Raw genomic sequence first — 57,671 nt, 5'->3', positions numbered from 1 at the left:
GTGCGCTGGTAGATCCACAGCACGTAGAGCGCGGCGAAGATGATCCCGACGGTGGCGAGGATGGTGTACACCGGCTCCCGCGGGAAGGACCCGACGAGCACGAGGAACTCGCTCACGAACGAGTTCATGCCCGGCAGCGCGAGCGAAGAGAGCCCGGCCACCAGGAACGACCCGGCCAACAGCGGGGCGAGGCGGTGCACCCCGCCGTAGTCCGTGACCAACCGCGAGCCGCCGCGGGCGATCACCAGGCCGATGACGATGAAGAGCATGCCCGTCGAGATGCCGTGGTTGACCATGTACAGCGACGACCCGGCGAAGCCCTGCGAGGAGAACGCGAAGATCCCCAGCGCGATGAAGCCGAAGTGGGCGATCGAGGTGTAGGCAACGAAACGCTTCATGTCCGTCTGGCCGACGGCGAGCAGCGCGCCGTACAGCACGCCGGCGACGGCGAGCACCAGCACCAGCGGCGCGAGCCGCTGCGACGCCAGCGGGAACAGCGGCAGGCAGTAGCGCAGGAATCCGAACGTGCCGACCTTGTCCAGCACGCCGACGAGCAGGACGCCCGCGCCGACCGGGGCCTCGGCACCGGCATCGGGCAGCCAGGTGTGGAACGGCACGAGCGGCGCCTTGATCGCGAACGCGACGAAGAAGCCGAGGAACAGCCAGATCTGCGTGGACTCCGGCAGCGTCGCGGCCATGGCCTGCAGCTCGCTCCAGGTGAACGTGCCCTGCCCGAGCTCGCGGCCCGAGACGACGAACAGCCCGATCACCGACGCCAGCATGATGAGGCCGCCGAAGAGCGAGTACAGGAAGAACTTCACCGCCGCGTACTGGCGGCGCGGCCCACCGAAGCGGCCGATCAGGAAGTACATCGGGACGAGCATCGCCTCGAAGAAGACGTAGAAGAGGAACACGTCCGTGGCGGCGAAGACCCCGACGAGCAGGCCCTGCGTGGCGAGCAGCAGCGCGAAGAACCCGGCCTCGCTGCGGTCCTCCGGCAGGCGCTCCGTCCAGGAGTACGCCATGACGATCGGCACGAGGACGGCGATCAGCGCGAGCATCACCAGCGCGATGCCGTCGATGCCCAGGGCGAACGACGTGCCGAACGCCGGGATCCACGGCACCGAGAGCTCCAGCTGGAACCGGGTGCCGGCCCGCGCGGCGTCGACGGAGTAGGCGAACCAGGTGGCGGCGGTGAGCGCGAGCGACACGAACGCGACACCCAGGGCGACGGTCTTCGCGGTGCCCGGGCTGCGGTGCAGGGGTGCGACGATCGCGGCGCCGACGAGCGGCACCACCAGCAGGGCGAGGAGCAACACGCCTCCAGTCATGCGAGGGTCACCGCCAGGAGCGCCGCGACGACGATCACGCCGCCGCCGAGCATCGACAGCGCGTAGGAGCGGACGAAGCCGGTCTGCAGCCGGCGCAGGCGCCCGGAGCTGCCGCCGAGCAGGGCCGCGGTGCCGTTGACCACGCCGTCCACGCCGCGGTTGTCGACGAAGACGAGCGCCCGGGTGAGCCAGGTGCCCGGCCGGGCGATGAGGGCCTCGTTGATCGCGTTCGCGTAGAGGTCGCGGCGGGCGGCCTCCACCGGGAGCGACACGGGCTCGGGACGCTCCACCGGGGTGGGGTGGCGTCCGACGGTGAGCCAGGCGATCAGGACACCGAGCGCGGAGAGGCCCACGACCAGCAGCGGCACCGCGGACGCCGGGACCGCCCCATCCGGGTTCACGACCAGCTCGCCGAGGCTCGGGGTGAGCCACCTGATCAGCGCCTCGTGGTAGTGCAGGGCGAAGCCCGCGCCGACCGAGCCGATCGCGAGCACGATCATCGGTGCCGTCATCACCGACGGGGACTCGTGGGGGTGGTACTCCTCGCCGTCCTCGGTGCGCAGGTGCTGCCAGCGCTTCTCCCCGAAGAACGTCATGAGCACCAGGCGGGTCATGTAGAACGCGGTGAGCCCCGCCGCGAGGGTGGCCGTGCCCCCGAACACCCAGCCCTGCCACCCGGGTGCGGTGAAGGCTGCGGCGATGATCTCGTCCTTCGAGTAGTAACCGGACATGAACGGGAAGCCGATCAGCGCGAGGTAGCCCAGGCCGAAGGTCACGAACGTGATCGGCATGTACCGGGCAAGGCCGCCGTAGCGGCGCATGTCCACCTCGTCGTGCATGGCGTGCATCACCGAACCGGCCCCGAGGAACAGGCCCGCCTTGAAGAAGCCGTGGGTGAGCAGGTGGAAGATGCCGAGCGCGTAGCCCGCCGGGCCGAGCCCCACGGCGAGGATCATGTAGCCGATCTGGCTCACCGTGGAGTAGGCGAGCACCTTCTTGATGTCGTCGTAGGCGCAGCCGATGATCGCCCCGATGAGCAGGGTGATCACGCCGACCATGGCGACGACCAGGCGCCCGGTCTCGGTGAGGTTGTAGATCGGGTTGCAGCGGGCGATGAGGTACACGCCCGCGGTGACCATCGTGGCCGCGTGGATGAGCGCCGAGACGGGCGTCGGGCCCTCCATCGCGTCCGGGAGCCAGGCCTGCAGCGGGAACTGGCCGGACTTGCCGCACGCGCCGAGCAGCAGCAGCACGGTGATCGCCACCAGCGTCGCGCCGGAGACCTCGCCGATGCGGGCGAACACGTCGGTGTACTGCAGCGTCCCCAGCTCGGTCCACAGCAGGAAGATCGCGATGGCCAGGCCGACGTCACCGACCCGGTTCATGAGGAACGCCTTCTTGGCCGCCGTGGCCGCGGACGGGCGATCCTGGTAGAAGCCGATCAGCAGGTACGACGCGAGGCCCACACCCTCCCAGCCGAGGTAGAGCATCACGAAGTTGTCGCCGAGAACGAGCACCAGCATCGCCGCGACGAACAGGTTCAGCTGGGCGAAGAAGCGCCGCCGCGCCGAGGCGTTGTGGTTCGGATCGTCTGCATGATCACCGGAGTGGGGAGCCATGTAGCCGACCGAGTAGATGTGGATCAGCGACCCGACACCGGTGATGAGCAGCACGAACGTCAGCGACAGCGGGTCGATCCGCAGCCCGAAGTCGATGTTCAGACCGGCGACGGAGAACCAGTCGTAGACCGTGAGCTCCCGGGTACGCGCGTCCGGTGCCAGCCCGAGGGTCTCGAAGAAGATCGTCAGGCCGACCACGAAGGACGCGACGACGGTCGTGACGCCGAGCAGGTGTCCCCACCGGTCGGCCCGGTGGCCCGCGAGGAACAGCACGAGCGCGCCGAGCGCGGGCAGCGCCACCAGCAGCCACGCGAGCCCGGCGGCGCCGGTCGCCGGCTCCACGGCCGGCAGTACCTCGTTCACGGGGAGCTCCTAGTACTTGAGGAGGTTGGCGTCGTCGACCGACGCGGACCGGCGGGTGCGGAAGATCGACATGATGATCGCGAGGCCGACCACGACCTCGGCCGCGGCGACGACCATCACGAAGAAGGCCATGACCTGGCCGTCCAGGGTGCCGTTGATGCGCGAGAACGTGACGAGGGAGAGGTTCACGGCGTTGAGCATCAGCTCGATGCACATGAACACGACGATCGCGTTGCGGCGCACCAGCACCCCGACGGAGCCGATCGCGAACAGCAGCGCCGAGAGCAGCAGGTAGTACGTGGGCGTCATCGGTCCTGCTCCCCCGGGGTGGGGTCGGCACCGTCGACGCTGCCGTCGGTCTCCGGCCGGGACCGTCCGGTGAGGGCGTGCGGATCGTCCTTCGCCGGGTGGTAGCGCTCGATCTCCCCGACCGGCGTGGAGTCGATGATCTCCGAGAGCGACTTCTCGGCGACCGAGCCGTCCGGCAGCAACGCGGGCACGGCGACGGAGTTCGCCGTGGCGAACACGCCGGGGCCGGGCAGCGGGGAGACCTGGTCGTGCTCGCCGCGCAGCCGGGCGGTGACGGTGGCCCGCTGGCCGCGCTTGGCGTGCCCGGAGGTCTGCGAGTACGCCAGCACCATCGCGCCGAGGGCGGCGGTGATGAGCAGCGCCGAGGTGAGCTCGAACGGGAAGAGGTAGTCCGTGAAGATCAGCCTGCCCAATCCGGTGACGTTGCCGTTGCTGCCGGCCGCGCCCGCGGCGAGCCCGGCGGGCGTGACGGCGGTGAGCGAGCGGGCGATCGCCGCCACCAGCAGCACCGCGAGGCCGATGCCCAGCAGCAGGGCGGCGAGCCGCTGGCCACGCAGGACCTCGACGACCGAGTCCGAGCTGTCGCGCCCGACGAGCATGAGCACGAACAGGAACAGCATCATCACCGCGCCGGTGTAGACGATGATCTGCACGAAGCCGAGGAACGGCGCCTGCTGCACCATGTAGAGGACCGCCAGCGAGAACATCGTGGCGATCAGGCAGAGGGCGGAGTGCACGGCGTTGCGGGCGAGCACCATGCCGAGCGCCCCGGCGAGGGCGAGCGGGCCGAGGATCCAGAAGACGACGGCCTCACCGGTGGAGACGACGTCCCCCTGCGCGGCCTGAGCGAGCACGAGCATTACTTCACCTGCTCCCCGACCGGATCGCCCTTGGCGCCGGAGCGCGCGAGCTCGGGGCCGTTGACGTAGTAGTCCTGCTCGTTGTCGCCCAGCAGCATCGGGTGCGGCGGCTGCTCCATGCCCGGCAGCAGCGGTGCCATCAGCTGCTCCTTGGTATAGATCAGGTTCTGGCGGCTGTCGTCGGCGAGCTCGTAGAAGTTCGTCATCGTGAGCGAGCGTGTGGGACACGCCTCGATGCACAGCCCGCAGCCGATGCAGCGCAGGTAGTTGATCTGGTAGATGGCGCCGTAGCGCTCGCCCGGGGAGTAGCGCGCCTCCTCGGTGTTGTCCCCGCCCTCGACGTAGATCGCGTCGGCCGGGCAGGCCCAGGCGCACAGCTCGCACCCCACGCACTTCTCCAGCCCGTCCGGATGCCGGTTGAGCTGGTGGCGCCCGTGGTAGCGGGGCGCGGCGGGCGGGAAGTTCTCCGGGTACTCCTCGGTGACGACCTTCTTGAACATCGTCCCGAAGGTGACCCCGAAGCCCTTGAAGAACTCAAACATTCTCGATCTCCGATTTCGACGGGGCCGCTGTCGAGACTGTCGACGCTGTCGACGAAGCAGACGCGCGGAGCCGGTGCCGCGCGGGCGTGGGGACCTCGAGGTCCAGCGGGGGCACCGGGTAGTCCGAGACGAACTCGACCTCGGCGGACCGCGTGGGCTTGTCCGGCACCAGGAAGGCGACGACCAGCACGACCGCGAGCACGATCCCCAGCACCACCAGCAGGGTGGACAGGTCCCCGCCCTCGCTGTTGCGGTAGGTGCGGATCGCGAAGATCGTCAGGATCCACAGCAGGCTGATCGGCACCAGGGCCTTCCAGCCCAGCCGCATGAACTGGTCGTAGCGCATGCGCGGCAGCGTCCCCCGCAGCCAGATGAACACGAACAGGAAGATCGCGACCTTCGCGATGAACACCGCGAACTGCACCCAGCCGTTGTGGAAGAAGTCGAGGTTCGACAGCGGCCACGGGGCCATCCCGCCGCCGAGGAACAGCGCCGTCGCCATGGCCGAGACCGTGACCATGTTGACGTACTCGGCGAGGAAGAACAGCGCGAACTTCAGCGAGGAGTACTCGGTGTGGAAGCCGCCCACCAGCTCCGACTCGGCTTCCGGCAGGTCGAACGGAGCCCGGTTCGTCTCCCCCACCATCGCGATGACGAACACGACGAAGCTCGGCAGCAGCAGCCAGACGTACCAGCCGGTCTGCTGCGCCTCGACGATGTCCGCCGTGGACAGCGACCCGGCGTAGAGGATCACCGCGACGATCGACAGGCCGAGCGCGATCTCGTAGGAGATCACCTGCGCGGCGCTGCGCAGCGCCGCGAGCAGCGGGTACGGCGAGCCCGACGCCCAGCCGCCGAGCACGATGCCGTAGACGCCGATCGAGCTGCACGCGAGCACGACGAGGACACCCACGGGCAGGTCGACCAGCTGCAGCACCGTCGGCTCGCCGAAGATCGACACCTCGCCGCCGAACGGGATGACCGAGAAGGCGACGAACGCCGGGATCGTCGCGATCACCGGGGCGATGAAGTACACCGGCTTGTCGGCGAGCACCGGCATGATGTCTTCCTTGAACGCGAGCTTCAGCCCGTCCGCGAGGCTCTGCAGCCAGCCGTTCGGGCCCACCCGGTTCGGACCGGGACGCTGCTGCATCCGGCCCACCACCTTGCGCTCGGCGTTGATCATCACCAGTGTGAGCACCACGCCGACGGCGAACAGCGCCACGACCTTGAGGATGATCAGCCAGAGCGGGTCGTCCGCCAGCAGCTGCTGCGTGTGTGTCACCGGGTCACCCCCACCAGATCACCGTGGCCGACCCCGAGCGTGACCTGCACCTGCGAGCCCGCGGAGTGGGCCGGGAGCCACACCACGCCGTCCGGGAGGTCGGCGAACACCACCGGCAGCGTGATCGAGCCATGCTCGGTCGAGATCGTCGCGGGCTCGCCCTCGACGAGCCCCAGGACCCGCGCGGTGGCCGCGTTCACCCTGGCCAGCGGCGGGCGCGCGGTGCCCGCGAGCGCGGGTTCGTCGATCCCGAGGCTGGAGGAGTCCAGCAGCTGCCGCCAGGTGGCGAGCACCGCCTGGCCGTAGCCGGGCCGGAGCGGCTCGGCGGCCGGGACCGACGGCGATGCCGCGGGCGGGCCGGAGCGGGTGCCGAGGCGCTCCAGCTCCGCGGCGGCAGCGGCGGGCGTCTGCGTGAAGATGTCGACGTCCATCTCGACGGCGAGCGTGTCCAGCACGCGGCAGTCCGGGAGCACGCCGCTCGCGTCCAGCGCCGGGCCGAACGGGCGGTGGCGGCCCTCCCAGTTCACGTAGGTACCGGAGCGCTGCGCGTCCGGGGCCACCGGGAGCACGACGTCGGCCCGCTCGGTGACGGCCGAGGCGTGCATCTCCAGGCTCACCAGGAACCCGACGCGGTCCAGCGCCGCGATCGCGGTGGCCGGATCGGTCAGGTCGGCGGGGTCCACCCCGCCCACGACGAGGCCCGCGAGCTCCCCCGCCGCCGCGGCGGCGAGGATCTCGTCCGTGCTGCGGCCGGGGTTCTCCGGCAGGGTCTCGACACGCCAGGCCTGCGCGACCTCCGCCCGCGCCGCGACGTCCGTGACGGCGCGCCCGCCCGGGAGCAGCGTCGGCAGGGCACCCGCCTCCAGCGCCCCGCGGTCGCCCGCCCGGCGCGGCACCCAGCCGATCACCGCGCCGGTGCGCTGCCCCAGCCCCGCCACCGCCGAGTACAGGCCCGGCACGACCGCCGCCCGCTCCCCGACGAGGATGACCCCTCCCCCGGTGAGGGCCTCCACCACGTGGGGTGCGACGTCCGCCAGATCCCGCAGGACGATCGCCTCGGCACCCGGCACCGCGGGCACCAGGTTGTCCTTCGCGACCACGTCCGCCGCGCCCAGCGTCTGCGCCGTCCTGAGCACCGCGGGGCTCGACCACTGCGAGAGGTGGAACACCTTCTGCCCGTGCTTGCGGGCCGCCTTGCGCAGCCGCAGGTAGACGATCGGCGCCTCCTCCTCCGGCTCGAGCGCGACGAGCAGCACCGCGGGCGCTGCCTCCAGCCGCGTGTAGCTCAGCGTCTCCGGGCCGCGCCCGACGACGTGCGCGGCGAGGAACTCCAGCTCCTCAGCCGACCCGGTCGATCCGGTCGACCCTGCCGAGCCGGGGCGGGCGCGGAAGTCCACGTCGTTCGTGCGCAGCGCCACCCGCGCGAACTTCGCGTACGCGTAGGCGTCCTCGATCGTGAGCCGCCCGCCGGGCAGCACGGCCACGCCGGCCGGGACGTGCTTCCCGATCCCCGGGGCGCTGCCGGCGGCGTCGCGGGCCGCCGTGAGACCGGCCGCCGCGGTGGCGAGCGCATCGGTCCAGGAGGTCTCGACCAGCCGGCCGTCCTCACCGCGCACCATCGGCCGCGTGATCCGCTGCGGCGAGGAGAGGTAGCGGAAGGCGAAGCGCCCCCTGTCGTCGAGCCACTCCTCGTTGACCTCGGGGTCGTTGCCTGCGAGGCGGCGCATGACCGTGCCGCGCCGCGAGTCGATGCGGATCGCGGCGCCGCCTGAGTCGTGCTCGCTCACCCCGGGCGTCGACACCAGGTCGAACGGCCGCGACCGGAACCGGTACGCCGCACTCGTGAGCGCCCCCACGGGGCAGATCTGGATCGTGTTGCCCGAGAAGTAGCTCTGGAACGGCTTGTCCTTCGCCGTGCCGATCTGCTGCTGCGCGCCGCGTTCCAGCAGCTCGATGAACGGGTCGCCCGCGATCTCCTCGGAGAACCTCGTGCAGCGCTGGCACAGCACGCAGCGCTCCCGATCCAGCAGGACCTCGGTCGAGATCGGAATCGGCTTGGGGAAGGTGCGCTTGACGTCGACGAACCGGGAGTCCGCGCGACCCGACGTCATCGCCTGGTTCTGCAGGGGGCACTCGCCGCCCTTGTCGCAGATCGGGCAGTCCAGGGGGTGGTTGATGAGCAGCAGCTCCATCACCCCCTCCTGCGCCTTCTTCGCCACCGGGGAGGTGTGCTGGGTCTTGACGACCATGCCGTCCGCGACCGTCATCGTGCAGCTGGCCTGCGGCTTGGGCATGGGCCGACCGCCCATCTCCACCTCGACCAGGCACTGGCGGCAGGCCCCGGCGGGATCGAGCAGGGGATGGTCGCAGAAGCGCGGGACGATGATGCCCAGCCGCTCGCAGGTGCGGATGAGGATCTCGCCCTTGGGGGCGTCGACCTCGATGCCGTCGATGGTCAGCCGCACATGCCCCTCGGGCACCGGGCGCGCCGTGTCGGGCTTGTCGGGGGCGATCGTCATGCCGTGGCCTCCGTCGAGAACGACGTTGTGCTGATCAACAGGGCCTCCGGGCATGCGTAACGTCGTTCTCGACGGCAGCGGACGGTCATGCGGGCGCTCCGGTCAGCTCGGCCAGCTGGTCGGGGTGGGCCACCGAAGGCTGTGCGGTACAGAGGTCAAGGAACTCCTGGCGGAAGTACTTGATCGCGCTGGTGATCGGGCTCGTCGCCCCGTCACCGAGGGCGCAGAACGACCGGCCGAGGATGTTGTCGCAGATGTCGAGCATGGTCTCCACGTCGGCCTCGGTGCCCTGGTGGTGCAGCATCCGCTCCAGGATCTGGATCAGCCAGTAGGTGCCCTCCCGGCACGGGGTGCACTTGCCGCAGGACTCGTGCTTGTAGAACTCGGTCCACTTCATGACCGCCCACGGCACCGATACCGTCTCGTTGAAGATCTGCACGGCCGTGGTGCCCAGCATCGAGCCCGCGGCGGCCGCACCCTCGAAGTCGAGGGGAACGTCCAGGTGCTCGGCGGTGAACAGCGGGGTGGACGAGCCGCCCGGCGTCCAGAACTTCAGCGGGATGCCGTCCTTCATGCCGCCCGCCAGCTCCAGCAGCTGGCGCAGCGTCGTACCGAGCGGTGCCTCGTACTGGCCCGGCTTCTCCACGTGCCCGGACAGCGAGTAGATCTTCGGGCCCGGGGAGCGCTCCGTGCCCATCGACCGGAACCACTCGCTGCCGCCCAGGACGATGTCGGGCACCGACGCGATCGTCTCGACGTTGTTCACCACGGTCGGCGAGGCGTACAGGCCCGACGTGGCCGGGAACGGGGGCTTCAGCCGGGGCTGGCCGCGGCGCCCCTCCAGGGAGTCCAGCAGCGCCGTCTCCTCGCCACAGATGTACGCCCCCGCGCCCGCGTGCACGACGATGTCGAGGTCGAACCCGGTGCCGAGGATGTCGCGGCCCAGGTAGCCGGCGCGGTAGGCCTCCTCGACGGCGTGGCGCATGCGGCGGATCGGGTGCAGCGCCTCGCCGCGCACGTAGATCGCGCAGAAGTTCGCACGGATCGCGTAGCTCGTGATGATGCAGCCCTCCACCAGGGAGTGCGGGTCGGCCATCATCGTGGGGATGTCCTTGCAGGTCCCGGGCTCGCCCTCGTCCGCGTTGATGACGAGGTACTTGGGCTTCGCGCCCGCGCCCGTCGGGCCCTGTGGGATGAAGCTCCACTTGAGCCCGGTCGGGAAGCCTGCACCGCCGCGTCCGCGCAGCCCCGAGTCCTTCACCAGCTGGATCAGCTGGTCGGGGTCGCGGCCCAGAGCCTCGCGGATCGCGCGGTAGCCGCCCGTCTCGGTGTAGGTCTCGAGCGTCCACGACGTGGGCGACGCCCAGCGCCGCGTCAGGACCGGCGTGATCGGGTCGGGCACGTCAGCTCCTCGATTCGCTCGTCGCGGCCGGGCGCGGGCCGGGTCGGCGGCACCGCGGTGCGCCGGACGACGACGTTGCCGGCGGGATCATGTGCTCTTCTCCGGGAGGGCGGGCGGGTTCTCGGGCATCGCCGGGGCGGACCAGCCCCGCTCGGCCGCGAGCTCGGTGCCCCGCAACGTCTCCGGCGCCAGCGACGACCCGGCGACGCTCGCGTCGAGGTCCGGGAAGATCCCCGCCAGCTCCAGCTCGACGGTGCGGAAGTCGGTCAGCGGCGCACCGCGTGTGGGGTGCGGCTTCTCGCCCCGCTGCAGCGCGTTCACGAGCTCCTCGGCCGAGTCGACGTCCTGGTTGTCGAAATACTCGTAGTTGACCTGGATCACGGGTGCGAAGTCGCAGGCCGCCAGGCACTCGGCGTGCTCCAGCGTGATCGAGCCGGTGCTGCCGGGCTCCCCCGCCGTCTCCTCGTGGCCGACCCCGAGCTTGTCCTTCAGCCGCGCGTAGACGGCGTCGCCGCCCAGCGCCGCGCACAGCGTGTTCGTGCAGACGCTCACGAGGTGCTCGCCGCACGGGGTGCGCTTGTACATCGTGTAGAACGTCGCGACCGCCGAGACCTCGGCGGTGGTCAGCTCCAGCGCCTCGGCGCAGTACCGGATGCCGTCCTGGCTGACGTGGCCCTCGACCGACTGCACCAGGTGCAGCAGCGGCAGCAGCGCCGAGCGGGACTGCGGGTAGCGGGCGATGATCTCCTTGACCCGCTGCCGGGTGAGCTCGTCGAACACCGGCGGCGCGGGGCTCTGCTGCGCGGGGCCGCCCCAGACCACCTCCTCCGGCGCCACCGGGGCCGGGGCGTTCATCTCGGGGTTGCCCTCCGGGAGGGTCATCGGTCCACACCACCCATCACGGGGTCGATCGACGCGACGGCCGCGATGACGTCCGCGACCATGCCGCCCTCGCTCATCGCCGGCATCGTCTGCAGGTTCACGAAGCTGGGCTCGCGCACGTGCACCCGCAGCGGCCGGGTCCCGCCGTCGGAGACGAGGTGGTAGCCGAGCTCGCCGCGCGGCGACTCCACCGCCACGTACACCTGACCGGCCGGCACCGAGAAGCCCTCGGTGACCAGCTTGAAGTGGTGGATCAGCGACTCCATCGACTGGCCCATGATCTTGCGGACGTGTTCGAGGGTGTTGCCCATCCCGTCCGCGCCGATCGAGAGCTGCGCCGGCCAGGCGATCTTCTTGTCCTCGACCATCACCGGGCCCGGAGCGTCCTTCATCTTCTCCGCGGCCTGCTCGATGATCTTCAGCGACTCGTGGATCTCCTGCAGGCGCACGCGGAACCGGGCGTAGCAGTCGGCCTCGGTGGCCACCGGGACCTCGAAGTCGTACTCCTCGTAGCCGCAGTACGGCTCGACCTTGCGCAGGTCCCACGGCAGGCCAGCGCTGCGCAGGATCGGGCCGGTGGCGCCGAGCGCAAGGCAGCCGTCGACCGGCAGGAACCCGACATCCTCCATCCGCTCGCGCCAGATCGGCTGCACGGTGAGGAGCCGGTCGTAGTCGGGCAGGCGCTCGCGCATCAGCGCGACGAAGTCGACGACCCGCTGGTGCCAGCCGTCCGGGAAGTCCTGCGCGAGCCCGCCCGGCCGGACGAAGGCGTTGTTCATCCGCAGGCCGGTGAGGAACTCCATGAGGTGGAGCACCTCCTCACGCTCGCGGAACCCGGCCGTCATGCCGGTGAGCGCGCCCAGCTCCATGCCTCCGGTGGCCAGGCACACCAGGTGCGAGCCGATCCGGGTCAGCTCCATGAGCAGGACCCGCCCGATCGTCGCCCGCCGCGGCGCCTCGACGCCGAGCAGCTTCTCCACGGCGAGGCAGTAGGCGGTCTCGTTGAACAGCGGCGCGAGGTAGTCCATCCGCGTCACGAACGTGACGCCCTGGGTCCAGGTGCGGAACTCGCAGTTCTTCTCGATGCCCGTGTGCAGGTACCCGATCACCGACCGGGCCTGCGTCACCGTCTCGCCCTCGAGCTCCAGCACCAGCCGCAGCACCCCGTGCGTGGACGGGTGCTGCGGGCCCATGTTGATGACGATGCGGTCGTCGTGCTCCTCGTCGATGAGGGTGTCCCAGTCCCCGCCGGTGACGGTGTAGACGGGCCCCTCGGTGGTGAGGCGCTCCGAAGCGGGCGCTGCCGGACGCGTCACGTGTACGACCTCCGCTGATCGGGCGGCGGGATCTCCGCCCCCTTGTACTCCACCGGAATCCCGCCGAGCGGGTAGTCCTTGCGCTGGGGATGGCCGTCCCAGTCGTCCGGCATGAGGATGCGGGTCAGCCCCGGGTGGCCGTCGAAGACCACGCCGAACATGTCCCACGTCTCGCGCTCGTGCCAGTCCGCCGTCGGGTAGACCTCGACGATGCTGGGGACGTGCGCGTCGTCGACGTCGACGGCGACCTCCAGCCGGATGCGGCGCCGGTAGGTCATCGACAGCAGGTGGTAGACGACGTGCAGCCGCTGCGGCACGTCCGCCCCGTAGTCGACGCCCGAGACGCTGGAGCAGAGCTCGAAACGCAGCGCCTCGTCGTCGCGCAGTGTGCGGCACAGCTCCAGGAGCCGCTCCCGTGCCACGTAGAACGTGATCTCGCCGCGGTCGACCGTGACCTGCTGCACCTCGCCGGCGAGCCCCTGCTCGGCCAGGGCGTCCGTGAGATCGTCCGCGAGATCGTCGAACCAGCCGCCGTAGGGCCGCTCGGCGGGCGCCGGCGCGTAGCCGGGCAGCCGCAGCCCGCCGAACCCGGACGTGTCGCCCGAGCCGGAGACACCGAACATGCCCGTGCGCGAGCGCGCCGGGGGCGCCACCATCCGGGTGCCGCCCTCGGCCGCGACCAGGTCGCCGCCCGCCTGCTCCGGCGTGCCCGCCTGCGCGTTCCCGCCGTCCGGGGTGTCCTGCCCGCCGCGGTCGGCCGACGACTGCTCGCCTCCGGTGGTGGGCTTGCCGGTCCCGTTGCCGCCCGCGCTCACGCTCCGTCACCCCCCTGCATGAGAGCCGCCTGCTCCCGCTCCTCGCGCAGCTTCTTCGGCGCGTACTTCACCGACGACGGCACGAGCGGCGTGTGGTAGCCGCTCTCCGCGAGGGCCGCGGCCCGCTTCGGGCCGAGCGGCTCGTCCATGATCTTGGCGTGGATCTTCAGGATCGCGTCGATGAGCATCTCCGGCCGCGGCGGGCAGCCGGGCAGGTACATGTCCACCGGGACGACGTGGTCGACGCCCTGCACGACCGCGTAGTTGTTGAACATCCCGCCCGAGCTGGCGCAGACGCCCATGGCGAGCACCCAGCGGGGCTCGGGCATCTGGTCGTAGATCTGGCGCAGCACGGGCGCCATCTTGTTGCTCACCCGGCCGGCGACGATCATCAGGTCGGCCTGCCGGGGGGAGGCGCGGAAGACCTCCATACCGAAGCGCGCCAGGTCGTAGCGCGGCGCGCCGGTGGTCATCATCTCGATGGCGCAGCACGCCAGCCCGAAGGTGGCGGGCCACAGCGAGGACTTGCGCGTCCAGTTGACCAGCTTCTCGACGTTCGAGAGCAGGACGCCGTTGGGGAGGTGCTCCTCGAGTCCCATCAGTTCCAGTCCAATCCGCCGCGGCGCCACACGTAGATGTAGGCGAAGCCGACGGTCACGATGAACAGCACGATCTCCACCAGCCCGAACAGGCCCAGGGCGTCCGCGGTCACCGCGAACGGGTAGAGGAAGACCATCTCGATGTCGAACAGGATGAACAGCATCGCGGTGAGGTAGTACGCCACCGGCATGCGACCGCCGCCCACGACGGGCTGCGGCGAGGGCTCGATGCCGCACTCGTAGGCGTCGAGCTTCGCGCGGTTGTACCGACGCGGGCCGATCAGCGGCGCGCTCGCCACCGAGAACAGCGCGAACGCCGCGGCCAGCGCGAACATCAGCACCAGCGGGAGGTAGGGATCGAGCAACCTCATCACCCTTGTCGTGGTCGTCGCGGTCGTCGCCGTGCCGGCGTGCGGAAATCTAGTGCGCCGCCGGCCCCGGCCGGAGTCAGGCATGCCTAACTTCGGCACGTCCGGTACCCGTGACCAGCGCCGTCGGTTCGCGCCACGGAGCGTGAGGGCCGAGGTGGTGGTCTCGGGCGGGCACCATCATGCCGCCTTGTGAAGTCTTTCACGAGCCCGGGGCGCCTACTGGGCGCTGCCGGAGGTCGGTTCGGCGCCACGTACGGGTAAAACCCGCACGCCACGGGCAACTCGACGCGTCAGACGCTCGGCGCAAGGCGCGTCATCGCGGTGATGACGCGGTCCGACAGGTGACCGTCCTTGGGGTCGTACAGGTTGGCCAGCAGCTTGAGGATGAAGCGCATTAGGGTCTTCCGCGGCAGCCCGTGCTTCGTCGCGAGGCCCATGATCGCCGGGTTGCCGATCAGCTTCGAGAACGCGTTGCCGATCCGGTAGTAGCCGCCCAGCGCCTGGCTCATCGCCTGCGGGTAGTAGGCGAGCGCCGCCTCCCGCGCTGCGCCGGAGCGGGCCAGCGCCTGGACGGCGCACCGCGCCGCGATCGACGCCGACTCCATCGCGTAGGCGATCCCCTCGCCGTTGAACGGGTTCACCATGCCGCCCGCGTCACCGACCAGCAGCATGCCGGGCCGGTAGTGCGGCACGCGGTTGAAGCCCATCGGCAGCGCCGCGCCGCCCACCGGGCCGACCGCGTTCTCGTCGCGGTAGCCCCACTCCTCCGGCGTGCCGTCCAGCCAGGAGCGCAGCAGCTTGCGGTAGTCCGTGTTGCCGTAGGCCTTGGTGGTGGAGAGGATCCCGAGCCCGACGTTGGACGTGCCGTCGCCCATGCCGAAGATCCAGCCGTAGCCGGGCAGGAGCTTCGGGTTCGCGGGATCCGAGCGGTCCCACAGCTCCAGGTGGCTCTCGAGGTAGTCGTCGTGGGTGCGCGGGGAGTTGTAGTAGCGGCGGACGGCGACCCCCATCGGCCGGTCCTCGCGCTTGGCCATGCCCAGGCTCAGCGCCAGCCGCGCCGACACGCCGTCGCAGGCCAGCGTGAGCGGTGCCCGGAACGTCACCGGCCGCTTGTCGCGGCCCTTGCCTGCGTGGCCGCTCGCCCCGACGACGCGGCCGCGCTCGACCACCGCCTCGGTGATCGTCGTGCCTTCGTGCAGGCGCGCGCCCGCCTTCTCGGCGTGGCGGGCCATCATCTCGTCGAAGTCCTGGCGCGGGCGGACGGCACCGAAGTTCGGGAACGTGGCGAGCGTCGGCCAGTCCAGCTCCAGCGTCACCCCGCCGCCGACGACGCGCAGACCCTTGTTGTGCAGCCAGCCGTTGCGTTCCGAGCAGTCGATGCCCACGTCGATGAGCTGCTTCATGCCACGCGGGGTGAACCCGTCCCCGCACACCTTGGGGCGCGGGAAGGTCGACTTCTCCAGCAGGAGGACGTCGAGCCCCGCACGGGCCAGGTACGTGGCAGCGGTGGAGCCGGCGGGGCCTGCGCCGACGACGAGGACGTCCGCGGTGCCGTCGGGGCTGCCGTCGGGGCTGCCGTCGGGGCTGCCGTCGGAGGTGGTGGGGCTGGGCAATGCGGGCTCCTTGTGAACGCGTTCACGAAGTCGGCCCGAGTGTACGGGGCCGATCGGCGGACCCGACGTGCGCGCGGGGGCGCCGCGGGCGGGGCGCGTCGGGGCCGCCGCGGCCGCCGGCGGGCGGGCGCGGCCGCCGGCGGGCGGGCGCGGCCGCCGGCGGGGCCGCGAACGGCCCAGATGGGAAATGGGATCTCCCGATCGGGCCGTTCGCGCGGAGGGCGGGGGTGGGCGGGGCGGAGGGCGGGGGCCGTTCAGGGGCGGCGCGCGCGGTGCAGCGCCACGGCGCCGCCGGTGAGGTTGCGCCACGCCACCTTCGTCCAGCCCGCGGCACCGATGCGCGCCGCGAGCGCGGCCTGGTCCGGCCAGGCCCGGATCGACTCGCCCAGGTAGCGGTAGGCCTCCGGATTGCTCGACACCCGCTGCGCCACCGCGGGCAGTATCCGTTCCAGGCCCGCGTGGTACGCCACCCGGAACGGCGTCCAGGTCGGCGTGGAGAACTCACACACGACCAGCCGCCCGCCCGGCCGCGTCACCCGGGCCAGCTCGCGCAGGGCCTGGTCGGGGTCGGCGACGTTGCGCAGGCCGAACGAGATCGTCACCGCGTCGAAGGCGCCGTCCACGAACGGCAGGTGCAGCGCGTCCGCCGCCACCTTCGGCACGCTCCGGTGCGCGCCCGCGCGGAGCATCCCCAGCGAGAAGTCCGCGGCCGCGCACCACGCCCCCGACCGGGCCAGCTCGACGGTGGACACGGCGGTACCGGCAGCGAGGTCGAGTACCCGGTCCCCCGGGCGCACCTGCAGCGCCGCCCGGGTGAGCGTGCGCCAACGGCGGTCCATCCCACCGGTGAGCACGGTGTTGGTGAGGTCGTAGCGGCGGGCGACGCCGTCGAACATCGCGGCGACGTCGCGGGGGTTCTTGTCGAGGTCGGCGCGGCTCACGACGAGCACGCTACGCCGGACCGGCCGGAGCAATCGGTACGGGAGGTGACCGTGTGCCGACCGACCGTGTCCGTCCCGCCGGCGCACCTCCCGGGCCCGCTGCCTGCCGGGCGGGCGCGCGGCCGGCCTCAGCAGCTGCGCAACGCCACGAGCATCCGGTCCACCGACGCCGGCCAGCCGAACTGCTCGGCCCGCGCCCGCGCGGCCGCCCGGCGAAGCCCCTCGTCCGCGGCGAGCAGGGTCGTCACGCCTGCGGCGAACGCGGCGGGTGAGTCCGCGGCGGCCGCGCCGCACTCGGGGCGGACGATCTCCGGCAACGCCGACGAACGCGACACCACCACCGGCGTCCCGCTGGCCAGAGCCTCCAGCGCCGAGAGCCCGAACGTCTCGTGCGGGCCGGGAGCGAGCGAAACGTCCGCCGAGGCGAGCAGCGCCGCGAGCCGGGCGCGGTCCGGGACGAAGCCGAGGAACGTCACCGGTAGCCCGACGGCGCGGCGCTGCAGCGAGGGACGCCGCGGCCCGTCGCCCGCGACGACGAGCCGGACACTCGCGCCCGCGCGGTGCAGGGCCGCGACCGTGTCGATGCTGCGCTCGGGATGCTTCTCCGGCGAGAGGCGTCCCGCGTGCACGAGCAGGCTCTCGGCGCCCGCGGAGAGGTGTTCGCGCAGGTCCTCGTCGCGGTGTCGCGGGGAGAACGTGCTGAGGTCGACGCCGAGGGGTACCTGGGCGACGTTGGCCGCACCGATGCGGTCGAACTCCGCGCGGGCGAACGCCGTCGTGCACACGACGGTGTCGTACGCGGCGGCCATCCGCGCGTTGGCGACGTCCGCGACCCGGCGGGCGGCACCCGAGGGCAGGAGGAACTGGCTGAGCAGCCGGTCGAGCCGCTCGTGGGAGATCACGACCCCGGGCAGCCCGCGCCGGGCCGCCCAGGCGCCCAGCCCGCGCAGGGTGAGCCGGTCGGAGACCTCGATCGCGTCCGGCCGCAGCGCCGAGAGCAGCCGCTGCACCCGCCACGGATCGACGGCCCGGTAGCCGCCGGTGGCGGGCAGCCGAGGCGCGGCGATCGTCACGCGGCGGATCCCGCCGGGCAGCTCCTCGTCGGTGCCGCGGGGGCCGGGAACGACGAGCACGACCTCGTGGCCCCGCTGCGCGTACCCCGCACCGAGGTGGTGCAGCGCGGTGCGCAGCCCACCCGAGCGGGGGCCGTAGAAGTTCGCGAGCTGGACGATGCGCACGGCTCAGGCGGCCCGGTCCGTCGGTGCCGGGGCGCCGGCCCAGGTGTCGGTCCACCACGACTCGCGTCGCGCGGGGACGAGCGGATCGGCGATCACGGCTCCGTAGTGGACGAGCAGTTCGTCGCACACGGTGGACCAGGTCCGACGCAGCACCGAGCGGCGCGCCGCCTGACCGAACCGGGTCCGGACCTGCGGGTCCAGCAACACCTCGACGGCCCCGCACAGGGCGTCGTCGGCGGCCCGGACGCCCGCGTCGTCACCGTCGTCCGGCCGCGGGGGCACCAGGAAACCGGTGCGTCCGGGCAGGACGAGGTCGCGCGGCCCGCCCGCGTCCGGCGCGACCACCGGCAGGCCCGACGCGAGCGCCTCCTGCACGGCCTGGCAGAACGTCTCCGACGGCCCGGTGTGCACGAACACGTCCAGCGAGGCGTAGACCCGGGCGAGGTCGTCGCCGTCGCGGAAGCCGAGGAACGCCGCCCCCGGCAGCTCGGCCCGCAACCGTGCGGCGCTCGGCCCGTCGCCGACCACGACGACCCGGATCCCGCGTGTCCCGGCGAGCGCGGCCAGCCGCTCGACCTGCTTCTCCGGCGCAAGACGTCCCACGTACCCGACGAGGACCTCGCCGTTCGGGGCCAGCTCGGCGCGAAGCCGCTCGTCACGCTTCGACGGGGTGAACCGGCGGGTGTCGACGCCACGGCCCCACCGGTGCACCCGCGGCACGCCCCGCTCGCGCAGCGCGGCGGTGGCCCAGCTGGACGGGGCGAGGGTGCGGTCGGCCTGGGCGTGCAGGCGGCACGTCCAGCGCCAGGCCGCGCGGGCCGTCAGGCCGAGGCCGTAGGAGGAGGCGAAGCCGGCGACGTCGGTCTGGTAGACCGCGACGGTCGGGATCCGCAGCCGCCGCGCCGCGACCAGACCCCGGTGCCCGACGACGAACGGCGCGGCCAGGTGCACCACGTCCGGCCGGAACGCGCGCAGCGTCCGCAGCACGCGGCGGCTCGGCACCCCGACCGGCATCGAGTTGACCACCGGCAGCTCGACCGCAGGCACCCCCACGACGGGCACGCCCGCATGCTCGCCGTCGGCGCCCGGGGCGATCACCAACGCCTCGTGGCCCCGCGTGGACAGGTGTTCCAGCACCCGCAGGATCGAGTTCGTGACGCCGTTCACGACGGGCAGGAAGCACTCGGACACGATCGCGACACGCACGGGGGGAACCTGCCCCGCGCAGCCGCCCTGGGACGGTCGGTGACCTGACAGGTCGCGGAACAGGCGGCCAACAGCACGTGCTGGCTCGCCGGCGTTCTTTGGCCCGGCCGCCGGTGCTCCCGGGGCTGGCCCCGGGCAGGGGTGCGGGCTCCGCTCGGCCCGGGAGTAACCGCAGATCCCCGGCAGCCTCCCCCGGCGCCGCTGCTGCTCTCCGGGCGTCACCACATCCCCGGCACCCCACCCCCGGCGCCGCGACTCCCGACCGTTCCCTGCGGATCCCCGGCGCCCCCGCCGGAATCTCCTGCCCGGCATCTCGTATCTCCTGCCTGCATCCCGCCGCTTCCGCGGTCCGGCGCCGTCAGGTGGCGGGCGGCCCCCCACCGCATGGGGACACCTCGCAGAGGCAGGCCCCTCCTCGCAGGGCGCCGGTCCCAGCCTCGCAGGGATCGCGCACCCCTCGCAGGGCGCCGGTCCCAGCCTCGCAGAGATCGCGCACCCCTCGCAGGGCGCCGATCCCCGGCCTCGCAGAGATCGCGCACGCCTCGCAGGGCGCCGATGCCGGCCTCGCAGGGATCGCGCACGCCTCGCAGGCGCCCCCGCCCCGCCTCGCAGAGGTTCGGTACGCCTCGCAGGTGCTGCAGCCTCTGCGAAGCGTCCCGGAGCTCTGCGAGGCCGCTGGTTCCTCCGTCCGGAACCGATGGGGACTCGCGGCCGCCGGGGAACCCGTGCAGTCCACGCGCCGCAGACCGCAGCACCCGGGCCGTCACCCCACCGCCCACCCGGCCACTCACACCAACCCGGGCCGTCACCCCACCGCCCACTCACCGCACCCGGGGCCGGGCACGCTCGCGCAGCGCGTGTTGCCGCGGTGATCCGCGACACGTCACCTGCGGGTCGCCGCCGAGTCATCGGCCGCGGTGACCCTGGATCCCGTGCCCGCGCCCTCCGTGCCCGCCACCGTCCCCCCGGCACCACCGGTGGACCCCGCCCTGCTCTCCCGCGCCCTCGAGATCGCGGGCCGGCTCGCCAACGACGCCGCCGAGGTGATCACGGCGACGCTCGGGCGCAGCGCGGGCGAGTACCCGTTCGACTGGATCACCCAGACCGACCGGACCCTGGAGCGGCACACCCGTCGCGTGCTCGCCGCCGAGTTCGGGGCCGTGCCGGTGGTCGGCCGCGTCCCTGACGCTGCCGAACCGTGCCCGTACCGCTGGGTCGTCGGCGGGCCCGGCGACACCCGCTGCGGCACCGCGAACCACGTCTCGGGGTTCGGCTGGTGCGCTTTCGGCATCGCGCTGGTCGACGCCGCAGGACCCGTCGTCGGTGTGATCGCCGACCCGGGCCGCGCGCAGATCTACGCCGCCGCGCGCGGGCGCGGGATGCGCGCCAACGGTGTGGTGGTGCGTCCCGCGGAACGCGAGAGCCCGGGCGGACCCGTCTGCTGCGAGGTCGCGGGACCCGCCGCGCCCGGTCTGCTGCGGGCGGCCGGGCCGCGGGCCCGGGTCGTCGGCTCGGCGGCGTTGGCGATCACGCAGGTCGCGCTCGGCCACGCCGCCGCGGCGGTCGTCGACACCCACCGCGAGAGCGACGTCGCCGCCGCGCTGTGCCTGGCCGGGGAGTCCGGTGCCGAGGTCACCGACGCGGACGGGCGGCCCGACCCGCTGCCGTCCGGTCCGCTCGTCGTGGCCCGGCCGGCGGCGCTCGACACCGTGCTGGGCTGGTGGCGCGCCGCGGTCGCGACGTAACGTCGGGTCATCGCACCGACCGCAACGACGCAGACCCCGGCGCCCACGCTGGCCGTCAGGGCGACGCCGTTCCTGTTCGTGGTGATCTGGGCGTCCGGCTTCGTCGTCGCCAAGTACGCCGCACCGCACGCCGAACCGCTCGGTTTCCTCGTGCTGCGCTACACGTGCGTCGTCGCGCTGATGGGCGTGCTGGCGCTCGCGTTCCGGGCGCCCTGGCCGCGCGGGCGGTCGATCCTGCATCTCGCCGTCGCCGGCGTCGGCATCCAGGCGGGCTACCTCGGTGGCGTGTGGGTGGCGGTGGCGCACGGCATGCCCGCGGCGGTCGCGGCCCTCGTGGTGAACCTGCAGCCGGTCCTCACGGCCGCCTTCGCCGCGATGATCGGCGAGCGGCTCGGGAAGCTGCAGGTCACCGGCCTGGTGCTCGGCTTCCTCGGCGTGGTGCTCGTGGTCGCCGAGCGGCTCACCACCACCGGCGTCACGGCGTTCACGCTCGGCTGCACCGTGCTCGCCCTGCTCACGATCACCATCGGCACCCTCTACCAGAAGCGCTTCTGCCCGCAGTTCGACCTGCGCACCGGGCAGGTCGTCCAGTTCGCGGCGTCGATCGCCGTCACGGTGCCGTTCGTGCTGGCCTTCGAGACGTTCCGGTTCGACTGGACGCCGGAGCTGTTCGGCGCGCTCGCCTGGTCGGTCCTCGTACTCACCGGCGGCGGCGTCTCGCTGCTGTTCCTCATGCTCCGCCGGGGTGCCGCGGCGCAGGTGACCAGCTACTTCTACCTCGTCCCCGGGATCACCGCGCTCATGGCGTACGCGCTGTTCGGCGACACGCTCGGGGGGCTCGCGATCGCCGGGATGGCGGTCGCGGTGCTCGGGGTGGCGATGGCTACGCGCCGATCATCGCCGATCACGAGGAACGCGCCCGCCGGATGAGGTGCGCCGTCCCGCCCAGGACGAGCCACACGACGGCGAGCCCGCCCGCCATCGGCGCGATCCCGTCCACCCAGCTGCGGCCGGCAACGCGCACCAGCTCGGGATCGGTGACGTCGTACTCCACCGCCACCGCCTGACCCGCGACGAGGCCCCGCGGGTACGACACCCCGTTCGGCGGCACCACCGTCTGACCGCTCGCGGCCGTGAACCGCACCAGCGTCCGCGACCAGGACGAGCCGTCCAGCACCTCCGCGGTGGCGACCGCCCGGTTGCGCGCGATCGTCGCGTCGTCCATCGCGGCCCCGACCAGCGCGAGCCCGCCGAGGACCGTCAGCAGGACGGCGACACCCAGCACGATCTCCGGCAGGCTGCGTCGCACGATCGCCCACGCCGGGCGCACCTCGGCGACGAGCTCGTCGAGCGTTCCCGCGGCGGGCGGCAGGGGGCCGGACACCCCGGCGAGTCTACGGGTGTGGCCGGTACCTCCCCGGGCCCCCGGTCCCGGGCGGCGCCGAACCTCCTACCCTCGAAGCGTGTCCGTCGCCCCGTCGCCGCTCACGATGCGCGTGCGCACGCGCCCGGTGGAGGATCCGGGGCGCCTGCTGGACCTGCTCCCGAACGCCCGCAACCCCCTGTCCTGGGTGTGCGGGGCGGACGGCCTCGTCGGGTGGGGGGAGGTCGCCCGCTACACCGGCTCGGGTGCGAGCCGCATCCGAGGGGCGGACGCGTGGTGGCACCGGTTCGTCTCCCGCCTGGACATCCGCGACGAGGTCGGCGGCCCCGGCACCGGGCCCGTGGCGTTCGCGAGCTTCACGTTCAGCGCCGAGTCCGAGGGATCCGTGCTGGTCGTGCCCCGGGTGGTCGTCGGGCGCCGGGACGGGCAGGCTTGGGTCACCGAGTTCGCCGCCGGAGACGGCCCGTCCGCGGTGCGGTCGGTGCGCCCCGTGCGCAGCAGCGGAGCACTGCGCTACATCGACGGCACCGCTCCCATCCAGCGGTACCGGGCCGTCGTGGCGGAGGCCGTCGCCCGGATGCGGGCGGGTGAGCTGAAGAAGGCCGCCCTCGCCCACGACCTCTTCGCCCAGGGCGACACCCCGCTCGACGCCCGCTTCCTGCTCGCCGGCCTCGCCCGCCGCTACCCCACCTGCTGGGCGTACTCGGTGGACGGCCTGGTCGGCGCCACTCCCGAGCTGCTCGTGCGCCGGATCGGCGACATGGTGCAGTCGCGGGTGCTCGCCGGCACCGTCTGGCCCGACGGCCGCACCGAGAACCTCGCCGAGCGCCTGATGGACTCCGGCAAGGACCGCGTCGAGCACGCCTACGCGGTGGACTCGCTCGCCGCCGCGCTGCGGCCGCTGTGCGCGACCCTGGAGGTGCCGCCGGAGCCGCGCGTGCTCGCGCTGCAGAACGTCTCCCATCTCGCGACGGACGTCCGCGGGCGGCTGCACCCCGGCTCGCCTGCGTCACTCCTGCAGCTCGCGGACGCCGTGCATCCCACCGCGGCCGTCGGCGGCACGCCCACGCCGGTCGCGCTGGCGCTGATCGACGAGCTCGAAGGGATGGACCGCGGGCGCTACGCGGGCCCCGTCGGCTGGGTGGACGCCCGCGGCGACGGTGAGCTCGGCGTCGCGCTGCGGTGCGCACAGCTGGAGGGCCACTTCGCGCGCCTGTTCGCCGGGTGCGGGGTGGTCGCGGAGTCCGACCCGGACGTCGAGGTGCGCGAGGCGGCGGCGAAGCTCCTGGCGGTGCGGGAGGCGCTGGAGGGCGTGGGCTGACCCGCGAGTTCCGCATCCCGCGGCCGCGAGTTCCGCATTCCGCGGCGGCGAGTTCCGCATTCCGCGGCCGCGAGTTCCGCATTCCATCAGGACGTCTGCCACCCGCAGTCCCGCGAGTTGCGCATCCCGCCCCCACCAGTGGCGCATCTCGTCAGACGACCGCCGCCGCCACCGCCGCCCGCAGCGCGGCGTGGCCTGCGCGTAACCTCGCCCGCTCCCCCCGGACCTCGACCAACCGCACGCCTGGAGCGGGGGCCAGCGCCTCGGGCAGCTCGGTGAGATCGGTGCACGCCCGGTGCGTGACGCCGAACGCGTCGCACAGCACGCCGAGATCGACATCGTGCGGGGTGCCGAACACCCGCTCGAACGCATCGGCGTGTTCCGGTGCGCCCTGCTCGAGCAGGCCGAAGATGCCGCCGCCGCGGTCGTTGAGGACGACCAGCGTGACGTCGGGGCGCGGCTCCTCCGGACCGCTGAGCAGACCCGTGGTGTCGTGGAGCAGTGTGAGGTCGCCGAGCAGCGCGTAGGCGGGGCCGTCGTGGGCGAGCGCGGCTCCGCAGGCGGTCGAGACGGTACCGTCGATGCCCGCGACCCCCCGGTTGGCCAGCACCGTCAGCCCCGGACGGGGAACGGCGGCCAGCGACACGTCCCGCACCGGGTTCGACGAGCCGAGCGTCAGCAGCGCACCGGTGGGGAGCGCGGCGACGAGCGCGCGAGCCAACCTCAGGCCTCCCGGGGCGACGGGGTCGTCGAGGGCCGCGTCGAGCGCCGCGGCGGCGGCCTTGTCGGCGGCCTCCCAGCCGGCCAGCCACTCGTCGGGCGGCTGCAGCGGCGGCAGCGAGCCGACGGCGCGGACGGTGCCCGCGACGTCAGCCCAGGGTGCGGGGCCGTCCAGGGCGTACACCGCGACCTCCGGATCGGCGAGCAGGCGCTGGACGGCGCGGTGCAGCGTCGGGCGGCCAGCGACGACGACCTGCGCGGGCCACAGCGATCCGATCGGGCTGCTCACCCCGTCTGACGAAACGCGCAACTCGCCGCCGCGGAATGCGGAACTCGCCGCCGCGGATTGCGGAACTCGCGGCGACGAGAGGCGCAACTCGCGGGCCAGGCCCAACAGCCACGGGCCAGTACGGACCACCCCGGGCCCGATGGATTCGACAAGACGGCCTGACGAGATGCGCAACTCGCGGGACCAGGGGGCGGCGGAGGGTTCGGCGATCACCGGCACTCCGGCGGCCGCGACCTCCGCCGGCGCCCCGTGACCGGCGACGATCAGCGTCGGCGCGGCCGGGTCCAGCGGCAACGGCGCCGACGACCGCCGCACGGGCGCCACCGCGGTCCAGGGGGCGCCGCCGGGACGCCCCGACGGGACCTCGCCACCGTCCGGGACGAGCGGCTCGGCGAAGGGGAGGTTCATGTGCACCGGCCCCGGCAGCCCCGTCGCGCCCGTCGAGGCGGCGACGGCGCGGCACACCTGCGACCGCCACACCCCGTGCCAGGCAGCGTCGCCCGCGTTCACGGCGAGCCGCACGGCGTCGCCGAACATCCCGGGCTGGACGACGGTCTGGTTCGCCCCCGTCCCGATCATGGACGGCGGGCGGTCCGCGCTGAGCACGAGCAGCGGAACGCCCGCATGGGATGCCTCCAGCACCGCGGGGTGCAGGTTCGCGACGGCGGTGCCCGAGGTGGTGCACACCGGCACGGGCCTGCCGGAGCGAACGGCGAGCCCGAGGGCGAGGAACGCGGCCGTGCGCTCGTCGACGCGGACGTGCAGCCGCAGGCGCCCCGCAGCGTCGGCGGCGTGCAGGGCGAACGCGAGCGGCGCGTTGCGCGAGCCCGGGCACAGCACGGCATCGGTGACGCCGCAGCGCACGAGCTCGTCGACGACGACGGTGGCGTGCGCCGTCGACGGGTTGGCAGGGTTCACGGCGCCGAGACTAGGCCCGGCCCGGTGCGCCCCGGGGCGCACCGGGTAGGGCCTCGGGACAGCAGGGATCAGGCCGGGATCAGCTCGAAGGAGGTGGCGAGCGCCGCTCCCGGCATCTGCCCGGCGACCTGCTCCGCCTGGCCGCGCAGGAACTGCGCGGGGTCGGCCATGTCCCCGGACAGCGCGGCGAGGTAGGCGCGGTGCGCGGCCAGCGAGGCGACGGCCCGGTCGAAGTGCGCTCCGATGTCGACGCCGTGCATGGCGAGCGGCGAGGCCGCGACGGCGGTCCACCGGGTCCCCTGCCACGGGTCGCCCAGTTCGGGGAAGAGCCACCGGTTGGCGGCGTCGCGGACCGCGTCCAGGACGGCGCGGCCGACGGCGACGTGGTCGGCCATGTTGCGGTGCCCGCCGGGGAACGTGTCGTGATGGTTGCTCGCGATGACCATCTCGGGGCGGTGGCGGCGGATCGCGGCGGCGATGTCGCGGCGCAACGGGATGCCGTACTCGATCAGGCCGTCCGGGTGGTCGAGGAACTCGACGACCTTCACCCCGACCTCGGCGGCGGCGGCGACCTGCTCGGCCTCCCGCAGCGGGCCACACTCGGCGGGCGGGAGGGTGTCGATCCCGGCCTCGCCGCGGGTCGCGAGCAGGTAGACGACCTCCTTGCCCTGGTCGGTCCAGCGGGCGATGGCGCCTGCCGCGCCGTACTCCAGGTCGTCGGGATGGGCGACGACGGCGAGCGCGCGGGTCCAGTCCTCGGGTACCGGCGTGAGTTCCATGCGCTGATCCTCACATCGCGTCCGCACATCGTGCGGTCCGACCGCACGCCTCCCGGGCGCGGGACCACCCCGGCCCGCCAGAAGGAGGCACCGATGTCCACCGTCCACACCGTCCGTTCCGCGGACGGCACCACGATCACGTTCGAGCGGACCGGCTCCGGGCCGGAGCTCCTGCTCGTTGCCGGTTCGGTCTGCGACCGCACCTACTGGGCGCCGGTCGTCCCGGCGCTCGCGGCCCACTTCACGGTCGTCACCGTCGACCGGCGCGGCCGCGGCGACAGCGGGGACGTCGCGCCGTATGCGGTCGAGCGGGAGGCCGAGGACGTGCTCGCCGTCGTCGAGGCGCTCCGCGGCCCCGTTCACCTGCTCGGGCACTCCTACGGCGGCATCGTCGCCCTGGAGGCCGCGCGGCGCACCGGCGACCTGGCCACCCTGACCCTCTACGAGCCCGCGTACGGCCTCACGGGGACGATCCCGGAGGGGTTCGTCGCGGCCGTCGAGGCCCTCGTCGCGGCGGGCGAGCGGGACGAGGCGACGGCGCTGATGATGCGCGAGCTGGTCGGTCTGCCCGACGAACCGCTCGCCGAGCTGCGTTCCGACCCGGCGGCGTGGAAGCCGATGGCGGACTCCGTGCACACGCTGCCGCGCGAGCTGCGCACCGTGGGGACCTTCGCCTTCGAACCCGCCCGCTACTCCACCGTGACCGTCCCGACCGTCCTGTTGGCGGGCGCCATGAGCCCCCCGGACCTGCACATCGGCGTCGGGCTCGTCCGCGACGCCGTCGACGGGCGGGTCGTGACGATGGCAGGCGTGGACCACGAGGCCGTGACGACCGGCCCGGAGGTGCTCGTCGACGCGATCCTCGACGCGGTCCCCGGCGCATCGGGCATCGACGAGCGGCTGGTGGACGCGACCGTCGGCACCCTGGAGCTGTTCGGCGTGCACCTCGGCACGCGGCTCGGGCTCTACCGGGCGCTGCGCGACCGCGGCCCGCTCACCAGCGACGAGCTGGCCGCGGCGGCGGGCATCCACGAGCGGTACGCACGCGAGTGGCTGGAGCAGCAGGCGGTGGCCGGGTTCCTGACCGTCGACGACGCGGGCGCGCCGGCGGGCGAGCGCCGGTACCGGCTGCCCGCCCGGAACGCGGGAGCACTCGCCGACCCCGACGATCCCGCGCACGTGGCGCCGCTGGCCGACATGGTGATCGGGATCGCGGGCGCGCTCGGTGATGTGCTCGACGCCTACCGCAGCGGCGGTGGCGTGCCGTACGCCCGCTACGGCGCGGACTTCCGGCGCGGCCAGGGCGGGGTGAACCGCCCCGCTTTCCGCCGCGAGCTCACCGGCACCTGGCTGCCCGCGATGCCGGACCTGCACGCACGGCTGGCCGCGCCCGGCGCCCGGATCGCGGACGTCGGCTGCGGTCACGGCTGGTCGACCGCCGCGCTGGCGGCGGCGTACCCGCAGGCCGAGGTTTTCGGCCTGGACAGCGACCAGGCGTCCGTCACCGAGGCGAGGGTGTACGCGGCGGACTCCCCGGCCCGGTTCGCCGTCACCGACGCGGCCGAGATCGCCCGCCACGGCCCGTTCGACGCGGTGCTGCTGCTGGAGTGCCTGCACGACCTGACCCGGCCGGTCGAGGTCCTGGCCGCCTGCCGCGCCGCGCTCGCCGACGGCGGCGCGGTGGTCGTCGCCGACGAGAACGTCGCGCCCGACTTCACCGCGCCCGGGGACGTCCTGGAACGGATGATGTACGGCTGGAGCGTCTCCCACTGCCTGCCCGCCGCGATGGCCGAGGTGCCGTCCGCGGCGCTGGGCACGGTGCTGCGACCCGCCACCGTGGACGGGCTGGCCCGGGCAGCCGGTTTCGCCGGTGCGCAGCCGGTGGACGTCGACGCCGGGTTCTTCCGGCTCTACCGGCTGGACGGCTGACCCGCGAGACTGCCGGGGTGCTCGTGGGCCGGGACGCCGAGCTGGCAACGCTGCGCGCGCTGCTCCCGGCGGCCCGGCTCGTCACCGTCACCGGTGTGGGCGGGGTCGGCAAGACGGCCCTCGCCCACGCTGCGGCGCCCGCGGCCGCGGTGTGCGAGCTGGCCCGGGTCGAGCACGCGGACGACGTCGCGCCCGCGCTCGCCCGGGCCGCGGGATTCGGTTCGTTCGAGGCGACGCTCGTCGGGTGGGCGAACGGCGGGCACGAGCTCGTCCTGGACAACTGCGAGCACGTCCTCGACGCGGCCGCGGACGTCGCCATCCGGCTCGTGGCCGCCTGCCCGGGCGTGCGCGTGCTCGCCACCAGCCGCGAGCCCCTCGACGTCCCCGGCGAGCGGGTGCTGCCGCTGGCGCCGCTGCCGGGCGCGTCCGCCGTCGCGCTCCTGCTCGCGCGGGCCCGCGACCGGGGCGTCGAGCTGCCCGCGGACGCTGCCGCAGCGGAGCTGTGCCGTCGTCTGGACGGCCTGCCGCTGGCCATCGAGCTGGCCGCCGCGCGCACCCCGAGCCTCACGCCGGCCGAGATCCTCGGCCACCTGCGTGACCGCCTCGACGTCCTGGCCCGCCCGCGTGACCGGGGACCGGCCCGCCACCGCAGCCTGGAGGCGACGATCAGCTGGTCGTACGGGCGGTTGCCGGGTGGGACCCGCGAGGTGTTCGACCGGCTCGGCGTGTTCGGCGGCCGCTTCACGGCCGAGCAGGCCCAGGCGGTGGCCGGCCATCCCGGGGAGGGGCTGCTGCAGGTCGTGGGGCACCTGGACCTGCTGGTCACCCGGTCGATGCTCACCGCGCGCCGCCAGGACGGACGCAGCTGGTACGGCCTGCTGGACACGCTGCGCGCCTTCGCCCGGGCCCGCCTTGCCGAACGCGACGCCCTCGATGCGGCGCTGGACCGCTGGGTGGAGGCGCTGGTCACGACCGCGGACGACGTGTACCGGAGGTTGCGGGAGAACGCGCCCGATGCCTGGCGCGCCCTGCACACCGTCCAGGTCGACCTGCGCGCCGCGGCCCGGCGCTGCGTGGACCACGACGCCGGGCCGCACAGGGCCGTCGCGCTCCTGCGTCCCCTCGCGCTCACCGTGCACAGCGGGCCCGCCCGGCACGTGGCGGAGCTGGCCGAGGCGGCGCTCGCCCGGTGGTTCGGCACAGACGGCACAGACGGCACCGACAACACAGACGGCACCGACAACACCGAACGACCCGGACCCGCCGAGGCCGACACGGCGGCGGTCGCCGCCTTCGCCCGCCTCGCCCTCCACCAGCTCGACGCCGCCGCGACCCTCGCCGCGCGCGCACTCACCGCACCGCACGACGGGTTCGCCGCCGTGCTGGCCCGCCGCACCCTCGTCGTCTGCGACCTGACCTCCGGTCGCCTCGCGGAGGCCCTGCGGCGGGCCGACGAGGTGCTCGCCCTCACCGCCGCCGAGGGCGAGCCGGGCTGGGCGATCGAGACGGCGGCACTGCGGACGGTGGTGCTCGCCGCACTCGGCCGGCTCGACGACGCGCGCGTGCAGGCCGATGCCGCCCGGGCCGACGCCGCAGCGTTCGGCGCCCCGTCGCTCGTCTGCTGGGCGGAGCTGCACCAGAACTGCCTGCTGGCCTTGAGCGATCCGGCGGCGGCCCGTGCCGGGCTCGCCGCGCTGGCCGACCGCTGCCGGGAGGCCGGCTACCCGCTCGGCGAAGGAGCGGCACACCGCGCGCTCGGCGCCGTCCTGACCGTCGGGGGCGATCTCGCCGCGGCCGCCGACCCGCTCGCCCGCGCGCTCGACCTCTTCATGCGGATCGGGCACCCGACCCAGGTGCGGGTGACGCTGCGCTGGGCCGCGGTGCTCGCGGGCCCGGCGACCCGCGCGACCCTGGTCCGCGCGGCGGGCGGGGTCCGTGCCCCGGTGACCGAGATCCTGGACCGCGCCTGGCTCGACCCGCTGCTCGGGGCAGCACCCGTGGATGCGCCCTCGGTGACCCTGCCCGAGGCGGTCGCGCTCGCCCGCCGCGAGCTCGCGCTCGCGGCGGACCGGGACACCCCGGCCGCCGCCCCCGTCCACACCGGCACGGCGGAGGTCGGGATCGTGCGCGAGGGCGCGGTGTGGGCGCTGACGTACGCCGGCCGGACCGTCCGCCTCGCCGACGCGAAGGGCCTGCGCGATCTCGACACCCTGCTCACCCGGCCCGGGCGCGAGGTGCACAGCACCGAGCTGGCCGGCGCGGCGGTCACGCAGCCCGACACCGGCGAGGTGCTCGACGCGCAGGCCAGGCGCCGCTACGAGGCCCGCATCGTCGAGCTGCAGGCGGAGCTCTCGGAGGCCGAGGAGGCCCACGACCGCGGCCGGGCCGAGTCGGCGGGACTGGAGCTCGACCTGCTCGTGGACCAGCTCGCCGCGGCCCGCGGGCTCGGCGGGCGCACCCGCCGCGGCGGCGGGACGGCGGAGCGGGCCCGCACCGCCGTCACGTGGCGGATCCGGGCCGCGATCCGCCGTGTCGACGCGGTGCACCCCGACCTCGGCAGGCACCTGCGCGCCACCGTCCGCACCGGGCTGTGGTGCCGCTACGACCCCGATCTCAGCCCCGTGCCCGGAACCAGAGCGTGAACCGCGTGATCGGCAGGAACCCGAAGAGCCGTTCCGCCCCCGGCCGGGAGTCGTCGCTGAACAGCGCCACGGCAAGCCGGTCGGTCAGCGGCGCGAGCCGGGACCGCACCATCGCCGCCCAGCAGCCGCGGTGGCGGGCGTGGCGCACCGTGGTGCCGAGGGTGAGCAGCACGAGCCCGTTCGCCTCGGTTCGGGAACCCACCGTCACGGCCTCACCGTCCAGGTAGCCGACCTCCAGGTGCATGCCCGCGCCGAGCACGCGCTCGTCGAACAACGCGCCCGTCCGGTACGGCTGGAGGTCGGCGAACGGGTAGCCGTCGACGATCACCCGCTCCGCGTCCCGCAGCGCCGCGGCGGCGCGCACCCGCTCGATCCGCAGGCCCGGGACGGGCAGCGCGTCGGGCAGCGGTGCGGCCGGGCGCAGGTGCATGGGCGGGTGCCCGGCGAGCTGCCATCCACGAGGGTGCAGGTCGGGTGTGGGCCAGGCGGACAGCAGGTACACCGCGCCGGTGCCGCTCCCGACGGCGGCCTCGATGCCGTCGAGCACGTCCTCCGGGTCCGGCGGGAGGGGCCGCAGCAGCGTCACCGCGTTGCCGAGCCCGGCCGGACGGCCGAGGTCGGCGACCGCGTAGGCGTCGGTACGCCACGCTGCGCCACCCATGGCCGCCACCACGGGCTCGAACGCCGCGGCCTGCGCGAACACGAACCGCCGCAGCAGGGTGTCCTCGACCGGTGTGTCCGGCTCCCAACCGGTGGTCAGCGCCATCGCGTCATCGTGCCGTGCTGCGCGCCGCTCGACGACCGTGCCGGTCTCGGGCCTCAGGACTCGGCGGCCTCGGCGGCCGCCAGCCACTCCAGCTCGACGGCGTCCCGCTCCGCCACGACCTCGTCCAGCTGCCTCGTCAGCTCCACCAGCTGCGTCGGGTCGGTGGCGGCCTCGACGAGCGCGGTGTGCAGCTCCTTCTCCCGGGCCGTGAGCGTATCCAGCCGGCGTTCGAGGCGGGTCGCCTCCTTGCGGGCGGCCCGCTGTTCGGCGGACGCCGACACCGGCCGCGGAGCGGCCCCACCGCGGGCGGCGGGCGCCGCCGGGCGCGTCCCGCCGACCGTCGCTCCCGTCCGCGCGGCCGGCACGCCACCGGCGGCGTCCGCGCGGCGGGCCAGGTACTCCTCGATCCCGCCCGGGAGGTGCGTGATCTTCCCGTCGCCGAGCAACGCGACGACCGTGTCGCACACCCGCTCGACGAGGTAGCGGTCGTGGCTCACGACGACGAGCGTGCCCGGCCAGCCGTCGAGGAGGTCCTCCAGGTTCGCGAGCGTGTCGACGTCCAGGTCGTTCGTGGGCTCGTCGAGCAGCAGGACGTTCGGCTCGGCCATGAGCAGCCGGGTGAGCTGCAGGCGCCGCCGCTCGCCGCCCGACAGCCGACCCACGGGCGTCCACTGCCGGGCCGCCGGGAACCCGAGCCGCTCCAGGACCTGCGAGGCCGTCATCTCCAGCTTCCCCAGCCGGACGTGGCGCGCGACGTCCTCGACCGCCTCCAGCACCCGCTGCCCTGCGCCGTCCGCCCCTGGCCCGCGCCCGAGCTCCACCAGCTCCTGCGACAGCTCGGCGAGCTGCACCGTGGAGCCGCGGACGAGCCGTCCGCCGTCCAGCGGGCGCTCGCCGGTGAGCGCGCGCAGCAGCGTCGTCTTGCCCGAGCCGTTGACCCCGACGATCCCGATCCGGTCGCCCGGGCCGAGCCGCCACGTGACGTCGTCCAGCAGCACCCGCGACCCGATGCGGACGGTCGCGTCCTCCAGCTCCAGCACCGTCCTGCCGAGCCGGTTCGTGGCGAACCCGAGCAGCTCGACGGCGTTGCGCGGCGGCGGGACGTCCGCGATCAGCGCTTCGGCGGCCTCGATGCGGTAGCGCGGCTTGGACGTGCGCGCTGGCGGGCCGCGGCGCAGCCAGGCCAGCTCCTTGCGGGCGAGGTTGCGGCGGCGGGCCTCGGCGGCGTCCGCCTGGCGGGCGCGCTCGGCACGGGCGAAGACCCAGTCCCCGTAGCCGCCGGCGTAGCTCTCAACGCGCCCGTTCGCGACCTCCCACGTGCGCGTGCAGACCGCGTCGAGGAACCAGCGGTCGTGGGTGACGACCACGACCCCGCACCGCCGGGCGAGCAGGTGCTCGGCGAGCCAGGAGACGCCCTCGACATCCAGGTGGTTCGTCGGCTCGTCCAGTACGACGAGATCGGGCTCCCCGACCAGCGTCGCCGCCAGCGCGACGCGCCGCTTCTCCCCGCCGGAGAGGCCCGTGACGGGCCGCTCCAGGTCGCGGATGCCCAGCCCGTCCAGGACGTCGCGGACCCGCGGATCGGCGGCCCACTCGTGGTCGGCCGCGCCCCGCCATGCGGCCAGGACGACGTCGCGGACCCGGGCGCCGCGGGGCAGGTCGTCGCCCTGGGCGAGGTGCGCGAGCTTCAGCCCGCCGACGCGGCTCACGCGACCGCCGTCCGGGTTGCGGGCACCGGTGACGATGTCGAGCAGGGTCGTCTTGCCGCCGCCGTTGAGCCCGACCACGCCGATCCGGTCGCCGCGCTCGACGCCGAGCGAGACGGCATCCAGCAGGACCCGGGAGGCGTCACCGGGGACGTGGGCGGTGACCTTCTCCAGGTTGACGAGGTTGTCGGCCATCAGGCACGCACCGGCGGCCAGTTCGGCGGCGGGTCGGGGGCGTGCTGGTCGGTCACCCGCGCGCCGGGGACGGGCCCGTGCGCCACCCGGACGGTGCGGCACACCCCCACCCCGGCGAGCTCCGCCGCGATCTCGACCGCCGACTCCGCGCCCGGGCACAGGAACGCGCATGTGGGCCCCGAGCCGGACACGATCCCGGCGAGCGCCCCGGCGGCGACCCCGGCCCGCAGGGTGCGCCGCAGGTCCGGCGCCATGCTGACGGCGGCGGCCTGCAGGTCGTTGCCCAGGCACAGCGCGAGCTGGCGGGCGTCACCGCCCGCGACGGCCTCCAGCACCGGCTCGACGGCGCGTTCCTCGACGTCTTCCCACCCACCCGCGCCGCGCAGCCGGTCCAGCTCCCCGTACACGGCGGCCGTCCGGAGCCCGCTCCGGTGCAGCGCGAGCACCCAGTGCTGCGGGTGGCGCGCGAGCACCGGCACGATCCGCTCACCCCGGCCCGTCCCGAGGGCGGTGCCGCCGTAGAGCGCGAACGTGACGTCGCTGCCCAGCTCGGCGGCCATCCCGGCCAGCTCGTCGCGGGTGAGGTCGAGCTTCCAGAGCGCCGACAGGCCCACGAGCGCCGCGGCGGCGTCCGCGCTGCCGCCCGCCATCCCGCCCGCGACGGGGATGCCCTTGCGCAGCACGAGGCGGACGTCCGGGGTGCGCCCCACGCGCTCGGCGAGCAGCTGCACCGCGCGCCAGGCGAGGTTGGTCTCGTCGACGGGGACCTCGGTGACACCCTCGCCGTGCACCTCGATCCCGGGCTCCTCCGCGCTCGCGACGGTGACGTCGTCGAACAGGCTCACTGCGTGGAAGACCGTCACGAGGTCGTGGAAGCCGTCGTCGCGGAGCGGGCCCACCGCCAGGTGCAAGTTGATCTTGGCGGGGACGCGCACCGTGACCGGAGGTGGGACGGCGACGAGCACGGTCCAACCCTACGGGGCGCGGCGGGTGAGCCTGCGGTCAGCGGGCGGGGCCCCACCCGCGAGTTGCGCATCTCGTCGCGGCGAGTTGGGGATCCCGCAGCGGCGAGTTGCGGATCTCATCAGCGCGAGTCGCCGGTCCCGCAGCGGCGAGTCGCCGGTCCCGCAGCGGCGAGTTGCGGATCTCATCAGCGCGAGTCGCCGGTCCCCTCGGCAGACGGCCGCGGATCCCGGCGGCCGCCGGACCTACCGGCCCCGGCTCGACCCTCCGCGAGCCGCGCGAACTCCGCCACGCCGAGCGTCTCGGCCCGCGCGCTCGGGTCGATGCCCGCGGCACGCAGGGCCTCCTCGGCCGCCGACGGCGAGCCGAACCACCCCGCGAGCCCGGCCCGCAAGGACTTGCGCCGGCTCGCGAACGCGGCGTCCACCAGCGCGAACACGGTCTCGCGCTCGCCGGTCGGCGGCTCCCGACGGATGAACGCGAGCAGCTCCGAGTCGACGTTCGGCACCGGCCAGAACACCGCCCGCGGCACCGCACCCGCCCGTTTCGCCGACGCGTACCAGGCAAGCTTCACACTCGGCGCCCCGTACGCGCGGCTGCCGGGACCCGCCGCGAGCCGCTGCGCCACCTCGGCCTGCACCATCACCAGCCCGCGGCGCAGGCCGGGCAGCTCGGCGAGCAGGTGCAACACCACGGGGACGCCGACGTTGTAGGGCAGGTTGGCCACCAGCGCCGTCGGGGGCGGCACCAGCTTGGCTGCGGTGACGTGCAGCGCGTCCGCGGCGACGACGGAGAGCCGGCCGGTGAGCTCCGGCGCCCGCTCGGCGGCGGTGGCGGGCAGCTGGGCGGCGAGGACCGGGTCGATCTCCACGGCGTGCACGTGCGCCACGGCCGGGAGCAGCGCGAGCGTGAGCGAGCCGAGCCCGGGCCCCACCTCGACCACCACGTCGTCGGAGCCCACCCCGGCGGCCCGCACGATGCGGCGCACTGTGTTCGGGTCGTGGACGAAGTTCTGCCCGAGCCGTTTCGTCGGCCGGATCCCGAGGCGCTCCGCCAGCGACCGGACCTCGGCGGGCCCGAGCAGCTGCGACGTCACCCGCGCATCATCCCGCCCCGCCACCGCACGCCGTGCCCCGGCGGGCGCTACAGGCCGAGCTTGCGCGAGCACCCCGGCCAGGCGCTGAACCCGCCACGGTCCTTGCGCACCCGCTCGGCGACCGCGATCTGCTCCTCGCGGCTCGCCAGATCGGGCCGGGCGGCGTACTCCTTGCCACCGTAGGCCGCCCAGGTGCGCAGGTCGAACTGCAGGCCGCCGTAGTAGCCGTTGCCGGTGTTGATCGACCAGTTGCCGGTGGACTCGCACTTCGCGAGCCGGTCCCACACGCTGCCGTTCGCGACCGCGGGCGCGGTGGACACGTCGTCGTTCGTGCCGACCCGCACGATCCGCGGCGTCGGCGGGGTCACGGCACCGGCGAGCACCCGCTCGCGCGCGACCTCCGCGCCGTTACGGATCGTGACGCGGTAGATCACCGTCTGCTCGCCCGGACGGCCCTCCTCCTGGACGACCCGCTCGCCGCGGGGCAACGACGGATCCTCGACCACCTGCTCGGGCTGCGGAATCTTGTAGGTCTCCACGACCTCCTGGACCCCGTTGCGCACGACGTGCACCGTCATCGCATCGGTCAGGGCCGTGCCGACCCCGGGGACGGCGACGTCCTCGGGTCCGAGGGTGATGCCACGCTCGGCGAGCAGCGAACCGACCGTCCCCGCCGTGGTGGTGACCTGGTGCCGCGCGCCGTTCCCGTCGGTCAGCGTGACGACGCGGGGCACGCTGAGCGCCACCTGCAGGCCGTCCACCGGGATCCGGGTGCCGGGGTCGAGCGACATCTGGTTCGGCGCCGCCGCGATCCCGAGATCGACGAGCGCGCGGTCCAGCGACGGCGCGGTGGTCCACACCCGGCGCTCGACGCCGGCCTCCACGAGCCGCAGCTCGCGGGCCCGGTCGACGACGATCTCGGCGCCGTCCGTGATCGCGGTACCCGGCGCGGGCGAGACGCGGTCGCGGCCGGTGGTCGCGAGCCCCGCGGACTCCAGCGCCCCGGCGACGTCCGAGGCGTAGGTGGTGAACGTGCGCTGCTCACCGTCCACGGTCACCGTGACCGACTTGCCCATCGCCAGCGCGGTGCCCCCGCCCGCGACGACGGACACGGCGCCCGCCACCGCGGCGATCCGGATCGCGTGCGTCCGCTGCGCCGCCCGCCGACGGTCCGCGCGCGAGCGGCGGTGCGCGCCCGCGCGGGGCGGGGCGGGGTCGGGCAGCGGCGGGCCGGCGAGGCCCGCCGGGGTGCGGCGACGGGACGGCGCCTCGGGATCGGCTGCGAGCTCCGGGTTCGCCTGCGATCGGCGGGGCCGTGCCGGATCCTCCGTGTCAGGCGGCAGCGTTCCCGGGGTACCGCGCCACGGACCGATCGGGCCGTCCGCGCGGACGGACGGCTCGCCGGGCGGGGTGTCCAGGAGCTCGAACGCGGACGGGTCGAACGGGGTGTCGCGATAGGGGTCGAGCTCGTCGACATCGGCACCCGGGGAGGCGGGCCGCAGGCCGCCACCGGGCGAGGTGCCGACCACGGGCTCGAACCGGTCCGTGTGTGCCTCGCCTGCGCGCAGGCCGGGGTCGGTGGTCCCGAAGGGCTCGACGGCCGCGAACGCCGCCGTCACCGGCTCGTCCGGGTGCGGCAGCACCGCGACACGAGCCGCGCGGCGCGAGTCGGGGAGCGCGCCGGAGTCCCATCGGACGTCGACCACGGAAGTCCAAGCGTCGTAGGTCCGGGCAGAGGAGGCGCGAGACGGTGGCCGAGGGCCTCGGGGAGCACCCCGACCACCGTGCCCGCCCTGCTGGGGAGCGTTCCTCATCCCGGCTTCAATTGATGTCGGAACGGTAACGGAGCGTGCGCAGGGCGGCGTCGCCACGACACGCAGGCAGCGCCGAGCGGTCCGTCTCCTACGCCGAGCGCGCATCCCGGCCGTCGCCGGGAGAGACGTGCAGCCGACCGAAGCCGAGGGTCCGCTCGGCGTTCCGCCGGGTGAGGTCCGCCAGCTCCACCTCACTGACCTGCCGTAATGCGGCGAGCGCTCGTATCGTCCACGGCAGACAGTAGGGCTCGTTGGCTCGCCCGCGGTGCGGATGCGGGGTGAGGAACGGCGCGTCGGTCTCCACGAGCAGCAGCTCGTCGGGCACGACACGGGCAGCTTCCTGCAGGTCAAGGGCGTTGCGGAACGTGACCGGCCCGGCGAACGACATCAGGTGCCCGGCGTCCGCGCAGACCCGCGCCATCGCCGCGTCCCCGGAGAAGCAGTGGAAGATCACCGTCTCCGGCGGGCCCTCCTCCCGCAGCACGCGCAGGACGTCGTCGTGGGCGTCCCGGTCGTGGATCATCAGCGGCTTGCGCAGCCGCTTGGCGAGATCGATGTGCCATCGGAAGGCGCGTTCCTGGGCGTCGTGCGGGCTGTGGTCCCAGTAGTGGTCCAGGCCCGTCTCCCCCACCGCCACGACGTCGGGGGCTGCGGCGAGCGCGGCGATCTCGGCGCGGTCCGCGTCGCTCACCGTGGCCGTCCGGGTCGGGTGCAGGGCGACGGCGGCACGCACGCGTGGATCCCAGGATGCGGCCTGCACGACCCAGCGGGCGGACGGCAGGTCGTCCGCGATCGTCACCGCGCCGACCACGCCGACGGCCTCGGCCCGGTCCATCGCCGCGCGGACGTCGTCGGCGGTCACGCAACCGCACGCGTCGAGGTGGGTGTGGGCGTCGATGGCGGGGGCGGCGAGCGGTGCGGGGGGCTCGGGGCGCTCACGGCGCCCGTACGGCCCGGTCATGCGGCGCCTCCGCCTGCGACCGTGCCACCTGCTGCTCGTCCCGGGCCCAGCGCGCCACCCGCGCCGACGAAACCCGCAACTCGCCCTGACGAGATGCGCAACTCGCGGGGCGGCACCGGGGGCACCGGGGGCACCGGTGTCACCGGATCGGCGCCCACTCCGGGCCCGTCTCCCCGAGCTTCGGGTCCAGCTTCGCGAAGATCGGTGTCGGCTTCACCAGCGGCCGCCCGATCTCGACGGGCGTGGACTCCCACCGCGCCTGCTCGCCCGCGTAGTCGCCCGTGAGGATCGGGTAGTCCGGGCCGACATCGAGATCCGAGACCACCTGGATCTCCGGCTGCGCCGCCCACACCCCGGTGCCGCCCAGCGCCTCGTGCACCTGCTGCGCGGCGTGCGGCAGGAACGGCGTGAGCAGCGTGTTGGCGTCCTGCACCACCTGCAGCGCCGTGTGCAGGATCGTGTCGCGGCGGTCCGGGTCGTCCTTGCGCTTCCACGGCTCCTGGTCCGACAGGTAGCGGTTGGCGGCGGTGACGACGCGCATGGCCTCGGTGACGGCCTGCTTGAACCGGTTGCGGCCGAGCAGCGAGCCCACCGCGTCGAACCCCGCCCGCGACACGGCGAGCAGCTCCGCGTCGGCGTCCGTCGGCGAGACCGGCTTCGGGACAGCACCCACGTTCCGGTGGGCCATCGAGATCGACCGGTTGACGAGGTTGCCCCACTCGTTGGCCAGCTCGAAGTTGGTGCGGCGGACGAACTCCTCCCAGGTGAAGTCCGTGTCCTGGTTCTCCGGCCCGGCGACGGCGATGAAGTAGCGCAGCGCGTCCGGCCCGAACTCGCGCAGGAAGTCGCCGACGTAGATGACCGTGCCGCGCGAGGTGGAGAACTTCGACCCGCTCATCGTCAGGTACTCTGACGACACGATCTCCGAGGGCAGGTTCAGCGTGCCGAACGCGCCCGGCTCGCCGCCCCGGTCGCCCTGCCCGTTCTGCCCGAGCAGGAGCGACGGCCAGATCACGGAGTGGAAGACGATGTTGTCCTTGCCCATGAAGTAGTAGCCCTGGGCGGCCGGGTCGGTCCACCACTGCTGCCAGGCGTCGGCGTCCCCGGAGCGGCGGGCCCACTCCACGGAGGCGGACAGGTAGCCGATGACCGCGTCGAACCACACGTAGAGCCGCTTCATCGGCAGGTCCCGCCAGCCGTCGAGCGGGATGGGCACGCCCCAGTCCAGGTCGCGGGTGATGGCGCGCGGCTTGAGGTTCTCGACGAGGTTGGCCGAGAACTTCAGCACGTTGGGCCGCCAGTCCGTGCGGGTGGCGAGCCAGTTGCCCAGGGAGTCCGCGAACGCCGGCAGGTCCAGGTAGAAGTGCTCGGTCTCGACGAACTGCGGCGTCTCCCCGTTGATCTTCGACCGCGGGTTGATCAGGTCGGCGGGGTCGAGCTGGTTGCCGCAGTTGTCGCACTGGTCGCCGCGCGCGTGCTCGTAACCGCAGATCGGGCAGGTGCCCTCGACGTAGCGGTCCGGCAGCGTGCGCCCGGTGGACGGGCTGATGGCGCCCATCGCCGTCTTCGTGACGACGTAGCCGTTGCGGTACAGCGCGAGGAACAGCTTCTGCACCACGTCGTAGTGGTTGCCCGTGGTGGTGCGGGTGAACAGGTCGTAGGCGAGCCCGAGGCCCGCGAGGTCCTCGACGATCACGCGGTTGTACTTGTCGGCGAGGTCGCGCGGCTTGAGGCCCTCGGCGTCGGCCTGCACCTGGATCGGGGTGCCGTGCTCGTCGGTGCCGCTGACCATGAGGACCCGGTCGCCGACCATCCGCCGGTAGCGCGAGAAGACGTCGGAGGGCACACCGAATCCGGAGACGTGGCCGATGTGCCGGGGTCCGTTGGCGTAGGGCCACGCCACGGCGGTCAGCACGGAGGAACTCATACGACCAGCGTATTCGCCACCGACGAGCGACTTTCGGCCCGGTCGGGACGGGCACCGCCGACATGATCTGCCCGTTGACGGTGTCAGCGCCCGGCCGGGGCGCGTTCGGACGCACGCTCGGCGGGGTGCACGGGATGCGACTGGTCCACGGTGCCGGGGCGGGCGGCGACGAGCCCGACGGCGAGCTGCAGCGTTGCGGTGACGACAAGCAGCAGCAGCGGCACCGTCCAGCCACCGCTCGTGCCGCGCAGCACCGCCATCGCGAACGGCCCGGCCGCGGCGAGCGCGTACCCGCCCGACTGCACCATCGCCGAGAGCCGCGCCGTCGCCGCCGGGGTCGCGCTGCGCAGCCCGATGAGGACGACCGCGATCGAGAAGCCCGGATGCACCGCGGTCAGCAGCAGCGCCCACACGAGCGCGTGGCTCGCGGGCGCGACCATCAGCCCGGCGTAGCCCGCGCAGACCGTCACCCACATCCCGATCATGAGCCCGCTCGTCCACCCGGGACCCCGGGCGGCGAGCACGGGCATGCCGAGCATGAACGGCACCGCGAGGATCGCGGTGAGCGCGAGGTAGATCCCGGCGGTGTGCGGGGCGACGCCCGCGTCGATGTAGATGACGGCGAGCCAGCCCGAGACGCAGTAGCCACCGAGCGCCTGCAACCCGAAGTACGCCGTGAGCGCCAGGGCGGTGCGGTCGCGCCACAGCGGCGGCCCGGTGCGCGGCGTCACGTCCTCGGGCCGGGCCTCCCGCAGCACGGGCAGCCACACGAGGAGCCCGATCACCGCGACGGGCGCCCATGCGGCGAGCCCGCCGCGCCACCCGCCCAGCGCGTCCCCCAGCGGCAGCGTCAGCGCCGCCGGGACGCCCACCCCCGCGGCGGCGCTCATCGCGTAGAGGCCCGACAGCGGCCCGAGGTGATCCGGGAAGTAGCGCTTCACCAGCGGCCGGACGACGACGTTGCCCACCGCGGCGCCCGCGAGCGCGAGCAGGCTGCCCAGCAGGAACGTCGGGGCGCCCGGTGCGGCGGCCCGACCGGCCAGGCCGGCGACGATCGCGACGAGCCCGGCGACCATCGCCCACTCCGGGCCGTGCCGGCGTGCCATCCGCGGCGTCAGCGCACCGACGGCGGCGAAGCAGATCACGGGCAGGGCCGTGAGCAGCCCCGCGACGGCCGGGCTCATCCCGAGGTCGCTCTGCACCCGGTCCATCACGGCGGCGAGGCTGCCGGTGGCCGAGCGGAGGCTGAACCCGCCGACCACGACCCCGATGAGGACGAGCGTTCGGGTGGCAGACATTGTTAGTAATACTAATCTGATATCCCGCCGGAGCGCCCCGTTACCGGCGGTTAGGGTGACGGAGTGAACGTCGAGGTCACCCCCCTTCCCGGCATCGGGGTCCGCAAGGACTTCGCGCTGCGCAGCGGCCGCCGCATCGGCGTCATCAGCCTGCGCGACGGCACGCTCGAGCTGATCGTCTCGAAGGCCGACGATCCCGACGCGAGCATCGCCGAGATCCCGCTGACCTACGACGAGGCAGGGGCGCTCGCCAACCTGCTCGGCGCGCCCCAGCTCGTGGCCCAGCTCGCGGAGGAGCACCGCGACCTGCCCGGCATCCGCACCAGGCAGCTCCCGATCAACGCGGACTCCCCGTTCGACGGGCGGCCGCTCGGTGACACCGGCATGCGCACGCGCACCGGGGTGTCGCTCGTCGCGGTGATGCGCGCGGGCCAGGTGCACCCGTCACCGGGGCCGGACTTCCTGCTCGCCGCAGGCGACCTCGTGGTCGCCGTCGGGACCGGTGAGGGACTCGCACACGCCGCCAAGATCCTCGCGCACGGCTGACGTATGGAGCACACCGCGCTGGAGCTCATCGAGCTCGGAGCCGTGTTCTTCGGGCTCGGCCTGCTCGGCCGCCTGGCGCAACGGATCGGCATGTCGCCGATTCCGCTGTACCTGCTCGGCGGGCTCGCGTTCGGCACCGGCGGGATCATCCCGCTCGGCGACATCGGCGACTTCACCGGGCTCGCCGCGGAGGTCGGCGTCGTGCTGCTCCTGCTCCTGCTGGGCCTGGAGTACTCGGCGTCCGAGCTGTTCACCGGCCTGCGGCGGTCCTGGGGCGCGGGGTTGCTCGACATCGTGCTCAACGCCGCCCCCGGCGTCGCCGTCGCCCTGATCCTCGGCTGGGGCCCGGTCGGAGCGATGGTGATGGGCGGGGTCACCTACATCTCGTCGTCCGGGATCATCGCGAAGGTCCTCGCGGATCTCGGCAGGCTCGGTAACCGCGAGACCCCGGTCGTGCTGTCCATCCTCGTGTTCGAGGACCTCGTGATGGCGCTCTACCTGCCGATCCTCACCGCGCTGCTGGTCGGGGTGTCGCTGTGGGGCGGGATCTCGGCGGTCGCCATCTCGGTCGCGGTGATCTCCGTGGTCCTGGTCGTCGCGCTCAAGTGGGGCCGCTTCGTCTCCGCGCTCGTGGACTCCCCGGACCGCGAGGTGTTCCTGCTCAAGATTCTCGGCCTCGCACTGCTGGTCGCGGGGATCGCGTCGGCGCTGCAGGTGTCCGCGGCCGTCGGGGCGTTCCTGCTGGGCATCGCGATCTCGGGCTCCACGGCGCACAACGCCACCAAGCTCCTCGAACCCCTGCGCGACCTCTTCGCCGCGGTCTTCTTCGTCGTGTTCGGCCTCAGCACCGACCCCGCCGCGATCCCGCCCGTCATCGGCTGGGCCATCGTCCTCGCCGTCGCGACCACGGCCACCAAGCTCGCGACGGGCTGGTGGGCGGCGCAGATGCAGGGCATCGGCAAGCTCGGGCGGGCCCGGGCCGGGGCCGCGCTCGTCGCGCGCGGCGAGTTCTCGATCGTGATCGCCGGGCTCGCCGTCGCCTACGCCGCGGTGCCGAACGACCTGGCGGCGCTGTCCACCGCGTACGTGCTGCTCATGGCGGTGTTCGGGCCGATCGCGGCGCGTGTCGTCGAGCCGGTGGCGCGGTGGCGGCCGTTCCCGCGGCGGGAGAGCGCCCCCTCGGCGGGTTAGCTCCACGGCCCGCGCGAGAGTGGCCCGGACGTCGGGGTCAGACGTCCGCGGACCCGCCGTCCCAGGTCAGCCGGAGCACGTCCGATGCCGCCGCGACCCGCAGGCCCAGCGTCTCGACGAGCACCGCGCCGTCCGCGGCCGGGGACACCTGCACGTACTTCTCCTCGACGAGCCGGAAGAGCTCGACGGCGCGCGGCTGCGGGTGCAGCACCAGCACCTCGCCCACCCCGAGGGCGGCGTAGAACTCCAGCTTGCGGTACGTCTCGTCGCCCTCCGAGCGGACCTCGACGACGAGTTCGGCGCCTTCGGCGCCGCGGTCGGAGAAGTTCTCGGGTCGGCAGTAGAGCTGGTCGGGGACGCGCCAGTCGTTCGCGGCGCGGTAGAGCCCGGCCTCCATCAGGGGACGCAGCCCACGCCGCTTGGAGAGCGGACCGGCGATGAGTCATCCCCGGTCGGCCAGGGCCGCGGCGTAGAGCTCCCGCTTGGCCACCCCGGCGGCCTCCGCCACGGCCGCGACGGCGTCCTTGAACCGCTCGCCCGCGGCCACCCGCTCGTGGACGGCTCCCACCAGTGACTCCGCCGACGGCGCCGCAGCGGGCCCCGCACCCTCCAGCACCACCGTCACCTCGCCGCGCACCCCGCCGCGCGCCCAGTCCGCCAGCTCCGCGAGCGTGCCGCGGACGACCTCCTCGTAGCGCTTCGTCAGCTCCCGGCACACCGCCGCCCGCCGCTGCCCACCCAGGACGGCGACGGCGTCGTCGAGCGTGTGGGCGAGCCGGTGCGGGGACTCGAAGAACACCACGGCCCGCGGCTGCGTCACGAGCTCCGAGAGCCAGCGCCGCCGCTCCCCCGCCCGCCGCGGCGCGAACCCGTCGAAGCAGAAGCGCTCCGCGGGCAGCCCCGCGAGCACGAGCGCCGTCGTCACCGCGGACGGCCCCGGCAGGCACGTCACCGGCAGCCCCTCGGCGACCGCGGCGGCGACGATCCGGTAGCCCGGATCGGACACCGCCGGCATCCCGGCGTCCGTCACCACCAGCACCGTCCGCCCCGCCCGGACCTCGTCGAGCAGGCCGGGCAGCCGCGCGGCCTCCACCGCGTCGTAGTGGCTGACCACCCGTCCCCGCACCGGCGCGTCCAGCGCGGCGGCGAGCGCGCGCAGCCGCCGCGTGTCCTCGGCGGCGACGACGTCCGCGGTCGCCAGCGCCTCGACCAGGCGCGCGGAGGCGTCCCCCGCGTTGCCCAGGGGGGTCGCGGCGATCAGCAGCCGCCCGGTGTCGCCGCCGACGTCGTCCATGACCGGTGAGCCTACGATCGGGCTCCGTGGGGGACGGCACGGCGAGCGGGGCGGTGGACGTACGTCCGCGGGTCGCCAGCAGGCCCGCCGACGAGGAGCCGCCCGCGCACGTGCGCCCGCTGGGCCTGCCCCCGCCGCTGGACACCCCCGGCCGGGCCGCCGCCCTGCCGCCGCGCCCGGAGGACCGCCTGCGCGGCTGGGTGGTCGCCGTCCTGCTCGCCCTCGCCGGCGGTGTGGTGCGGTTCGCGAACCTGGGCTTCCCGACGGACGCCGGCACGCCCGTCTTCGACGAGAAGCACTATGTCCCGCAGGCCTGGCAGATGCTGCGCAACGGCGGGGTGGAGGACAACCCCGGCTACGCGCTGGTCGTCCATCCGCCGCTCGGCAAGCAGCTCATCGCGCTGGGCGAGCTCGTGTTCGGCTACGACGGCTTCGGGTGGCGGGCCGCCTCGGCCCTGGCGGGGACGCTCTGCATCCTGCTGATCGTCCGGATCGCCCGGCGCCTCACCGGCTCGACGCTGCTCGCCGGGATCGCGGGCGTCCTGCTGATCGTGGACGGGCTCTCCCACGTCCAGTCGCGGATGGGGATGCTGGACTCGTTCGCGGCGCTGTTCGTGCTGGCCGCGTTCGCCACGCTGCTGTGCGACCGCGACGACGTCCGGGCGCGGATGGCGCTGGTGGTGGCGGAGGGCCGCGTCGACGAGAGCCCGTACGGGCCGCGGCTCGGCGTGCGCTGGTGGCGGTTCGCGACCGGCGTGCTCCTGGGGTCGAGCTGCGCGGTGAAGTGGTCCGGGGCGTACTGGGTGATCGCGTTCGGGGTGCTGACGATCGCCTGGGACATCACGGCCCGACGATCGGCGGGGGTGCAACGGCCGTTCGCCGGCACGGCGGTGCGCGACCTCGGCCCGGCCGTGTGGGCGCTCGGCGTGGCACCGGTGCTCGTCTACCTCGCGTCGTGGTGGGCGTGGTTCGGCAGCGAGACGGCCATCGAGCGGCACGTCGCGGGCGACGCGTTCCTGTCGCTCCTGCACTACACGCGCGAGGTGCTCGCCTTCCACGAGGGCCTCACGACGCAGGCGAGCGGCCAGCACGAGTGGGAGTCCAAGCCGTGGACGTGGCCGATGGCGTTGCGGCCGATGCTCTACTACTACGCGTCCGGGCCGGACGTCACGGGCTGCGGGGCGCCGGAGTGCGTGAGTGCCGTGATGCTGGTGGGGCCGCCGGCGCTGTGGTGGCCCGCGCTCCCGGTGCTGGCCTTCGGCCTCTGGCGGGCCGTGACGCGCCGGGACTGGCGCTGGGCGGCCGTCCTCACCGGCTACGCGGCGGGGGTGCTGCCGTGGCTCGCGAACGTGGACCGGCAGATGTACCTGTTCTACATGACCCCCGTGGCACCGTTCCTGGTGCTCGCGATCGTGCTCACGATGGGCGCGATCCTGGGCCGCGGCGAGCGCGGACGGATGCAGCCGCCGTCCGAGCGGCGGCGGACGGGCCTCCTGGTGGTGGCGCTGTGGGTGGGTATCGCGGTGGCGAACTTCGCCTGGCTGTGGCCGATCCTCACCGGGGTGCCGATCACCCACGAGGCGTGGGACGCGCAGCTCTGGCTGCCGTCCTGGCGACCCTGATCCTCCCGGCGACGGCTCAGCTGCCGGCGAGCAGGGCGCTCGCGGTGAGCGCGAGGCCCGTCCCTGCGAGCTGCATCGGGGTGAGCCGCTCGCGCAGCACGGTGCGCGCCAGCAGCACCACGACGACCGGGTAGAGAGACACGAGCACGGCGGAGATCCCCAGGTCGCCGATCCGGGTCGCGACGAGGAAGAGCACGTTGGCGACGGTGTCCGCGATCCCGCTCACGACGGCGAGGCGGGTCCCGCCGCCGATCCCGCCCGGCCTGCGCGCGGCGACGACGGCCGCGAGCACCGCCACTGACGCGACCCGCCCGGCGGCGAGCGGCCACAGGCCGGAGTCGGCCGGCGCGGCGTCCATCGCGACGAAGAACAGGCCGAACCCGAGCCCGGCCGCGAGCCCGAGCGCGATGCCCGAGGTGGCGGCCGCGTCGGCGCGAGACCCGGCGGTGGCGCAGCAGATCGCGGTGAGCGCGATCGCGATGGCGACGGCGGCGAGCGCCCCGGGCCGTTCCCCGCGCAGCAGGCCGACGGCCAGCGGCAGGCCCGCCCCGACGACGGCCGACAGCGGCGCCACGACCCCCATCGGCCCGACGGCGAGGCCGCGGAAGTACAGCAGCACGCCCGTGGCTCCGGCGAGGCCGCCGACCACGCCGAAGCCCGCAGCGGCGAGCGACGGTGCGCCGGGCAGCAGCACCAGGGCGGGCAGCAGGAGCGCGAGGCCCGCGACCTGGGACACGAACGTGACGGTGAGGACGGGAGCGCGGCGGGCAGCGAGCCCGCCGGTGAAGTCACCCACGCCGTAGAAGACCGCGGACGGCAGCGCTGCCGGGACGGACATCGAACACCCTCGCAGTACAACGAAATAGACTCAACAGGACAGCAGGAAGTACCGTACGTCGTCGCCCGCGGCAGTACAACAGACTATCCGGCGTAGTACGTCACAATGGCCGCATACTGATCTCATGCAGTCCTCCGACGAGGTCGCCGCCGCCGTCGGCCGCAACGTGCGCGCCCTGCGCCAGCAGCGCGGCATGACCATCGACACCCTGGCGGCCGCCGCGGGGGTCTCCCGCGGCACCGTCATCCAGATCGAGACCGCCCGCGGCAACCCCAGCATCGCCACGCTCTGCAACCTCGCCGCGGCGCTGCGGGTCGGCGTGGGCTCGCTCGTCGAGGGCGACAACGGCCCCCGCGTCGTCGTGCGCCGCGGCCACGAGGCCGCCGAGCTGTGGCGCAGCGCAGCCGGGAGCAGCGCCGTCTTCCGCATCGGCACGGACCCGCCCGACGTCGTCGAGCTCTGGGACTGGACCCTCCAGCCCGGCGACGACTTCGACGGCGAGGCCCATCCCACCGGCACCGTCGAGGTGCTGTCCGTGACCTCCGGACACCTGGACCTGCAGGTCGGAAGCACCGGCCACCGCCTCGACGCCGGCGACACGGTGATGTTCGAAGCCCACTCCCCGCACCGGTACGCGAGCGCGGGTGACGAGGCCGTCCGGTTCGTCATGGTGGTCCTGCAACCGGGCGACGCCGGGTTGGTGCCGCCGACCAGCATCGCTCCCGCCGACCACGGTGCTCACTCGAACGAGTGAGGAACGACCCGATCCGGCCATCCCCGAACCCTTGCCGAGGGGCGCCCCTTCGGCGACGATGGCCGAGAAGTGATCACTCAGGGCGACGACCGCCCGCCGGCTGGGAGGAGGTCCGGTGCGCCGACTGCGCCTCCGCCGGGCAGGGGAGCAACCCCCGCACACCGCGCATCCCACCCCCCGGCCCGTTCCGGTCGTCACCGTGCCCCTCGTGTGCGCGCTGACCTCCATCACGCACGAGATCGCGGACACCGAGTTCACCCGCGCCGTCACCGGCCGCTACCGCGCGGTCTGCGGCGCCGTCGTCGCCGCCTCGCCGATGTGCGTGCCCGAGGGCAGGCGCTGCGAGGCCTGCGCCGACCTGCGCGCGCAGGCCGAGGCCCGGCACGGCAGGCGCCGGGCGATGCGCCGCCCCGCCTGAGCCGTCAGGCGTACCCTGCCGGTCAGCGTGTGGTCGGCCGTGACCGGAGCCGGCAGGCGCGCGTTCATGGTGACCGTTCCCTGAAGGGCACGGTCCGGGAGGCGATCGACGTGCCGCAAGCTACGGCTCCGGGTCCGACGGACGGGCGGCCCGCGCGCCGGCCCCGCCGGGACGCTGCGCGCAACCACGAGCTGCTGTTGCACGCGGCCATGTCGGCGTTCCGCGACGAGGGCTTCGACGTCGCGCTGGACGCGATCGCCCGCCGCGCCGGGGTCGGCAACGCGACGCTGTACCGGCACTTCGCCACGCGGGAGGAACTCTACGACGCGGTGTTCGCCGACCTGCGCGACCGCGCCGGTGCGGTGCTCGCCCGCTACCAGGCGGTCGACGACGCCCGCGAGGCGCTCGCCGGGTTCGTCGCGGAGCTCTTCACCGTGGGCCCGGCCGGGTTCGAGCTGGGCTGCCTTGCGGACCGGACCTGCGACGCGACCCCGGCACTCGAGGCGATGATCACGGAGATCCGGGCGACGCTGCAGCGCCTGCTCGTCCAGGCCCAGCGCGAGGGCACGGTCCGCCAGGACGTGGATGTGGAGGACCTCGGCCTGCTGCTGGCCTCGGCCCGGTCCGTGATGGCGGTCGCCGGGGAGGCGGCACCCGGCGTGTGGCGGCGGCACCTGATGCTGCTGCTGGACGCGCTGCGCCCGGCCGACCCCAGCCCACTGCCGGACGCGGGGGTGGGCGAGCCCGAGCGCGAGCACATCGGCCGCGTCCTGCACGACATGGGCTGATCCGCCCGACCGCCGCCGGCGGCGGCGCCACCGCGTATCCTGCCGAAAACGGAGGACCACTCCCCGTTTTCATGGACACGGAGCGCCGCCATGACGCAGCAGGTCGACGCCGTCGGCACGGTCGACGCGGTGGACGCGGTGAACGCAGCCGACACCGGCGACACCGGCGACACCGGCGACACCGGCGACACCGCCGCCCCGACCCGGACCACCCCGGACGGCGCCCCGACCGCGCCCGGCGCGACGGCACCGCGGGAGAACTGGCTGCTGCCGCTGTCCGTGCTGATCGTCGGCATGTTCATGTCCGTGCTGGACATCAGCATCGTCAACGTCGCGATGCCGGTGGTGCAGACCGACCTCGGCATCACCGCCAGCAGCGGCCAGTGGGTGAGCACCGCGTACAGCCTCACCGAGGGCGTCATGGTGCCGATCAGCGCCTGGCTGGGCTACCGGTACGGCTCCAAGCGCGTCTACGTCCTCTGCATGCTCGCCTTCGCTGCCACCTCGATGCTCTGCGGCCTCGCCGGGGGGATCGGTTCGCTCGTCGGCTTCCGCATCCTGCAGGGCATCCCCGCGGGCATCATCCCCGTCACCTGCCTGGTGATGCTGCGCGCCCTCGTCCCCCGCGAGCGGCTCGGTGCCGCGATGGGCCTCTACGGCCTCGGGGTCGTCGTCGCGCCCGCACTCGGGCCGACGCTGGGCGGCTACCTGTCCGAGTACGCCAACTGGCGCTTCATCTTCTTCGTCAACGTCCCGATCGGGATCCTCGGCGCGATCGCGGCGATGATCGTGCTCAAGGAAATCCCCGGCCGCCGCGACCGGCCCCTGGACGTGCTCGGGTTCGTCGCCATCGCCGGGGGCCTGTTCGCGCTGCTCCTGGCCCTGGAGGAGGGTTCGGACTGGGGCTGGACGAGCTACCCCGTCCTGGCCCTGTTCGCCGTCGCGTCCAACCTCCTGCTGCTGTTCGTGATCATCGAGCGGCAGGTGGAGCACCCGCTGATCGACCTGCGCATCTTCCGCGTGCGCGAGTACGTCGTGTCGCTCGCGCTCGTGTCGACGTTCTCGGTGGGGCTCTTCGCCGTGAGCTTCTACATCCCGCAGTTCCTCCAGGGGCCCGCCCGCAACCTCGGCCCCATCGAGACCGGGCTCGCGCTGGTGCCCCAGGCGCTCACCCTCGCCGTCCTCATGCCCGTCGCGGGCCTGCTCTACGACCGCATCGGTGCCCGGTGGCTCGCCGTCGCCGGGCTCGCCCTGGCCGGCATCGGGATGCTCATGCTCGCGGACATCACCCCCGACATGCCGCTGGCCGACCTCGTCTGGGCGCTGGTGGTCCTCGGCGCGGGCCTCGGGCTGGGCATGATGCCGATCATGACGGGCGGGCTCGCCGCCGTCCCGGACGAGCAGTCGGACTCGGCGGGCGCGTTCAACACCCTCACCCAGCGGGTCAGCGCGGCGTTCGGGCTCGGCATGCTCACCGCGATGCTCGGCACGGACCGCGCGCAGTACATGGCCGACCGCTCCGCGCTCCTCGGCGAGTACGCCGCCACCGATCCGCAGGTCGTCGGGATGGCACAGGAGGGCCCGGCCGGGCTGCTCGGGCTCTGGCAGCAGACGGTCACGGCGGCGCTCACCGACGCCTACTCCAGCGCGTTCATGATCACCGGCTGGGTGTGCCTCGGCGGTGTCGTGATCGCGCTGCTGCTGCCCTCCGGCAAGCCCGCGACCGGGGCGATGGCGGCGGCCCACTGAGCATGCGCACCCGCCGCCCGTTCACCCGGTTCACGAAGATCGGCCTGGCCGTCGTCGCGCTCCTCGTCGTGCTGGAGACGGCGGGCTTCGCCACGCACTACCTGCTCGTCACCGCCCGCTACGTCACCACCGACAACGCCCAGATCGACGGGACGGCCGTCGACATCGTCGCGCCCGCGAGCGGCACCGTCACGCGGTGGCGGATCGGCGTCGGCTCGACGCTGCGCGAGCGCGAGGTGGTCGGCCGGATCCGGGTCGGCACGCAGGCCTCCGGCCCGCAGCTCACGATCAAGTCTCCGGGACGGGGCACCGTCGTGCGCAGCTCCGTGACCGACGGCCAGTGGGTCACGCAGGGCACGCGGCTGGCCACCGCGTACGAGTTCGGCGACATCTACGTCACCGCGCGCGTGCCCGCAGGCGAGATCGGCGACGTCCGTCCCGGCGCGCGCGTCGACATGGCCGTGGACGCCTACCCCGGCGTCACGCTCACGGGGCTCGTCACGGCGATCCCGCTCGCGACCGCGGACCGGTTCACCGCCTACCCCGCGCTCGACTCCGATCCCACCAACCCGCAGCCCGCCGACCGCTGGATCCCGGTGCGGGTGGCGTTCACCGACACCGCGGGCGTGGAGATCCGGCCGGGGCTGAGCGTCACCGCCCGGATCCACCGCCCGGCGGCGGGCCGCTGACCGACCCGCTCGGTGAGCCGGACATCGTGGCGGGCAGGGTGATCTCGACCTCGGTACCCGTTCCCGCCCCGGTGCGGATCGCGATCGTCCCGCCGGCGTCCTCGACAGCGCGGCGCACCAGCAGCAGCCCGATGTGGCCCGGCCGGGCGGGCGCGGCCGGGTCGAACCCGCCGCCGTCGTCGGCGACCACGGCATGCACCAACCCGTCCCGCACGTGGATGCGCACCCGCACGTGCGAGGCACCGCTGTGGGTGACCGCGTTGCGCAGCACCTCGCCGGTGACCCGGTGCAGCAGCGTAACGGCGCCGTCGCCGATCTCCGGGCCGTCCGCGATCTCCAGGTCGATGCGTGGGCCGCCCTGCATGCCCGCCACCAGCCGCCCGAGTGCCTCGGCCGGACCGGCGCATGACGAGGTCAGCCCCGAGAGCAACGAGCGGAGCTGGCGGATGTCGTCGCGGATGCGGGCGCGGGCGTCGGCGACGAGTGTCGCGGACCGTGGCGGCCCGACCGTCGCCGCGGCGTCGAGGAGCAGTCCCGCGCTCGCGAGGCCCGGGATGACGCCGTCGTGCAGCTCGTGGGCGAGCTCGCGGCGGGCGAGCTCGGCCGCGGCGAGCCCGTAGTGCAGCGCGTCCTCGCGCTCGCGGCGGTCGCGGTCGATGCGCCTGCCGAGGGCCACCGCGAGCGGCAGCATCGCCGTCGCCAGCAGCGCCACCCCGAGCAGCGCGAGCGGCAGCAGCACGACCATGGCGTAGCGGACCGTCCCGTCGACGTCGACGGGCACGTAGACCTCCAGGCGCGCGGGGTTGCCCACGGCGTCCCGGAAGCCGATGAAGACCTCCCGCAGGCCGTCGGCGCGGTCGGACTCGTAGCGGTGCTCGGCGTCGTCCCGGACGCCGAAGACGACGACCTCACCCGCGTCGAGGCGGCGGGCGAGCCCCGGGTCGAAGGGCCGCGACGTGGCCTCGTAGCGCTGCTCGTCGGAGAACGCGACCCAGGCCGCTTCGCCGCGGATCGCCCACACCTTGATCCGGTAGATCATCCCGGAGTCCAGGAACGGCGCGAGATCGGCCAGCAGAGCCGGACGGTCGACGCGCGCGGGATCGGTGAAATCCCGTCCGGCGAGCGACACGAGCACCGCCGCCGCCACCTGCGTCGACACCCGCTGCGCCGTGCGCTCCCCCTCGGCCTCCCCGATCCGCCACACGCCGACCGTCACCAGGGCGCTGAGCAGCGCCGCGGCGAGCACGGACGCCGTCGCGAGGCGCAGCAGCGTGGCACGGACCACCGCTACAGCCCCGTCCCGACGGCGACGATCCCGAGCCGGTCCGCGCGGACGACCGCGTCCAGCTGGCTGTGTGCGCCGAGCTTCGCGAGCACCGCCCGGATGTGGTCGCGGGTGGTGTGCAGCGAGATGCCGAGGTCGGCGGCGATGCGGCTGGCGTCGCGACCGCGGGCGAGCCGCGACAGCACGTCCAGCTCGCGGGCGGTGAGGTGCACCGGCGCGACCGGCTCCCGCGACGGGACGGGGACGCCGGTGAGCGCGGCTCGCACCGCGTCGAGGATCTCCGACAGCGAGGCGTCCTTGCCGAGGAAGCCCGCTGCCCCCGCCGCCGCGGCCCGCCGGGCGAGATCGACCCGGACGTGCGCGGTGAGGACGATCATCGGGACGTGCGGCGCGTACTGCTCGACCAGCGCCAGGCCGCTGCCGTCGGGCAGGTCCAGGTCGACGAGCGCGACGTCGGCGGCCGCGCCCAGCAGCTCCCCGGCCTGCGCCACCGTGTGGGCGATCCCGCCGCACCGCAGATCCGGCTGGGTGGCCAGCGCGAGGGCGAGGGCGTCGGCGAAGACGCGGTGGTCGTCGACCAGGACGACCGACGGGCGCGCCGCAGGCGGCATGTCCACCCCTCAATCTTCGGGAGATCGGATCGGTTCCCGTGAAGGTTAGCCTCCCCTGAGGCGCTGTACCGCCGATCCGCCCACGCTCCCGACCGACCAGAGGCCTCCGCATGCGCACACCCCGCCCCCTCGCGTTGACCGGCGTCGTCGCCGGGCTCGCCGCCCTCGCCCTCACCGCCTGTGGCGGAGCGGAGCAACCGGCCCCTGCCGACGCGCCCGCCGCGAGCGGCACCGGGACCGTGGTGCTGTACTCCGGCCGCGACGAGAACCTCGTCGGCCCGCTGATCGAGCAGTTCACGGCCGCATCGGGGATCAGGGTCGAGACCCGGTACGGCTCCACCACCGAGATGGCCGCCCAGCTCCTGGAGGAGGGCGACCGGACCCCGGCGCAGGTCTTCCTCTCCCAGGACGCCGGCGCGCTCGGGGCACTGTCGGCCCAGGGACGGCTGGCGACGCTCCCCGACGCGATCACCGGTGCGGTGGACCGGGACTTCAGCTCGACGGACGGCTCCTGGGTCGGGCTCACGGGGCGGGCCCGCGTGGTCGCCTACGACAGCCGGGAGGTGCAGGCCGCGGACGTGCCCGGGACGCTGCAGGAGCTGCTGGACCCGCGCTGGCGCGGCCAGATCGCGATCGCCCCGACCAACGCGAGCTTCCAGGCGTTCGTCACCGCGGTGCGTGTGAGCGAGGGCGAGGAGGCCGCGAAGGCCTGGTTGCAGGGCCTGATCGCCAACCAGCCGCAGATCATGCAGAGCAACGGCGCCATCCTGGAGGCCGTCAACACCGGTGCCGTCGACCTCGGGCTCATCAACCACTACTACTGGGCCGGCTCGGAGACCGACCCGAAGGCGCTGCGCGCCCAGATCGCGTTCGGCGACCCGGGCACGCCGCTGGCGCTGGTCAACGTGACGGGGGCGGCGATCCTCTCCGGCGCGGCCGGATCCGCCGACGCCCGCGCGCTCGTCGCCTTCCTCGCCGGGCCGCAGGCGCAGGCCTACTTCGCCGCGGAGACGGCCGAGTACCCGCTGGCAGGCGACGTGGCCGGGCCGACCGGCGTACCCCCGCTGAACGAGCTGGACGGCCCGGATCTCGACCTGTCCGACCTCGCCTCGCTGGAGCAGACCGTCACGCTGCTCACCGACGTGGGGCTGATCTGAGCTGGACGCCTCCGGATCGCTGACGCTCCCGTCGGCCGCCCGAGGCGGGGAAGGCCGCCGTCATCGCGCATCCCGCAGTGACGGTGGCTCTGTCTGCGCCCCCGGGCGCAGGCGGCGCCGCGCACACCCCTCGCCGCTTCGCGCCCCGGTCACGCTGGGCCTCGCGGCCGTCGCGGCACTCGCCGCCGCGCTTCCGCTGGCCTACCTCGCCGTGCGGGTCGCGAGGTCGCCCGAGCGCCTCGTCGCCGTGCTCGGCCGCGAGCGCACCTGGACCCTCGCGGCCAGCTCGCTCGTCCTGGTGCTCACCGTCGCCGCGGGCTGCCTGCTCCTCGGGATCGTGACGGGCTGGCTGCTCGCCCGCGTCCGGCTGCCGCTGGCGCCGCTGTGGTGGGTGCTCGCCGCGCTGCCCCTTGCCGTGCCGTCCTACCTGCTCGCCTTCGCCGTCGTCTCGACGTGGCCGGGCACCCGCGGGCTCGCGCCCCTGGCCGTGGTGATGGTGCTGGCCTGCACCCCGTACGTCACGCTGCCGGTCGCCGCCGCCTTCCGCACCGCCGACACGGGCCTGGAGGACGTGGCCCTCACGCTCGGGAGCGGCCCCGTCGCCACGTTCGTCACGGTGACGCTGCCGCAGGTGCTGCCCGCCGCGCTCGCCGGGACGCTGCTCGTCGCGCTCTACACACTCTCGGACTTCGGCGCCGTCGCGCTGCTGCAGTACGACGCCTTCACCTGGGCCATCCGGGCCGCGTACGAGGGCACGTTCGACCGGGCGACCGCCGCCGTGCTCGCCCTCGTGCTCGTGGTGCTGACGCTGGCGCTGGTCGCCGCCGAGCGGATGGCGCGGCGGCGCTGGGTGCGCGGACGCGCGGACGTCACGACGCGCCGGCTCCCGCCGGTGCAGCTCGGCGCAGCCGGCACCGCCGTCGCCGTGGCCGGGCTCGCGGCCGTGGCGGGCGCGAGCCTGCTGTTCCCGGTCGGCGTGCTGCTCGCCCGCCTCGTCGAGGGCACCCGGTACGGCGTCGACGTCGCCGGCCTGCTGCACGCGGCCGTCGCGACCCTCGCCCTCGCCGCGGGCGGGGCCGTGCTCGCCGTCGCGCTGGCCGTCCCGGTCGCGGTGCTCGCCGCGCGGTACCGGGGCGCGCTCGTCGGCACCGTCGAGTCGGCGGCCTACCTCGGCCACGGGCTGCCCGGGATCGTCGTCGGGCTCTCGCTGGTGTTCTTCTCGCTGAACGCGGTGCCGGCGCTCTACCAGACCGCGTTCATGCTGGTCGTCGCGTACGCGGTGCTGTTCCTGCCCAAGGCGATCGGCTCGGCCCGCTCGGCCGTGGCGCGGGTGCCACCCGCCGTCGAGGAGGTGTCGCGCACCCTCGGCCGGGGCGGCGCCGCCACCTGGCTCACCGTCACGCTGCCCCTTGCCCGGCCCGGGATCGCTGCGGCCGGACTTCTCGTCATGGTGACAGCGATAAAGGAGCTGCCCGCGACGCTCATGCTGCGCCCGATCGGGGTCGACACGCTCGCCACCGAGCTGTGGCAGCGCACCTCCGCCGGGGCTTACGGCGCCGCCGCACCCGCGGCGCTGCTGCTGGTCCTGCTCGCCTGCGTCCCCGCCGCGCTGCTGGCCCGCCCGGGGGCGTCGCGGTGAGGCTGGAGCTGCGCGACATCGTCGCGGACTACGGCGGCGCGCCGGTCCTGCACGGTGTCGATCTCGACGTCCCCGCGGGCGCGCTGCTCTCGGTGCTCGGCGCCAGCGGCAGCGGCAAGACCACCCTGCTGCGCACGGTCGCCGGGCTGCACCGGCCCCGCGCCGGCAGCGTCGTCCTCGGCGGGCGCGACCTGCGCGGTGTCGCGCCGGGGCGGCGCGGCATCGGCCTCGTCCCGCAGGAAGGAGCCCTGTTCGGCCACCTCGACGTCGCGGGCAACGTGGCGTTCGGGCTGCGCGGGGGCTCCCGCGCCGACCGCCGCGAGCGGGTCGCGGAGCTGCTCGCGCTCGTCGATCTCGCGGGGGCGCAGCGCCGGATGCCCCACGAGCTGTCCGGCGGGCAGCGCCAGCGGGTCGCGGTGGCCCGCGCGCTCGCCCCACGCCCGCGTGTCGTCCTGCTCGACGAGCCGTTCGCGAGCCTGGACGCGGCGTTGCGCGCTGACGTGCGTTCCCAGGTCGTCGACGTGCTGCGCGAGGCCGGGGCCACGGCCGTGCTCATCACCCACGACCAGCGCGAGGCGCTGTCGGTGAGCGACCGCGTCGCCGTCCTGCGCGGCGGCCGGATCGCGCAGGTCGGCGATCCGCGCGAGCTCTACGCGCGTCCGGCGACCCCGTGGCTCGCCTCGTTCCTCGGGGAGGCGAACCTCGTTCCCGGACGCGGTGACGGCCGCACCGTCCGCACGGCCCTCGGCGTGCTGCCCTGCCCCGGCGGGAGCCCGGCGGGCGAGGTCGTCGCCGTCGTCCGCCCCGAGCAGGTGCGCCTCGTCGCCCCGGGGACGCCCGGGACCTCGACCGTCACGGTCCGGACGGTCGAGTTCACCGGCTCGGCACAGCGCGTGCAGGTCGATGGCCCGGACGGGCCGCCCGTCGCGGCCGTCGCCGCCGCGGCGCCGCACTGGCGCCGGGGCGACCGGGCCGGGCTCGCCGTCGACGGTGAGGTGCACGTCCTGCGCGCCCGCTGAGTAATGCTAGCCTCAGCTAACTTCACGGCTGGGGGATTGATGCAACCGCACTGCACGGGTCTCTCCACCGGGAGCAGGCGGGGGTTCCGGGGTCGCGGCACCCGGGCGGGTGCGGCGATCACCGCGTTGCTGGCCGCCGTCGCGGTCCTGGCCGGCTGCGGTTCCACACCCGCCGCCGACCCCGTCGACAACTCCGTCACCGTCACGCACAAGTTCGGCGAGACCGAGATTCCCAGGAACCCCACGAACGTCGTCACCGTCGGCTGGAACGACCAGGACCTCGTGCTCGCCCTGGATGTGGTTCCGGTCGCGACCCGCGAGTGGTTCGACGGCTACGACGACTTCCCCTGGGTCAAGGAGGCGACCGGCGGAAAAGTCCTCCCCACCCTCGGCGGAGACGGGATCGA

Annotated in this window: 49 protein-coding genes and 1 pseudogene (1 of these 50 only partly in view); 17 read left to right on the top strand and 33 right to left on the bottom strand. The window is 74.1% G+C overall.

Going from position 1 to position 57,671, the window contains the following annotated elements:
- The 17 genes from AB7J25_RS06385 to AB7J25_RS06305 all read right to left on the bottom strand — a co-directional run.
- On the bottom strand, nucleotides 1-1,331 hold the 5' portion of the coding sequence (locus tag AB7J25_RS06385; protein ID WP_428506042.1) for an NADH-quinone oxidoreductase subunit M. Its footprint begins 271 nt before the window's first position; only the first 1,331 of its 1,602 coding nucleotides appear in the window; it begins with the start codon at nucleotides 1,329-1,331; its stop codon lies off the left edge, out of view.
- Nucleotides 1,328-3,313, bottom strand: a complete 1,986-nt coding sequence (gene nuoL, locus AB7J25_RS06380; protein ID WP_428506040.1) for an NADH-quinone oxidoreductase subunit L — start codon at nucleotides 3,311-3,313, stop codon at nucleotides 1,328-1,330. Before nuoL ends, AB7J25_RS06385 begins: the two co-directional genes overlap by 4 nt.
- A 9-nt stretch (nucleotides 3,314-3,322) precedes the next feature.
- Complete coding sequence (nuoK, locus tag AB7J25_RS06375; RefSeq protein ID WP_428506038.1) at nucleotides 3,323-3,622, bottom strand: NADH-quinone oxidoreductase subunit NuoK; 300 nt, start codon at nucleotides 3,620-3,622, stop codon at nucleotides 3,323-3,325.
- Nucleotides 3,619-4,482, bottom strand: a complete 864-nt coding sequence (locus AB7J25_RS06370) for an NADH-quinone oxidoreductase subunit J (RefSeq protein WP_428506036.1) — start codon at nucleotides 4,480-4,482, stop codon at nucleotides 3,619-3,621. Before AB7J25_RS06370 ends, nuoK begins: the two co-directional genes overlap by 4 nt.
- Nucleotides 4,482-5,024 carry an NADH-quinone oxidoreductase subunit NuoI gene (nuoI, locus tag AB7J25_RS06365; protein ID WP_428506034.1) on the bottom strand — a complete coding sequence of 181 codons (543 nt, stop codon included), beginning with the start codon at nucleotides 5,022-5,024 and terminating at the stop codon, nucleotides 4,482-4,484. Before nuoI ends, AB7J25_RS06370 begins: the two co-directional genes overlap by 1 nt.
- Nucleotides 5,017-6,309, bottom strand: coding sequence for an NADH-quinone oxidoreductase subunit NuoH (gene nuoH / locus AB7J25_RS06360; protein ID WP_428506032.1), 1,293 nt, complete (start codon nucleotides 6,307-6,309; stop codon nucleotides 5,017-5,019). Before nuoH ends, nuoI begins: the two co-directional genes overlap by 8 nt.
- Nucleotides 6,306-8,828 carry an NADH-quinone oxidoreductase subunit G gene (locus AB7J25_RS06355; protein WP_428506030.1) on the bottom strand — a complete coding sequence of 841 codons (2,523 nt, stop codon included), beginning with the start codon at nucleotides 8,826-8,828 and terminating at the stop codon, nucleotides 6,306-6,308. Before AB7J25_RS06355 ends, nuoH begins: the two co-directional genes overlap by 4 nt.
- 85 nt (nucleotides 8,829-8,913) lie before the next feature.
- Complete coding sequence (gene nuoF / locus AB7J25_RS06350) at nucleotides 8,914-10,230, bottom strand: NADH-quinone oxidoreductase subunit NuoF (protein ID WP_428506028.1); 1,317 nt, start codon at nucleotides 10,228-10,230, stop codon at nucleotides 8,914-8,916.
- 87 nt (nucleotides 10,231-10,317) lie between these two features.
- A complete protein-coding gene (gene nuoE / locus AB7J25_RS06345; RefSeq protein ID WP_428506026.1) occupies nucleotides 10,318-11,112 on the bottom strand; it encodes an NADH-quinone oxidoreductase subunit NuoE in 795 nt (264 codons plus the stop codon).
- A complete protein-coding gene (locus tag AB7J25_RS06340; protein WP_428506024.1) occupies nucleotides 11,109-12,428 on the bottom strand; it encodes an NADH-quinone oxidoreductase subunit D in 1,320 nt (439 codons plus the stop codon). Before AB7J25_RS06340 ends, nuoE begins: the two co-directional genes overlap by 4 nt.
- Nucleotides 12,425-13,111 (bottom strand): NADH-quinone oxidoreductase subunit C, encoded by a 687-nt coding sequence (locus tag AB7J25_RS06335; protein WP_428506097.1) that lies wholly within the window; start codon nucleotides 13,109-13,111, stop codon nucleotides 12,425-12,427. Before AB7J25_RS06335 ends, AB7J25_RS06340 begins: the two co-directional genes overlap by 4 nt.
- 128 nt (nucleotides 13,112-13,239) lie before the next feature.
- The gene (locus AB7J25_RS06330) at nucleotides 13,240-13,842 is read right to left on the bottom strand and encodes a NuoB/complex I 20 kDa subunit family protein (RefSeq protein WP_428506022.1); all 603 of its coding nucleotides are present in this window, start codon (nucleotides 13,840-13,842) and stop codon (nucleotides 13,240-13,242) included.
- Nucleotides 13,842-14,213, bottom strand: coding sequence for an NADH-quinone oxidoreductase subunit A (locus AB7J25_RS06325; RefSeq protein WP_428506020.1), 372 nt, complete (start codon nucleotides 14,211-14,213; stop codon nucleotides 13,842-13,844). Before AB7J25_RS06325 ends, AB7J25_RS06330 begins: the two co-directional genes overlap by 1 nt.
- 290 nt (nucleotides 14,214-14,503) lie before the next feature.
- Nucleotides 14,504-15,826 carry a geranylgeranyl reductase family protein gene (locus tag AB7J25_RS06320; protein ID WP_428506018.1) on the bottom strand — a complete coding sequence of 441 codons (1,323 nt, stop codon included), beginning with the start codon at nucleotides 15,824-15,826 and terminating at the stop codon, nucleotides 14,504-14,506.
- A gap of 254 nt (nucleotides 15,827-16,080) precedes the next feature.
- Complete coding sequence (locus AB7J25_RS06315) at nucleotides 16,081-16,767, bottom strand: demethylmenaquinone methyltransferase (protein WP_428506016.1); 687 nt, start codon at nucleotides 16,765-16,767, stop codon at nucleotides 16,081-16,083.
- Nucleotides 16,768-16,895: 128 nt separating this feature from the next.
- Nucleotides 16,896-18,005, bottom strand: coding sequence for a glycosyltransferase (locus AB7J25_RS06310; protein ID WP_428506014.1), 1,110 nt, complete (start codon nucleotides 18,003-18,005; stop codon nucleotides 16,896-16,898).
- A gap of 3 nt (nucleotides 18,006-18,008) precedes the next feature.
- Nucleotides 18,009-19,211 (bottom strand): glycosyltransferase family 4 protein, encoded by a 1,203-nt coding sequence (locus AB7J25_RS06305; RefSeq protein WP_428506012.1) that lies wholly within the window; start codon nucleotides 19,209-19,211, stop codon nucleotides 18,009-18,011.
- Between the two features lie 932 nt (nucleotides 19,212-20,143).
- Here AB7J25_RS06305 and AB7J25_RS06300 point away from each other — a divergent pair.
- On the top strand, nucleotides 20,144-20,956 hold the full coding sequence (locus AB7J25_RS06300) for an inositol monophosphatase family protein (protein WP_428506011.1): 813 nt from the start codon (nucleotides 20,144-20,146) through the stop codon (nucleotides 20,954-20,956).
- Nucleotides 20,957-21,034: 78 nt separating this feature from the next.
- Nucleotides 21,035-21,886 (top strand): DMT family transporter, encoded by an 852-nt coding sequence (locus AB7J25_RS06295; RefSeq protein WP_428506009.1) that lies wholly within the window; start codon nucleotides 21,035-21,037, stop codon nucleotides 21,884-21,886.
- Here the strand turns inward: AB7J25_RS06295 and AB7J25_RS06290 are convergent.
- On the bottom strand, nucleotides 21,861-22,340 hold the full coding sequence (locus AB7J25_RS06290) for a DUF3592 domain-containing protein (protein ID WP_428506007.1): 480 nt from the start codon (nucleotides 22,338-22,340) through the stop codon (nucleotides 21,861-21,863). The genes AB7J25_RS06295 and AB7J25_RS06290 overlap by 26 nt on opposite strands.
- 79 nt (nucleotides 22,341-22,419) lie before the next feature.
- On the opposite strand from AB7J25_RS06290, the gene AB7J25_RS06285 reads away from it, so the two are divergent.
- Nucleotides 22,420-23,661, top strand: a complete 1,242-nt coding sequence (locus AB7J25_RS06285; protein ID WP_428506005.1) for an isochorismate synthase — start codon at nucleotides 22,420-22,422, stop codon at nucleotides 23,659-23,661.
- 151 nt (nucleotides 23,662-23,812) lie between these two features.
- On the opposite strand, the gene menD is transcribed toward AB7J25_RS06285, so the two are convergent.
- Both menD and AB7J25_RS06275 read right to left on the bottom strand, forming a co-directional pair.
- Entirely contained in the window at nucleotides 23,813-25,588 is a 1,776-nt protein-coding gene (gene menD, locus AB7J25_RS06280; RefSeq protein ID WP_428506003.1) for a 2-succinyl-5-enolpyruvyl-6-hydroxy-3-cyclohexene-1-carboxylate synthase, read from the bottom strand.
- Between the two features lie 68 nt (nucleotides 25,589-25,656).
- Nucleotides 25,657-26,367, bottom strand: coding sequence for a PIG-L deacetylase family protein (locus AB7J25_RS06275; protein ID WP_428506001.1), 711 nt, complete (start codon nucleotides 26,365-26,367; stop codon nucleotides 25,657-25,659).
- A 93-nt stretch (nucleotides 26,368-26,460) separates the two neighbouring features.
- Between AB7J25_RS06275 and AB7J25_RS06270 the strand changes: the two genes are divergently transcribed.
- Together AB7J25_RS06270 and AB7J25_RS06265 are read left to right on the top strand one after the other, a co-directional pair.
- Entirely contained in the window at nucleotides 26,461-28,296 is a 1,836-nt protein-coding gene (locus tag AB7J25_RS06270) for an alpha/beta fold hydrolase (protein ID WP_428505999.1), read from the top strand.
- 17 nt (nucleotides 28,297-28,313) lie between these two features.
- Entirely contained in the window at nucleotides 28,314-30,938 is a 2,625-nt protein-coding gene (locus AB7J25_RS06265; RefSeq protein ID WP_428505997.1) for an ATP-binding protein, read from the top strand.
- Here AB7J25_RS06265 and AB7J25_RS06260 read toward each other — a convergent pair.
- From AB7J25_RS06260 to AB7J25_RS06225, 8 genes are all read right to left on the bottom strand, one after another.
- Nucleotides 30,910-31,704, bottom strand: a complete 795-nt coding sequence (locus AB7J25_RS06260; RefSeq protein ID WP_428505995.1) for a hypothetical protein — start codon at nucleotides 31,702-31,704, stop codon at nucleotides 30,910-30,912. The two genes, AB7J25_RS06265 and AB7J25_RS06260, sit on opposite strands and share 29 nt — an antisense overlap.
- A 53-nt stretch (nucleotides 31,705-31,757) precedes the next feature.
- Nucleotides 31,758-33,605 (bottom strand): ABC-F family ATP-binding cassette domain-containing protein, encoded by a 1,848-nt coding sequence (locus tag AB7J25_RS06255; RefSeq protein ID WP_428505993.1) that lies wholly within the window; start codon nucleotides 33,603-33,605, stop codon nucleotides 31,758-31,760.
- Nucleotides 33,605-34,570, bottom strand: coding sequence for a 4-(cytidine 5'-diphospho)-2-C-methyl-D-erythritol kinase (locus AB7J25_RS06250; protein ID WP_428505991.1), 966 nt, complete (start codon nucleotides 34,568-34,570; stop codon nucleotides 33,605-33,607). The genes AB7J25_RS06255 and AB7J25_RS06250 overlap by 1 nt, the downstream gene beginning before the upstream one ends.
- Before the next feature lie 185 nt (nucleotides 34,571-34,755).
- Nucleotides 34,756-35,664: a 16S rRNA (adenine(1518)-N(6)/adenine(1519)-N(6))-dimethyltransferase RsmA gene (gene rsmA, locus AB7J25_RS06245; RefSeq protein WP_428505989.1), complete on the bottom strand. Its 909-nt coding sequence runs from the start codon at nucleotides 35,662-35,664 to the stop codon at nucleotides 34,756-34,758.
- Between the two features lie 47 nt (nucleotides 35,665-35,711).
- Complete coding sequence (locus tag AB7J25_RS06240; protein WP_428505987.1) at nucleotides 35,712-37,370, bottom strand: transglycosylase family protein; 1,659 nt, start codon at nucleotides 37,368-37,370, stop codon at nucleotides 35,712-35,714.
- Between the two features lie 196 nt (nucleotides 37,371-37,566).
- Nucleotides 37,567-38,439 carry a TatD family hydrolase gene (locus AB7J25_RS06235; protein ID WP_428505985.1) on the bottom strand — a complete coding sequence of 291 codons (873 nt, stop codon included), beginning with the start codon at nucleotides 38,437-38,439 and terminating at the stop codon, nucleotides 37,567-37,569.
- A gap of 139 nt (nucleotides 38,440-38,578) precedes the next feature.
- Nucleotides 38,579-40,366, bottom strand: a complete 1,788-nt coding sequence (gene metG, locus AB7J25_RS06230) for a methionine--tRNA ligase (RefSeq protein ID WP_428505983.1) — start codon at nucleotides 40,364-40,366, stop codon at nucleotides 38,579-38,581.
- 83 nt (nucleotides 40,367-40,449) lie between these two features.
- Nucleotides 40,450-41,664: an MFS transporter gene (locus AB7J25_RS06225; RefSeq protein WP_428505981.1), complete on the bottom strand. Its 1,215-nt coding sequence runs from the start codon at nucleotides 41,662-41,664 to the stop codon at nucleotides 40,450-40,452.
- A 63-nt stretch (nucleotides 41,665-41,727) separates the two neighbouring features.
- Here AB7J25_RS06225 and AB7J25_RS06220 point away from each other — a divergent pair, with 63 nt between their 5' ends.
- Together AB7J25_RS06220 and AB7J25_RS06215 are read left to right on the top strand one after the other, a co-directional pair.
- Nucleotides 41,728-42,210: a cation:proton antiporter regulatory subunit gene (locus AB7J25_RS06220; RefSeq protein WP_428505979.1), complete on the top strand. Its 483-nt coding sequence runs from the start codon at nucleotides 41,728-41,730 to the stop codon at nucleotides 42,208-42,210.
- 3 nt (nucleotides 42,211-42,213) lie between these two features.
- A complete protein-coding gene (locus AB7J25_RS06215; protein WP_428505977.1) occupies nucleotides 42,214-43,401 on the top strand; it encodes a cation:proton antiporter in 1,188 nt (395 codons plus the stop codon).
- A 37-nt stretch (nucleotides 43,402-43,438) separates the two neighbouring features.
- Here the strand turns inward: AB7J25_RS06215 and AB7J25_RS06210 are convergent, their stop codons facing one another.
- Both AB7J25_RS06210 and rsmI read right to left on the bottom strand, forming a co-directional pair.
- Nucleotides 43,439-43,798 (bottom strand): Uma2 family endonuclease, encoded by a 360-nt coding sequence (locus AB7J25_RS06210; RefSeq protein ID WP_428505975.1) that lies wholly within the window; start codon nucleotides 43,796-43,798, stop codon nucleotides 43,439-43,441.
- A 45-nt stretch (nucleotides 43,799-43,843) separates the two neighbouring features.
- Nucleotides 43,844-44,695, bottom strand: a complete 852-nt coding sequence (rsmI, locus tag AB7J25_RS06205) for a 16S rRNA (cytidine(1402)-2'-O)-methyltransferase (protein ID WP_428505973.1) — start codon at nucleotides 44,693-44,695, stop codon at nucleotides 43,844-43,846.
- A gap of 26 nt (nucleotides 44,696-44,721) precedes the next feature.
- Here rsmI and AB7J25_RS06200 point away from each other — a divergent pair, with 26 nt between their 5' ends.
- Nucleotides 44,722-46,317 carry a dolichyl-phosphate-mannose--protein mannosyltransferase gene (locus AB7J25_RS06200; RefSeq protein WP_428505971.1) on the top strand — a complete coding sequence of 532 codons (1,596 nt, stop codon included), beginning with the start codon at nucleotides 44,722-44,724 and terminating at the stop codon, nucleotides 46,315-46,317.
- Nucleotides 46,318-46,333: 16 nt separating this feature from the next.
- Here AB7J25_RS06200 and AB7J25_RS06195 read toward each other — a convergent pair whose 3' ends face one another.
- On the bottom strand, nucleotides 46,334-47,155 hold the full coding sequence (locus AB7J25_RS06195; protein ID WP_428505969.1) for an EamA family transporter: 822 nt from the start codon (nucleotides 47,153-47,155) through the stop codon (nucleotides 46,334-46,336).
- A 124-nt stretch (nucleotides 47,156-47,279) separates the two neighbouring features.
- Here AB7J25_RS06195 and AB7J25_RS06190 point away from each other — a divergent pair, with 124 nt between their 5' ends.
- The 5 genes from AB7J25_RS06190 (at nucleotide 47,280) to AB7J25_RS06170 (ending at nucleotide 51,553) form a co-directional block, all read left to right on the top strand.
- Entirely contained in the window at nucleotides 47,280-47,909 is a 630-nt protein-coding gene (locus tag AB7J25_RS06190; RefSeq protein WP_428505967.1) for a helix-turn-helix domain-containing protein, read from the top strand.
- 208 nt (nucleotides 47,910-48,117) lie between these two features.
- Entirely contained in the window at nucleotides 48,118-48,327 is a 210-nt protein-coding gene (locus tag AB7J25_RS06185; RefSeq protein WP_428505965.1) for a hypothetical protein, read from the top strand.
- A 110-nt stretch (nucleotides 48,328-48,437) separates the two neighbouring features.
- Nucleotides 48,438-49,115 (top strand): TetR/AcrR family transcriptional regulator, encoded by a 678-nt coding sequence (locus tag AB7J25_RS06180; RefSeq protein ID WP_428505963.1) that lies wholly within the window; start codon nucleotides 48,438-48,440, stop codon nucleotides 49,113-49,115.
- 90 nt (nucleotides 49,116-49,205) lie between these two features.
- Nucleotides 49,206-50,864, top strand: a complete 1,659-nt coding sequence (locus AB7J25_RS06175; RefSeq protein ID WP_428505961.1) for an MDR family MFS transporter — start codon at nucleotides 49,206-49,208, stop codon at nucleotides 50,862-50,864.
- A gap of 2 nt (nucleotides 50,865-50,866) precedes the next feature.
- Nucleotides 50,867-51,553 carry an HlyD family efflux transporter periplasmic adaptor subunit gene (locus AB7J25_RS06170; protein ID WP_428505959.1) on the top strand — a complete coding sequence of 229 codons (687 nt, stop codon included), beginning with the start codon at nucleotides 50,867-50,869 and terminating at the stop codon, nucleotides 51,551-51,553.
- Here the strand turns inward: AB7J25_RS06170 and AB7J25_RS06165 are convergent.
- Together AB7J25_RS06165 and AB7J25_RS06160 are read right to left on the bottom strand one after the other, a co-directional pair.
- Nucleotides 51,516-52,838, bottom strand: coding sequence for a sensor histidine kinase (locus AB7J25_RS06165; RefSeq protein ID WP_428505957.1), 1,323 nt, complete (start codon nucleotides 52,836-52,838; stop codon nucleotides 51,516-51,518). The genes AB7J25_RS06170 and AB7J25_RS06165 overlap by 38 nt on opposite strands.
- 2 nt (nucleotides 52,839-52,840) lie before the next feature.
- On the bottom strand, nucleotides 52,841-53,449 hold the full coding sequence (locus AB7J25_RS06160; RefSeq protein ID WP_428505955.1) for a response regulator: 609 nt from the start codon (nucleotides 53,447-53,449) through the stop codon (nucleotides 52,841-52,843).
- Nucleotides 53,450-53,559: 110 nt separating this feature from the next.
- Here AB7J25_RS06160 and AB7J25_RS06155 point away from each other — a divergent pair, with 110 nt between their 5' ends.
- From AB7J25_RS06155 to AB7J25_RS06140, 4 genes and pseudogenes are all read left to right on the top strand, one after another.
- Entirely contained in the window at nucleotides 53,560-54,606 is a 1,047-nt protein-coding gene (locus AB7J25_RS06155) for an iron ABC transporter substrate-binding protein (protein ID WP_428505954.1), read from the top strand.
- Nucleotides 54,607-54,817: 211 nt separating this feature from the next.
- The gene (locus AB7J25_RS06150; RefSeq protein ID WP_428505952.1) at nucleotides 54,818-56,245 is read left to right on the top strand and encodes an ABC transporter permease; all 1,428 of its coding nucleotides are present in this window, start codon (nucleotides 54,818-54,820) and stop codon (nucleotides 56,243-56,245) included.
- Nucleotides 56,242-57,264 carry an ABC transporter ATP-binding protein gene (locus AB7J25_RS06145; protein WP_428505950.1) on the top strand — a complete coding sequence of 341 codons (1,023 nt, stop codon included), beginning with the start codon at nucleotides 56,242-56,244 and terminating at the stop codon, nucleotides 57,262-57,264. The genes AB7J25_RS06150 and AB7J25_RS06145 overlap by 4 nt, the downstream gene beginning before the upstream one ends.
- 39 nt (nucleotides 57,265-57,303) lie before the next feature.
- Nucleotides 57,304-57,671 (top strand): annotated as a pseudogene (locus AB7J25_RS06140) (hypothetical protein); the annotation flags it as partial.

It is taken from the genome of Pseudonocardia sp., assembly GCF_050246655.1.
Classification (GTDB): Bacteria; Actinomycetota; Actinomycetes; order Mycobacteriales; family Pseudonocardiaceae; genus Pseudonocardia.
This window is presented reverse-complemented; position numbering and strand designations above follow the sequence as displayed.

Coding starts and splice junctions, on each gene's coding strand:
- AB7J25_RS06255 (WP_428505993.1), bottom strand. CDS start 33,605: ATGGCCGACAACCTCGTCAACCTGGAGAAGGTCACCGCCCACGTCCCC.
- AB7J25_RS06175 (WP_428505961.1), top strand. CDS start 49,206: ATGACGCAGCAGGTCGACGCCGTCGGCACGGTCGACGCGGTGGACGCG.
- AB7J25_RS06325 (WP_428506020.1), bottom strand. CDS start 14,213: ATGAGGTTGCTCGATCCCTACCTCCCGCTGGTGCTGATGTTCGCGCTG.
- AB7J25_RS06210 (WP_428505975.1), bottom strand. CDS start 43,798: ATGGAGGCCGGGCTCTACCGCGCCGCGAACGACTGGCGCGTCCCCGAC.
- AB7J25_RS06170 (WP_428505959.1), top strand. CDS start 50,867: ATGCGCACCCGCCGCCCGTTCACCCGGTTCACGAAGATCGGCCTGGCC.
- AB7J25_RS06160 (WP_428505955.1), bottom strand. CDS start 53,449: ATGCCGCCTGCGGCGCGCCCGTCGGTCGTCCTGGTCGACGACCACCGC.
- AB7J25_RS06270 (WP_428505999.1), top strand. CDS start 26,461: ATGTCCACCGTCCACACCGTCCGTTCCGCGGACGGCACCACGATCACG.
- AB7J25_RS06235 (WP_428505985.1), bottom strand. CDS start 38,439: ATGACCGGGCCGTACGGGCGCCGTGAGCGCCCCGAGCCCCCCGCACCG.
- metG (WP_428505983.1), bottom strand. CDS start 40,366: ATGAGTTCCTCCGTGCTGACCGCCGTGGCGTGGCCCTACGCCAACGGA.
- AB7J25_RS06370 (WP_428506036.1), bottom strand. CDS start 4,482: ATGCTCGTGCTCGCTCAGGCCGCGCAGGGGGACGTCGTCTCCACCGGT.
- AB7J25_RS06155 (WP_428505954.1), top strand. CDS start 53,560: ATGCGCACACCCCGCCCCCTCGCGTTGACCGGCGTCGTCGCCGGGCTC.
- AB7J25_RS06275 (WP_428506001.1), bottom strand. CDS start 26,367: ATGGAACTCACGCCGGTACCCGAGGACTGGACCCGCGCGCTCGCCGTC.
- nuoE (WP_428506026.1), bottom strand. CDS start 11,112: ATGACCCTCCCGGAGGGCAACCCCGAGATGAACGCCCCGGCCCCGGTG.
- nuoK (WP_428506038.1), bottom strand. CDS start 3,622: ATGACGCCCACGTACTACCTGCTGCTCTCGGCGCTGCTGTTCGCGATC.
- AB7J25_RS06355 (WP_428506030.1), bottom strand. CDS start 8,828: ATGACGATCGCCCCCGACAAGCCCGACACGGCGCGCCCGGTGCCCGAG.
- AB7J25_RS06190 (WP_428505967.1), top strand. CDS start 47,280: ATGCAGTCCTCCGACGAGGTCGCCGCCGCCGTCGGCCGCAACGTGCGC.
- AB7J25_RS06215 (WP_428505977.1), top strand. CDS start 42,214: ATGGAGCACACCGCGCTGGAGCTCATCGAGCTCGGAGCCGTGTTCTTC.
- nuoI (WP_428506034.1), bottom strand. CDS start 5,024: ATGTTTGAGTTCTTCAAGGGCTTCGGGGTCACCTTCGGGACGATGTTC.
- AB7J25_RS06260 (WP_428505995.1), bottom strand. CDS start 31,704: ATGGCGCTGACCACCGGTTGGGAGCCGGACACACCGGTCGAGGACACC.
- rsmI (WP_428505973.1), bottom strand. CDS start 44,695: ATGGACGACGTCGGCGGCGACACCGGGCGGCTGCTGATCGCCGCGACC.
- AB7J25_RS06330 (WP_428506022.1), bottom strand. CDS start 13,842: ATGGGACTCGAGGAGCACCTCCCCAACGGCGTCCTGCTCTCGAACGTC.
- AB7J25_RS06195 (WP_428505969.1), bottom strand. CDS start 47,155: ATGTCCGTCCCGGCAGCGCTGCCGTCCGCGGTCTTCTACGGCGTGGGT.
- AB7J25_RS06225 (WP_428505981.1), bottom strand. CDS start 41,664: ATGTCTGCCACCCGAACGCTCGTCCTCATCGGGGTCGTGGTCGGCGGG.